Annotated in this window: 56 protein-coding genes and 1 tRNA gene (1 of these 57 cut by a window edge); 29 read left to right on the top strand and 28 right to left on the bottom strand. The window is 46.1% G+C overall.

The window, feature by feature from the left end; genetic code table 11:
* Positions 1–327: 327 nt before the first annotated feature.
* Positions 328–453 carry a hypothetical protein gene (locus H6F77_RS28325; protein ID WP_255515715.1) on the bottom strand — a complete coding sequence of 42 codons (126 nt, stop codon included), beginning with the start codon at positions 451–453 and terminating at the stop codon, positions 328–330.
* A gap of 422 nt (positions 454–875) precedes the next feature.
* Here H6F77_RS28325 and H6F77_RS10070 point away from each other — a divergent pair, with 422 nt between their 5' ends.
* Positions 876–1,091, top strand: coding sequence for a hypervirulence associated TUDOR domain-containing protein (locus tag H6F77_RS10070; RefSeq protein WP_190487920.1), 216 nt, complete (start codon positions 876–878; stop codon positions 1,089–1,091).
* An 8-nt stretch (positions 1,092–1,099) separates the two neighbouring features.
* Positions 1,100–1,429, top strand: coding sequence for a DUF3140 domain-containing protein (locus H6F77_RS10065; protein ID WP_190487918.1), 330 nt, complete (start codon positions 1,100–1,102; stop codon positions 1,427–1,429).
* Between the two features lie 73 nt (positions 1,430–1,502).
* On the opposite strand, the gene ilvD is transcribed toward H6F77_RS10065, so the two are convergent.
* Positions 1,503–3,188, bottom strand: coding sequence for a dihydroxy-acid dehydratase (ilvD, locus tag H6F77_RS10060; RefSeq protein WP_190487916.1), 1,686 nt, complete (start codon positions 3,186–3,188; stop codon positions 1,503–1,505).
* A gap of 538 nt (positions 3,189–3,726) precedes the next feature.
* On the opposite strand from ilvD, the gene H6F77_RS10055 reads away from it, so the two are divergent.
* Together H6F77_RS10055 and H6F77_RS10050 are read left to right on the top strand one after the other, a co-directional pair.
* The gene (locus H6F77_RS10055) at positions 3,727–4,569 is read left to right on the top strand and encodes a pentapeptide repeat-containing protein (RefSeq protein WP_199321262.1); all 843 of its coding nucleotides are present in this window, start codon (positions 3,727–3,729) and stop codon (positions 4,567–4,569) included.
* Positions 4,570–4,876: 307 nt separating this feature from the next.
* Positions 4,877–5,476 carry a pentapeptide repeat-containing protein gene (locus H6F77_RS10050; RefSeq protein ID WP_242022034.1) on the top strand — a complete coding sequence of 200 codons (600 nt, stop codon included), beginning with the start codon at positions 4,877–4,879 and terminating at the stop codon, positions 5,474–5,476.
* Here H6F77_RS10050 and H6F77_RS28320 read toward each other — a convergent pair.
* Positions 5,463–5,588, bottom strand: coding sequence for a hypothetical protein (locus H6F77_RS28320; protein WP_255515714.1), 126 nt, complete (start codon positions 5,586–5,588; stop codon positions 5,463–5,465). The genes H6F77_RS10050 and H6F77_RS28320 overlap by 14 nt on opposite strands.
* Positions 5,589–5,710: 122 nt before the next feature.
* Here H6F77_RS28320 and H6F77_RS10045 point away from each other — a divergent pair, with 122 nt between their 5' ends.
* Genes H6F77_RS10045 through H6F77_RS10035 form a run of 3 tightly spaced genes read left to right on the top strand, consistent with a single transcriptional unit; the run spans position 5,711 to position 7,844 of the window.
* Positions 5,711–6,700: a pentapeptide repeat-containing protein gene (locus H6F77_RS10045; RefSeq protein ID WP_190487914.1), complete on the top strand. Its 990-nt coding sequence runs from the start codon at positions 5,711–5,713 to the stop codon at positions 6,698–6,700.
* Positions 6,681–6,905, top strand: coding sequence for a hypothetical protein (locus H6F77_RS10040; protein WP_190487905.1), 225 nt, complete (start codon positions 6,681–6,683; stop codon positions 6,903–6,905). Before H6F77_RS10045 ends, H6F77_RS10040 begins: the two co-directional genes overlap by 20 nt.
* Before the next feature lie 51 nt (positions 6,906–6,956).
* Positions 6,957–7,844: a hypothetical protein gene (locus H6F77_RS10035; RefSeq protein ID WP_190487903.1), complete on the top strand. Its 888-nt coding sequence runs from the start codon at positions 6,957–6,959 to the stop codon at positions 7,842–7,844.
* A 117-nt stretch (positions 7,845–7,961) separates the two neighbouring features.
* Here H6F77_RS10035 and groL read toward each other — a convergent pair whose 3' ends face one another.
* Together groL and groES are read right to left on the bottom strand one after the other, a co-directional pair.
* Entirely contained in the window at positions 7,962–9,602 is a 1,641-nt protein-coding gene (groL, locus tag H6F77_RS10030) for a chaperonin GroEL (RefSeq protein ID WP_190487900.1), read from the bottom strand.
* A gap of 162 nt (positions 9,603–9,764) precedes the next feature.
* On the bottom strand, positions 9,765–10,076 hold the full coding sequence (gene groES / locus H6F77_RS10025) for a co-chaperone GroES (RefSeq protein WP_190487898.1): 312 nt from the start codon (positions 10,074–10,076) through the stop codon (positions 9,765–9,767).
* A 300-nt stretch (positions 10,077–10,376) separates the two neighbouring features.
* Here groES and H6F77_RS10020 point away from each other — a divergent pair, with 300 nt between their 5' ends.
* Both H6F77_RS10020 and H6F77_RS10015 read left to right on the top strand, forming a co-directional pair.
* Entirely contained in the window at positions 10,377–10,829 is a 453-nt protein-coding gene (locus H6F77_RS10020; protein WP_190487896.1) for a (2Fe-2S) ferredoxin domain-containing protein, read from the top strand.
* A 207-nt stretch (positions 10,830–11,036) separates the two neighbouring features.
* Positions 11,037–11,684, top strand: a complete 648-nt coding sequence (locus H6F77_RS10015) for a response regulator transcription factor (RefSeq protein ID WP_190487894.1) — start codon at positions 11,037–11,039, stop codon at positions 11,682–11,684.
* Positions 11,685–11,740: 56 nt separating this feature from the next.
* Here H6F77_RS10015 and H6F77_RS10010 read toward each other — a convergent pair whose 3' ends face one another.
* From H6F77_RS10010 to H6F77_RS09995, 4 genes are all read right to left on the bottom strand, one after another.
* Complete coding sequence (locus H6F77_RS10010; protein ID WP_190487892.1) at positions 11,741–12,091, bottom strand: NIL domain-containing protein; 351 nt, start codon at positions 12,089–12,091, stop codon at positions 11,741–11,743.
* 12 nt (positions 12,092–12,103) lie between these two features.
* Positions 12,104–12,982, bottom strand: coding sequence for a sulfate ABC transporter permease subunit CysW (gene cysW / locus H6F77_RS10005; protein WP_190487890.1), 879 nt, complete (start codon positions 12,980–12,982; stop codon positions 12,104–12,106).
* Positions 12,972–13,829 carry a sulfate ABC transporter permease subunit CysT gene (gene cysT, locus H6F77_RS10000; RefSeq protein WP_190487888.1) on the bottom strand — a complete coding sequence of 286 codons (858 nt, stop codon included), beginning with the start codon at positions 13,827–13,829 and terminating at the stop codon, positions 12,972–12,974. The genes cysW and cysT overlap by 11 nt, the downstream gene beginning before the upstream one ends.
* Positions 13,830–13,954: 125 nt before the next feature.
* The gene (locus tag H6F77_RS09995; protein ID WP_190487886.1) at positions 13,955–15,097 is read right to left on the bottom strand and encodes a sulfate ABC transporter substrate-binding protein; all 1,143 of its coding nucleotides are present in this window, start codon (positions 15,095–15,097) and stop codon (positions 13,955–13,957) included.
* A 224-nt stretch (positions 15,098–15,321) separates the two neighbouring features.
* Between H6F77_RS09995 and H6F77_RS09990 the strand changes: the two genes are divergently transcribed.
* Positions 15,322–15,393: transfer RNA gene (locus H6F77_RS09990), tRNA-Thr, on the top strand.
* Positions 15,394–15,443: 50 nt separating this feature from the next.
* On the opposite strand, the gene H6F77_RS09985 is transcribed toward H6F77_RS09990, so the two are convergent.
* The 4 genes from H6F77_RS09985 to H6F77_RS09970 all read right to left on the bottom strand — a co-directional run bounded on the left by H6F77_RS09985 (position 15,444) and on the right by H6F77_RS09970 (position 20,565).
* Positions 15,444–15,878, bottom strand: a complete 435-nt coding sequence (locus tag H6F77_RS09985) for a peptidoglycan-binding domain-containing protein (RefSeq protein WP_190487884.1) — start codon at positions 15,876–15,878, stop codon at positions 15,444–15,446.
* A gap of 87 nt (positions 15,879–15,965) precedes the next feature.
* The gene (locus H6F77_RS09980; protein WP_190487883.1) at positions 15,966–17,087 is read right to left on the bottom strand and encodes a competence protein CoiA; all 1,122 of its coding nucleotides are present in this window, start codon (positions 17,085–17,087) and stop codon (positions 15,966–15,968) included.
* Between the two features lie 463 nt (positions 17,088–17,550).
* On the bottom strand, positions 17,551–19,665 hold the full coding sequence (gene argZ, locus H6F77_RS09975; protein ID WP_190487881.1) for a bifunctional arginine dihydrolase/ornithine cyclodeaminase: 2,115 nt from the start codon (positions 19,663–19,665) through the stop codon (positions 17,551–17,553).
* Between the two features lie 204 nt (positions 19,666–19,869).
* Positions 19,870–20,565 carry a GDSL-type esterase/lipase family protein gene (locus H6F77_RS09970; RefSeq protein WP_190487879.1) on the bottom strand — a complete coding sequence of 232 codons (696 nt, stop codon included), beginning with the start codon at positions 20,563–20,565 and terminating at the stop codon, positions 19,870–19,872.
* 150 nt (positions 20,566–20,715) lie between these two features.
* On the opposite strand from H6F77_RS09970, the gene H6F77_RS09965 reads away from it, so the two are divergent.
* Positions 20,716–21,297 carry a hypothetical protein gene (locus tag H6F77_RS09965; protein ID WP_190487877.1) on the top strand — a complete coding sequence of 194 codons (582 nt, stop codon included), beginning with the start codon at positions 20,716–20,718 and terminating at the stop codon, positions 21,295–21,297.
* Between the two features lie 173 nt (positions 21,298–21,470).
* Here H6F77_RS09965 and H6F77_RS09960 read toward each other — a convergent pair whose 3' ends face one another.
* From H6F77_RS09960 to H6F77_RS09950, 4 genes are all read right to left on the bottom strand, one after another.
* Positions 21,471–21,812, bottom strand: a complete 342-nt coding sequence (locus H6F77_RS09960; protein ID WP_309228825.1) for a type II toxin-antitoxin system PemK/MazF family toxin — start codon at positions 21,810–21,812, stop codon at positions 21,471–21,473.
* Positions 21,809–21,979: a hypothetical protein gene (locus tag H6F77_RS09955; RefSeq protein ID WP_242022033.1), complete on the bottom strand. Its 171-nt coding sequence runs from the start codon at positions 21,977–21,979 to the stop codon at positions 21,809–21,811. Before H6F77_RS09955 ends, H6F77_RS09960 begins: the two co-directional genes overlap by 4 nt.
* Before the next feature lie 178 nt (positions 21,980–22,157).
* The gene (locus H6F77_RS28315) at positions 22,158–22,289 is read right to left on the bottom strand and encodes a hypothetical protein (protein WP_255515713.1); all 132 of its coding nucleotides are present in this window, start codon (positions 22,287–22,289) and stop codon (positions 22,158–22,160) included.
* A gap of 124 nt (positions 22,290–22,413) precedes the next feature.
* The gene (locus H6F77_RS09950; RefSeq protein WP_190487873.1) at positions 22,414–22,650 is read right to left on the bottom strand and encodes a hypothetical protein; all 237 of its coding nucleotides are present in this window, start codon (positions 22,648–22,650) and stop codon (positions 22,414–22,416) included.
* Positions 22,651–22,827: 177 nt separating this feature from the next.
* Here H6F77_RS09950 and H6F77_RS09945 point away from each other — a divergent pair, with 177 nt between their 5' ends.
* From H6F77_RS09945 to H6F77_RS09935, 3 genes are all read left to right on the top strand, one after another.
* Positions 22,828–27,390: a HEAT repeat domain-containing protein gene (locus H6F77_RS09945; protein ID WP_190487871.1), complete on the top strand. Its 4,563-nt coding sequence runs from the start codon at positions 22,828–22,830 to the stop codon at positions 27,388–27,390.
* Positions 27,391–27,512: 122 nt separating this feature from the next.
* Positions 27,513–27,722, top strand: coding sequence for a hypothetical protein (locus H6F77_RS09940; protein WP_190487868.1), 210 nt, complete (start codon positions 27,513–27,515; stop codon positions 27,720–27,722).
* Positions 27,719–27,985 carry a type II toxin-antitoxin system RelE family toxin gene (locus tag H6F77_RS09935; RefSeq protein WP_190487866.1) on the top strand — a complete coding sequence of 89 codons (267 nt, stop codon included), beginning with the start codon at positions 27,719–27,721 and terminating at the stop codon, positions 27,983–27,985. Before H6F77_RS09940 ends, H6F77_RS09935 begins: the two co-directional genes overlap by 4 nt.
* A gap of 91 nt (positions 27,986–28,076) precedes the next feature.
* Here the strand turns inward: H6F77_RS09935 and H6F77_RS27845 are convergent, their stop codons facing one another.
* Positions 28,077–28,298, bottom strand: coding sequence for a type II toxin-antitoxin system HicA family toxin (locus H6F77_RS27845; protein WP_190487864.1), 222 nt, complete (start codon positions 28,296–28,298; stop codon positions 28,077–28,079).
* Positions 28,288–28,494 carry a type II toxin-antitoxin system HicB family antitoxin gene (locus H6F77_RS09925; RefSeq protein ID WP_190487862.1) on the bottom strand — a complete coding sequence of 69 codons (207 nt, stop codon included), beginning with the start codon at positions 28,492–28,494 and terminating at the stop codon, positions 28,288–28,290. The genes H6F77_RS27845 and H6F77_RS09925 overlap by 11 nt, the downstream gene beginning before the upstream one ends.
* A 288-nt stretch (positions 28,495–28,782) precedes the next feature.
* On the opposite strand from H6F77_RS09925, the gene H6F77_RS09920 reads away from it, so the two are divergent.
* Positions 28,783–29,181: a helix-turn-helix domain-containing protein gene (locus H6F77_RS09920; protein ID WP_190487860.1), complete on the top strand. Its 399-nt coding sequence runs from the start codon at positions 28,783–28,785 to the stop codon at positions 29,179–29,181.
* 350 nt (positions 29,182–29,531) lie between these two features.
* Here H6F77_RS09920 and queG read toward each other — a convergent pair whose 3' ends face one another.
* Entirely contained in the window at positions 29,532–30,488 is a 957-nt protein-coding gene (queG, locus tag H6F77_RS09915; protein WP_190487858.1) for a tRNA epoxyqueuosine(34) reductase QueG, read from the bottom strand.
* A gap of 103 nt (positions 30,489–30,591) precedes the next feature.
* Between queG and H6F77_RS09910 the strand changes: the two genes are divergently transcribed.
* Positions 30,592–31,029, top strand: a complete 438-nt coding sequence (locus tag H6F77_RS09910) for a nuclear transport factor 2 family protein (protein WP_190487856.1) — start codon at positions 30,592–30,594, stop codon at positions 31,027–31,029.
* Between the two features lie 137 nt (positions 31,030–31,166).
* Here the strand turns inward: H6F77_RS09910 and H6F77_RS09905 are convergent, their stop codons facing one another.
* The 3 genes from H6F77_RS09905 to H6F77_RS09895 form a co-directional block, all read right to left on the bottom strand.
* Positions 31,167–31,601, bottom strand: coding sequence for an ATP-binding protein (locus H6F77_RS09905; RefSeq protein WP_190487854.1), 435 nt, complete (start codon positions 31,599–31,601; stop codon positions 31,167–31,169).
* A 3-nt stretch (positions 31,602–31,604) separates the two neighbouring features.
* On the bottom strand, positions 31,605–33,302 hold the full coding sequence (locus H6F77_RS09900; RefSeq protein ID WP_190487852.1) for a SpoIIE family protein phosphatase: 1,698 nt from the start codon (positions 33,300–33,302) through the stop codon (positions 31,605–31,607).
* A 175-nt stretch (positions 33,303–33,477) separates the two neighbouring features.
* Positions 33,478–34,200: a response regulator gene (locus H6F77_RS09895; protein WP_190487849.1), complete on the bottom strand. Its 723-nt coding sequence runs from the start codon at positions 34,198–34,200 to the stop codon at positions 33,478–33,480.
* 222 nt (positions 34,201–34,422) lie between these two features.
* On the opposite strand from H6F77_RS09895, the gene H6F77_RS09890 reads away from it, so the two are divergent.
* Both H6F77_RS09890 and H6F77_RS09885 read left to right on the top strand, forming a co-directional pair.
* On the top strand, positions 34,423–34,740 hold the full coding sequence (locus H6F77_RS09890) for a hypothetical protein (protein ID WP_190487847.1): 318 nt from the start codon (positions 34,423–34,425) through the stop codon (positions 34,738–34,740).
* Positions 34,741–34,811: 71 nt separating this feature from the next.
* Positions 34,812–37,004 (top strand): sensor histidine kinase, encoded by a 2,193-nt coding sequence (locus H6F77_RS09885; RefSeq protein ID WP_190487845.1) that lies wholly within the window; start codon positions 34,812–34,814, stop codon positions 37,002–37,004.
* A 1-nt stretch (position 37,005) separates the two neighbouring features.
* On the opposite strand, the gene H6F77_RS09880 is transcribed toward H6F77_RS09885, so the two are convergent.
* Positions 37,006–37,182, bottom strand: coding sequence for a hypothetical protein (locus H6F77_RS09880; protein ID WP_190487843.1), 177 nt, complete (start codon positions 37,180–37,182; stop codon positions 37,006–37,008).
* 662 nt (positions 37,183–37,844) lie between these two features.
* On the opposite strand from H6F77_RS09880, the gene H6F77_RS09875 reads away from it, so the two are divergent.
* From H6F77_RS09875 to H6F77_RS09840, 8 genes are all read left to right on the top strand, one after another.
* Positions 37,845–40,793: a PAS domain S-box protein gene (locus H6F77_RS09875; RefSeq protein WP_190487841.1), complete on the top strand. Its 2,949-nt coding sequence runs from the start codon at positions 37,845–37,847 to the stop codon at positions 40,791–40,793.
* 157 nt (positions 40,794–40,950) lie between these two features.
* On the top strand, positions 40,951–41,367 hold the full coding sequence (locus H6F77_RS09870) for a response regulator (protein WP_375335931.1): 417 nt from the start codon (positions 40,951–40,953) through the stop codon (positions 41,365–41,367).
* A gap of 182 nt (positions 41,368–41,549) precedes the next feature.
* Positions 41,550–41,723 carry a hypothetical protein gene (locus tag H6F77_RS09865; protein WP_206753452.1) on the top strand — a complete coding sequence of 58 codons (174 nt, stop codon included), beginning with the start codon at positions 41,550–41,552 and terminating at the stop codon, positions 41,721–41,723.
* An 11-nt stretch (positions 41,724–41,734) separates the two neighbouring features.
* Positions 41,735–44,458 carry an ATP-binding protein gene (locus H6F77_RS09860; protein WP_190487835.1) on the top strand — a complete coding sequence of 908 codons (2,724 nt, stop codon included), beginning with the start codon at positions 41,735–41,737 and terminating at the stop codon, positions 44,456–44,458.
* 260 nt (positions 44,459–44,718) lie between these two features.
* Complete coding sequence (locus tag H6F77_RS27840; protein ID WP_190487833.1) at positions 44,719–46,380, top strand: chemotaxis protein CheB; 1,662 nt, start codon at positions 44,719–44,721, stop codon at positions 46,378–46,380.
* Between the two features lie 90 nt (positions 46,381–46,470).
* Positions 46,471–48,405 carry a CheR family methyltransferase gene (locus H6F77_RS09850; protein ID WP_190487831.1) on the top strand — a complete coding sequence of 645 codons (1,935 nt, stop codon included), beginning with the start codon at positions 46,471–46,473 and terminating at the stop codon, positions 48,403–48,405.
* A 169-nt stretch (positions 48,406–48,574) separates the two neighbouring features.
* Positions 48,575–49,219, top strand: coding sequence for a PAS domain S-box protein (locus H6F77_RS09845; protein WP_190487829.1), 645 nt, complete (start codon positions 48,575–48,577; stop codon positions 49,217–49,219).
* A gap of 482 nt (positions 49,220–49,701) precedes the next feature.
* The gene (locus H6F77_RS09840) at positions 49,702–51,039 is read left to right on the top strand and encodes a sensor histidine kinase (RefSeq protein ID WP_190487827.1); all 1,338 of its coding nucleotides are present in this window, start codon (positions 49,702–49,704) and stop codon (positions 51,037–51,039) included.
* Positions 51,040–51,050: 11 nt separating this feature from the next.
* Here the strand turns inward: H6F77_RS09840 and rsmH are convergent, their stop codons facing one another.
* Positions 51,051–51,968, bottom strand: a complete 918-nt coding sequence (gene rsmH, locus H6F77_RS09835; protein ID WP_190487825.1) for a 16S rRNA (cytosine(1402)-N(4))-methyltransferase RsmH — start codon at positions 51,966–51,968, stop codon at positions 51,051–51,053.
* Positions 51,969–52,249: 281 nt separating this feature from the next.
* Here rsmH and H6F77_RS09830 point away from each other — a divergent pair, with 281 nt between their 5' ends.
* The 3 genes from H6F77_RS09830 (at position 52,250) to H6F77_RS09820 (ending at position 55,182) form a co-directional block, all read left to right on the top strand.
* Entirely contained in the window at positions 52,250–53,434 is a 1,185-nt protein-coding gene (locus H6F77_RS09830) for an NAD(P)H-quinone oxidoreductase subunit H (RefSeq protein ID WP_190487823.1), read from the top strand.
* A 187-nt stretch (positions 53,435–53,621) separates the two neighbouring features.
* A complete protein-coding gene (gene cynS / locus H6F77_RS09825; RefSeq protein WP_190487821.1) occupies positions 53,622–54,062 on the top strand; it encodes a cyanase in 441 nt (146 codons plus the stop codon).
* A 136-nt stretch (positions 54,063–54,198) separates the two neighbouring features.
* On the top strand, positions 54,199–55,182 hold the full coding sequence (locus tag H6F77_RS09820) for an ROK family protein (protein WP_190487819.1): 984 nt from the start codon (positions 54,199–54,201) through the stop codon (positions 55,180–55,182).
* Between the two features lie 52 nt (positions 55,183–55,234).
* Here H6F77_RS09820 and H6F77_RS09815 read toward each other — a convergent pair whose 3' ends face one another.
* The 3 genes from H6F77_RS09815 to H6F77_RS09805 form a co-directional block, all read right to left on the bottom strand.
* Positions 55,235–55,882 carry an HAD family hydrolase gene (locus H6F77_RS09815; protein WP_190487818.1) on the bottom strand — a complete coding sequence of 216 codons (648 nt, stop codon included), beginning with the start codon at positions 55,880–55,882 and terminating at the stop codon, positions 55,235–55,237.
* Between the two features lie 199 nt (positions 55,883–56,081).
* Entirely contained in the window at positions 56,082–57,143 is a 1,062-nt protein-coding gene (rsgA, locus tag H6F77_RS09810; protein WP_190487816.1) for a ribosome small subunit-dependent GTPase A, read from the bottom strand.
* Between the two features lie 81 nt (positions 57,144–57,224).
* Positions 57,225–57,366: the 3' portion of a hypothetical protein gene (locus H6F77_RS09805; protein ID WP_190487814.1), read on the bottom strand. Its footprint extends 26 nt past the window's final position; only the last 142 of its 168 coding nucleotides appear in the window; its start codon lies beyond the right edge, outside the window; the stop codon is at positions 57,225–57,227.

Below are 57,366 nucleotides of genomic sequence, written 5' to 3'. Positions count from 1 at the left end.
CAGAAAATCCCCCTAAACTACTTAACTGTCTATCCTTAAGCCTGCCATGTTGCAATTAGCAATCCATGCAATATCCATCACTTTGCCAGTCCCCGTAAGTGGGAATTCTTACTAGCAGTTGGTCATATAAGTACGTCAAAATGAAACCTAAAGCAACTTGCTGCTATTAGTAGATCGAAGTTGTTAACTTAAAACAAGCCTATTGTTCACGCATTACATCGATTCCAAAGCTTCGCTTGGCTATGTGCTGAACATAGCTACAGGGCTAGTCAAGCCTATTAGCTTCCATTTCAATGTAAGGAATATTTTTTTACAGCCACAATCGAATTATGGTGGCGTATCTCCCACTTCAGACATCACGTTAAAGTTCACCATCGGCGCAAACAAGTAGATACTTCCTCTACTTGCATAACGAGTTTCTTGCACCCAGTTTTTATCGGTTGGTACTGCCATCGCTATTGAACAATACGATCTAGAGACTGCATACAGATCCTTCATAGCGATTAAAACGCCGCTTTACTCTAGTATGCTAATAATTTTTCTTTTCGCATCCTACTTTAGATATAGTTATAATTTTTAAAATCCAGGATCTCATGCAGCGTATGTAAGCAGCCCAGAGTTTAGCAGCACAACCAGCAATAGATAAGGCATCTGCGATAGCAGGTGAGACATCTGAATTGAGGATTGTGGGATTTAAAAATGGCGATTGCTCAATGTCTGTTTAATATATTTGCTTGCAGTAAACCACTTACAAAATGGGTATTTACCCCGACAAATTTAAACTTTTCAATCTACAACTTGACTGATTTATACCTTTCAAGCTGCAAACATAATGAAAAAGTTAGCGTTTTACAAAAGTTTACAGGAGCAAAATTTTGACCGAACAATTTAAAAAAGGCGACAAAGTTGAGTGGAAAACATCTCAAGGCGTAACAGAGGGAACGGTGAAAAAGAAACTCACCTCGCCCACAGATATCAAAGGACACCATGTAGCTGCTTCAAAAGATAACCCCGAATACCTGGTTGAAAGCAACAAAACAGGGAAAGAAGCGGCTCATAAACCTGATTCTCTCAAGAAAATTGAGGAGTAACGCCGATTATGACTAAAGAGCTTAAATCAGTCGTTGACGAATTTAAACAAGCCGTCAACATGACATCAAAAGAACTTGAATCCTGGCTAGAAACGGAGGATTCCCAAGCAGTAGGGCAAAAGAAAGGAGATGATGAGTCAATCGGGCATAAATCCGGTAAGCGTATCATCGAGCTGTTGCAGAAAAAGCATAATGAATATAGCGATGATGACCTATCTCACATGAAGAAGGTTATTAGTTACGTTCACCGCCACATGGCAGAGAAACCATCAGGCGATGTAGAACACACGCGCTGGCGGTATTCTCTGAAGAATTGGGGACACGATCCGCTGAAATAAATCGTTGCTTTGGTAATGAGTAAATGATGAATGATAAATTTGCGTTTTAAGCATTCATCATTCATCATTTTTACTACAAATTCAGATCGGTAACGGCACCGATACTGCTAGAAGAAACTAACTTGGCATATTTCGCCAGCACGCCTCTTGTATAACGGGGTGCTGGGGGATTCCAATTTGCACGTCTTGCTTCTAATTCTTCATCTGAAACATGAAGTTGTAGCAACCTTGCTGGTGCGTCAATGGTGATGGTATCGCCTTCTTGGACAAGCGCGATCGCGCCTCCAACTGCTGCTTCTGGTGCTACGTGACCAACTACCATTCCATATGTACCGCCAGAAAATCTTCCGTCGGTAATTAATCCCACCGAATCACCCAATCCAGCGCCGATAATTGCCGAGGTTGGTGCTAGCATTTCGCGCATTCCGGGGCCACCTTTTGGCCCTTCATAGCGGATGACGATCACATCTCCAGCTTTAATTTTTCCCGCCAGAACTGCATCTAAGCAAGCTTCTTCTGATTCAAATACTCGCGCTGGGCCAGTAATTTGCGGCTTTTTAACGCCAGTAATTTTTGCTACCGAGCCTTCTAATGCTAAATTGCCTCGCAGAATGGCGAGGTGTCCTTGAGCGTAGAGGGGCTTATTCCAAGGACGGATAACATCTTGGTCGGCGCGTGGTTCATCTGGGACATCTGCTAGCAGTTCGGCAATTGTCTTGCCCGTGATGGTGAGTGCGTCGCCGTGTATTAAATTATGCACGAGGAGCATTTTCATCACTTGGGGGATACCGCCAGCTTTGTGCAGATCGGTTGCAACATATCTACCAGAGGGCTTTAAGTCGCAGAGGACGGGCACTTTGGCGCGAATAATTTCAAAGTCGTCGAGGGATAATTCCACACCGATAGCACGAGAGATCGCCAGTAAGTGCAGGACGGAATTAGTGGAGCCACCTACAGCCATGATGGTAGCGATCGCGTTCTCAAATGCTTTGCGAGTTAATATCTGACTCGGCAGCAGTTGTTTGCGAATTGCCTCGACTAGAACTATAGCTGAGTTTTCTGCGCTGTCGGCTTTTTCCTTATCTTCAGCCGCCATAGTCGAGGAATAAGGCAAGCTCATCCCCATCGCCTCAAACGCCGAAGACATAGTATTAGCCGTGTACATACCGCCGCAGGAACCCGCGCCAGGGCAAGACTTGCGCTCGACCTCTAGCAGCTCATCTGTGTCAATTTTGCCAGCACTGTACTGCCCTACAGCTTCAAAAGCGCTGACAACAGTTAAGTCCTTGCCGTTGTGATGACCGGGCTTAATAGTGCCACCGTAGACAAAGATAGCGGGGATATTCATGCGAGCGATCGCAATCATCGCTCCTGGCATATTCTTGTCGCAGCCACCAATAGCCAAGACACCATCTAGGCTTTGGCCATTACAGACAGTTTCAATCGAATCGGCAATAACTTCCCGCGAAACTAGGGAATATTTCATCCCCTCCGTGCCCATAGAAATGCCGTCACTTATCGTAATCGTGCCGAACATTTGGGGCATGGCGCTGGCGGTACGAACCCCCGCATCGGCTCGGAGGGCGAGTTCGTTCAGCCCCATATTGCAAGGGGTGATGGTACTATAGCCATTCGCAATACCAACAATGGGCTTCTGGAAATCGCCATCGCCAAAACCAACCGCACGAAGCATGGCACGGTTAGGCGATCGCTGCGTTCCTTGTGTTACGACCTGGCTTCTCAAGTTGTCCTTTGTCATTTCTCAACATTCCTTTGTCAAGCCTTGATAGCTATGTAGCGTTGGTAGCAATAGCTTAGCGCTATCGCGCACCTAACGCGCTAACGCTTCGCTGACGCTAAACGCACCAGGGCAGATGGTACGTTGGAGCTATCTTATAAACGCACGTTTGCTCCAACACACTTTGCCGACCTAGTACGGTAGTCCTTTGTTAATTGTCCTTTGTCTGTTTGAGTTATTTCAATCCCTAATAGGGATTTTCACCTTTGCTCAAGGATAATACTATACACCAATTTGCAAATAGACCTTATAACCAATGACCATCAGCTCCCCAATCGCTTCCTCATTCCCGCTTTGCCCTACTGATTTTCGCAAACAGTCATGTTTGCCAAGAGTCTGGGGAATAGTAAGGAAAGGTTTCAAAATTGCTCTTGCCCACTGCCATCGGGTCGCTCCGCAGGCTAATTACAGGCATCTAGTGATTTTGGCACTGACAATAGCGATCATCTAGGGGATTCTGCTGTGTATATGTTGGATCAAGAACAAAAGCGCGAGGCAAATGATCGTGGATGCCGAGGAACTGCAACGGCTCTATGCGGCAGGAGAAAGAGATTTTCGGGAAGTCAACCTACACAGAGCCGAACTGATAGGAGTTGACCTGAGCGGGGCAAACCTGCGGGGGGCAGATCTATCGCACTCGACGCTGATTGGGGCATCCCTGATCGGCGTAAACCTGCGGGAGGCGAATCTGAGTTGGGCTAATATACGTTCTAACCTGAGTGAAGCCAACTTAATAGGAGCTAATCTGAGTGAGGCCAACCTCAGTCAAGCTAACTTAAGCGATGCCAGCCTGCGGGGGGCTAATTTAATTGGAGCCAACTTAACAGGAGCCAAACTAAATCAGGCTCTTTTGAATGAGGCTGTGCTGCGGGAGGCCAATTTGAGTGGGGCCAAACTGATTGAGGTACCCATGAGCCGAGCCAACCTGACAAATGCCATTCTGATCGGAACTAACTTAGAAGGAGCAAACTTAACGAATGCCGTCTTAATTGGGGCAAATTTGGAAAAGGCTAATTTAGCTAACGCCATCTTGAATGGAGCTAGCGCCATCGGAGCTAACCTGAATGCTGCTGACCTGAATCGAGCCAAATTGAGCGGAACCAACTTAACAAACGTCATCTTGACAGGAGCTAATCTCAGAGGCGCAAACATAAGTTGGGCAACGCTGCGGGGTGCAAATTTGAGAGGGGCAAACCTGTATCGGGCAAAATTATGCTGGTCAAACCTGACTGGCGCAATTTTGGCTGAAGCCGTTCTCATTGACGCCAACCTGAATCAGGTGAATTTGCGTGACGCTGACTTGACTGGTGCCATCATGCCCAATGCAGCAACTCACGAGTAAGAGAGCAGACGGACGCTCTGAGACTTAGTGCTAATTCCACAATAAGTGCCTCTTGGTGGGTTCTACGCAGGCAATGGCTTCCGCCCATATAAAGGAGTGGGCGGGAAACAGCCCACGACCAGCAATTAGTTGTTAGTGGTAGGCAAAACTAAGTAGTTTGGTCTGCATCAGTTGTTAGTGTTTGGTAGGGACAAAGTATGAGGGTAATATATGGTGGCTCTAACCACCTACTTGCGGCTAAATTATGCCCACTTTTTGGCTGCAAAGATTGCCCTTACTAGCAAGTTGTTGGCACACAATCAATTAGTTGTCTAAAAACTATGAGGAGGTAGAACATATGGATGGGGATGAAGTTTTGGAGCGATATGCCGCAGGTGAACGAAATTTCCGGGAATTGGATCTTACTGGGGTCAATTTGGAAGGTGCTAACCTGCGTCAAATCGATTTTACTGGCTCAACTATGGAGGGAGCAAATCTGAGTGGGGCTAATCTGCGTGGCGCGAACCTGAGCAGGACGGACTGTAGTGGAGCCGATATGAGCCGAGCCGACTTGACAGGTGCAGATTTGACAGGTGCAGATTTGATTGGGGCAAATTTTGATATGGCAAAATTGATTGGCGCAAGGCTTGTTCAGGCAGAAACCATTGCCGCCGATTTGGGTGGAGCCAACTTGACTGGCGCAAATCTTACCCAGGCAGATATGAGGAGGGCTAACCTGAGTGACGCTAACCTAAGCGATGCCCTTTTGTGTCAAGCAGACCTGAGCAACGCTAAATTGATTGGCGTCAATTTGAACCGAGCCGATTTGATCGAGGCGAATCTCACTGAGGCAGACTTGAGCGATACAGACGTGAGCTTGGCAAACTTGAGCGGGGCTAATCTGAGTGAAGTAATTATGCCGGATTGAGCCATTCCTGTTTGGGCAGAGATAGGCCCGATACCTTTGCGCGATCGCGTGCGTTTATCTCTCTCTCTCTCTCATTGCGATCGCGTCTTTTTTTGTTATTAATTCTAAACATTTCTTCATCCTCTTAAAAGTAACTGCATCAAAAAAAGATCAAAAGTTAAGAGTTTTTGCCTTATCTATTTGGGCACTCTATATTTAGACAGCTATTCTTTCCTAAAGCGGCGGGATTACTATATGGATGCTGATGAACTAAAACGGCGTTATGCAGCAGGAGAAAGAAATTTTAGTGGAGCTAATTTAATTGGAGAAAATCTGGAAAGGGCAAACCTGGTAGGAATAAACTTTTCAGGCGCATATCTATCAGCAGCAAACCTAAGTCGGGCATTTCTCACAGGGGCAAACCTTAGCGGGGCATTCCTAAACAGGGCAGATTTGAGTTTTGCCAAGGTGAGCGAATCATTACTAACAGAGGCAGACTTAACAAAAGCAAAACTCAGAGGAGCCACGCTAATTAAGTGCGTTCTGGTAGGAGCAAAAATGAGTGGCGCCACCCTCACCGCAGTTAACCTGCGTTTGTCTAACTTGTCTGGTGTCAACCTTTGCGGAGCAGACCTGCGGGGCATTAACTTGCGTTCTGCCAACCTGATGGATGCAAACCTGAGTTGGGCAAACTTGAGTGGAGCCAGATTGAGCGGCGCATTGCTGCGAGGAGCATCGCTCAACGGAGTGCAACTTATTGGAGCTTATTTGAATGGCGTAGACCTGAATGCAGTAGACCTAGATGGAGTCAACCTCAGCGACACCAAACTAAGCGGAGCCAACCTTAGCGGAGCCAACTTGACGGCGGCTAACCTAAGTTCAGCTCAGATGCGCGTGACGCTGCTGGCTCGGTCAAATCTTCATGCAGCCAACCTGAGTAATGCATGTCTCGCTAAGGCAGACCTATGTGAGGCTAACTTGAGTAAGGCAGACTTGAGCGAAGCTAACCTCAACGCCGCCGACTTGACTGGAGCTAACCTGAATATGGCAAGCCTGCGTAATGCTGACTTGAGCGGGGCAAGTTTGCGGGATGCCTACCTGTGGGGTGCTAATTTGCACGTGACCAGCCTGCGGGGTGCAGATATGAGAGGAGCCAGCCTGCGTGGGGCATACCTGCAATCTACAGAGTGGCAGGAGGCAATTATGACTGGTGCAACTATGCCGGATGGCAGCGTACACGAATAGGCTTGTTTTATGGTATTTCGCGCGATCGCACCGAGGAAAGTTTGAGCGACGGGGTGCGCTTCTTCACATCTGGTCTGCTTTAGGCTACCTAATGCCAAGGCTAGTGCGATCGCCATCCCTACTTTGTCTAAATATTTACGTTCAAACTAATATATTGGGGCAGACTTCTGCGTCTGCCCCACTTGCTATTTTTTATACTAAATAATAGTTCGTCTTTATTTATAAATTCCTTGTAGAGATAGGAGTCGCGCTAATAATGGATAGCAAGCGGTTAGTTTTAGATATAGCCATACCCGAAAAAGTTTCTACAAGTTTTCTCAAGGCTAAAGATTTTCTTACATCAACTACCGATCGGGCAGTTAATAGCGTACCAGACGCCAATAATACCTCTGTTAACAGTATTTCTCATATGAAAGAAGTAGCAAAATCTTCATTCAATGAGGTTGCCGAACGAGTTGCCGTTGAAACTGACAAAGCTATTGATAATGTTACGCTAACGGCTTCTCAGACCAAAGATGCTTTGACTGAAACTATCAGGACAACTACTGGTAAAACTGTTACTACCTTGAGCGAGACTGCTTCGCACGCAGGAGATTATATAAAGGGTTCGGTAGAACATACCTGGCAAAAAGCTGATGGCCTGAGTAGCGCTGTATCGGCACAGGTAGACAAAGCGATCGCTTCTTCTATCACCAGCCAGTTAGATGCTGTAAATTTGTGGATTGATTCTCATCCAACAATATCCTGGATTACTAAAACTATATTTTGGGGAATTAATCACCCAATATTTAGCATAATTATCTTACTTTTAGCCATCTTTATCCTGTGGCAATTAGTAAAAGCATTTGCAAGATTAGCCGAACAAGGCTTGTTATCTATACTAAAATTTCCTTTCAACTTGGTTCGTTTCGTGTTTGGATCTAGCGTGAAGCCTTTTGGTAAACTAACGGTTAGTAAAACTCCCCTAAACCAACCAGAAGCTAATGCGATAGCCGTAAATAATTTTATTAGTGGCGATATGGGTGAAGAAAGCCAAGAACGACTGACGAATATTATCACAAGGCTAGACGCGATCGCTCAAGAGCAGAACGACCTTTTAGAAGAAGTAAAAGCAATACTGAGATCGAGCAAACATCCTGAGTAGCCAAATCAACAGGCTTTTCTTCCTCTGCTCTAGGGCGCGGTTGAAAAAAAAAGCTGCCTCCACAAAGGAAGCAGCTTTTTTAACTACTTGGTGGGCATTGCCCACCAAAGCCGGAAATTAATAATCGAAGTCGCCGCCGCCCATGCCAGCGCCGCCGCCAGCAGGTGCGCCGTCCTTCGGCTCAGGCTTGTCAACAACGATGCACTCGGTTGTCAGCACCATGCCAGCAATAGAAGCAGCATTTTGCAGAGCAGAACGAGTCACCTTAGCGGGGTCAACAATACCAGCCTCGAACATATCGGCGTATTCGCCCTTAGCAGCATCGTAGCCAACGTTGAAGTCTTTCTCTTTGACGCGCTCGGCGATAATCGCACCGTTCTGTCCGGCGTTTTCAGCAATCCGTCTTAGGGGTGCAGAAAGGGCACGAGAAACAATCAAAGCACCTGTCAACTCTTCTGTCTTCAGGTTGTCGTTAGCCCAAGTCTCCAACTGAGGAGCTAGGTGAGCCAGAGTTGTACCGCCGCCAGGGACGATACCTTCTTCAACGGCTGCCTTGGTAGCGTTGATAGCATCTTCCAAGCGCAGCTTGCGGTCTTTCATTTCAGTCTCAGTGGCAGCGCCCACTTTAATTACCGCTACACCACCAGCAAGTTTAGCCAGACGCTCTTGCAGCTTCTCGCGATCGTAGGAAGAATCGGTTTCTTCCATTTGACGGCGGATTTGTTCGCAACGAGACTTCACCTGTTGTTCGTTGCCTTCTGCGACGATGGTGGTGTTGTCTTTGGTGATCGTGATGCGGCGGGCTTTACCCAGCAGCTCTAGCTTGGTGGTTTCCAACTTCAGACCAGCATCTTCGGTGATCAGCTGACCGCCAGTGAGTACGGCGATGTCTTCGAGCATGGCTTTGCGGCGATCGCCAAATCCAGGAGCCTTTACTGCTGCAACGTTCAGTACACCGCGCAGGCGGTTGACTACTAAGGTTGCTAGGGCTTCTTTCTCGATATCTTCAGCGATGATAACCAGAGGGCGACCAGCACGAGCAACTTGCTCTAGTACTGGTACCAGGTCTTGTACCAGGGTGATTTTCTTATCTGTAATCAGTATGAAAGGCTCATCGAAAACAGCTTCCATCCGCTCCATGTCTGTAGCGAAGTAGGGGGAGGTGTAGCCTTTGTCGAAGCGCATCCCTTCGGTGATTTCCAGTTCGGTCGTCATGGACTTCCCTTCTTCGAGGGAAATGACGCCTTCTTTGCCCACTTTGTCCATTGCGTTGGCGATCATTTGGCCAACTTCATCGTCGTTACCCGCAGAGATAGCGCCAACTTGCGCGATCGCTTTGGAATCTTCAACGGGACGGGCGTGTTCTGCAATCTTTTCCACCAAGAAGGCAGTTGCTTTGTCAATACCGCGCTTCAGGGAAATAGCATTAGCACCAGCCGCTACGTTACGCAGACCTTCTTTGACAATTGCGTGAGCTAGCACGGTTGCAGTTGTGGTGCCGTCACCAGCAGCATCGTTGGTTTTGGAAGCTGCTTGACGAATCAGGGCGACGCCTGTGTTTTCTACGTGGTCTTCCAGTTCAATTTCTTTGGCAATTGTGACGCCATCGTTAACGATCTGGGGTGCGCCGAACTTCTTCTCCAGAACTACGTTACGGCCTTTGGGGCCAAGTGTAACGGCGACAGCTTCTGCCAGAATGTCCATACCCTTTTCTAGGGCGCGACGAGCGTTTTCGTTGTAAATTATGCGCTTAGCCATATATGTCGAGTTCAGTCAGTAATAGACTATTAGTGGAATTTGTCAGTTGTCTGTAGCGTTCGGAGGCGTTTGTAGCAGACGGCGTTTAGACGACGCCCCCTACCAACACACGATTGTCTTTTTATGCTGTCTCATGTCTTATGACATTTGACGGCATGACCGTTAGTTAACGATTGCTAGAATGTCTTTTTCTGAGAGTAGGACGTATTCGTCGCCACCCAGTTTTACGTCAGTGCCAGCGTACTTAGAGTAAAGTACTTTGTCGCCGACCTTAACTTCGGGTTGCTGACGGGAACCATCGTCATTGCGCTTGCCTTCGCCAACTGCGACAATTTCGCCTACTTGTGGCTTTTCTTTAGCGTTATCAGGCAGGAGAATCCCACCCGCCGTTTTCTCCTCAGCGGCGCTAACCTTAACGAAGACGCGATCGCCTAAAGGTTTAACAGTGGAAACACTCAAAGATACAGCTGCCATATAAAAATTCTCCGGGGATGCAATTCAATTTGAGTCAAGTTGTTGTTTTAGCACTCTCGACCCCTGAGTGCTAATTTAGCTCTAATAGGGTGCGAGCGCAACAAAATTCTTTGTACGGGTTCCCGAACTTGCCCGTTTGGGGTATTAATTGAGTACTTATGCTTAGGCTAGAGCGAAAGCCCAGGCGATCGCAACGATTTAACCTTTCTGAAATGTCTAGCAACCTCAGTTAGGAGAAAATATTTTAATAAGTGAAACCCGCGTCCTCGTAGGGAATATTTTTATAGATACGGAGAATTAATGAGTGACAACATAACGGCTGTGCCTAGTTCTGAATCTTCACCGAGTATAGAGACGCAAGATAACAACCCCATCGAAGCTTGCGTACAGACGTTAGGACTAAATCAAATTCAGCGACACATATTTATATGCGCCGATCAGACCCTACCCCAATGCTGTTCAAAGGAAAGCAGCTTAGATGCATGGAACTACTTAAAAAAGCGTTTGAAAGAGTTAAAACTTGATAAGCCAACAAGCGATCGCCCCTCATGTATCTTCCGCACCAAAGCCAACTGTCTGCGAGTTTGCTCCCAAGGGCCAATTTTAGTGATTTATCCGGACGGAGTTTGGTATCGCAACATTACTCCCCAAGTAATTGAGCAAATAATTCAAGAACATCTTATTGGCAACAAAATTGTTGCAGAATATGCGTTCTTAGTACATCCACTGCCAGAACCCTATACACTAACATAGTACATACGTTATATTCTTCCGTATACCTACTATATTTTTGTGGTTGTTCTACAGGCGGAGACTCTGCTCTAAGCGCGTAAAGATAAAATTGCGTATGTTTTAGTCAGTCGCAAACGCCGGATTGAATAGCTTACAGACAAGAATGTGGATAATACAAAGAAAATAGTTGACAAACTTCACCAATCTAGGCACAGCGAGTGGTAAAGCATGAAAGAAACCAGTGTAAGAGATCACAAGCGACTGCTATTGATTGATGATGACCCCAACCTGATCTTACTGGTAAAAGACTACCTAGAGTTTCGGGGGTACGAAGTCATCACAGCCGAGAACGGTAGGGAAGCCCTCGAAGTTTTAGAGCTGGACATTCCCGACATGATTATTTGCGATGTGATGATGCCAGAAATGGACGGATACGCCCTCGTGCAGCACGTCAGAGAAGATGCCCGAACTAACTGGATTCCAGTGCTATTTCTCTCGGCAAAAGGTCAAAGCCAGGATCGAGTCAAAGGTCTCAACACCGGAGCCGATGTCTACATGGTCAAACCGTTTGAGCCAGAAGAATTGGTCGCACAAGTAGAATCCTCCCTCAAACAGGTCAGTCGTATCAATCTTCGTCCATCCAAAGGCTCGGAGACAGGCCCCAAACTTCATGTCCCACCCGAAGTCGAATTAACCCCAACTGAGCTGAAAGTTGTGCAATATGTAGCGCGGGGTTTAGCTAATAGGGAAATTGCCGAGCAGATGAAAGTCAGCCAGCGGACGATTGAAAGCCACGTCAGCAATATGTTAGGCAAAACTGGCCTTCACAACCGCACCGAATTAGCCCGCTGGGCAATTGAAAGTGAGATGGCTTGACGTAATTTGAGATTTTAGATTTTAGATTATTAATCCAAAATCTAAAATCTCAAATATTACCAGCCATCTACTTCGGGCTTAGAACTACCCCATATTTCTAAATCGAGTTCGTTGATGTAGGTGAGGGCGCTTTCAATTTGGCGACTTGTGCCCCTCAATTCCAAATCGAACCACCCATCCTCCCGAGCATTGGGGCCGAGTAAGGCTCCTGTAATATTCACAGTAACGCCATAGTGAGAAACTAGCCGTGATATTACTGGCTCTTGATGGTACTCCTTCGGGATGCGAATTTTGACGCGGGTAGTTGTTTGCCTGTTATCTTCTAGAGAGTTGCTATCAACTTCAAGAGAAGGTTCAACACGATCTAAGTCTTGTAGAGATGAGTCGTTGCTGTTGTTAATTGCCATCTTTTTTTCCTATTAAACATCTTTAATACGGGTTTTACGTTCCAAAATTTCTTTCAGCACGAGAGTAACAAAGGCCAAACCAGCAAGCAGTACGGCTGCTGAAAACGATGCCTGAGTTTGGTATTGCTTGTAGGCTTCTTCTACAAAAAGCGGCAGGGTTTGAGTTTCCCCAGCGATGTTTCCAGATACAACCGACACAGCACCAAACTCGCCCATTACTCTGGCATTGGTCAAAATCACGCCATAGAGCAGACCCCATCGAATATTGGGGAGGGTAACGCGCCAGAATATTTGTATATCCTTGGCACCCAAAGTTCTAGCAGCTTCTTCCTGTTCGGAACCTGCTTCTTCTAAAACGGGAATTACTTCACGGGCAACAAATGGCAGGGTGATAAAAGCACTCGCCAATACCATTGCAGGCAGGGCAAAAATAATTTTAATGTTCGCTGCTCCTAACAATGGCCCAAACCAGCCATTCCGCCCGTAAAGCAATACAATCATCAGTCCAGCCACGACTGGAGAGACGGCAAATGGTATGTCTAAAAGACTAATTAAAAAAGTTCGACCGCGAAATTGATGCCGCGCTATTACCCAAGCTGCACAGAGTCCAAACACTGTATTTATGGGTACGACAATCAACGCGATGAAAACGGTAAGTTTTACGGCATGGAGAAAATTAGGTTCTGTCAAGTTGTGGAAGAAAGGCCCAACTCCTTCCTTAAAAGCTTGGGCAAAGACGTTAATAGCAGGAATGAACAAAATTAGCAGTAAGTAGGCTAGAGCTATGCCAATCAAAACAAATTTTACCCAGGCATGCTCCTTTGCTGGCTTATATGGCTGCGAATTTGGTGAAACTGTATTGAAAGAATGTCCCGCTAAATTAGAGGTCATAGCGTCGTCCCCAAGCTTGTAATAAGTTAATTGCTAGAAGTATTAGCAGCGAAATTCCTAATAGGACGGTACCAATAACGGTTGCGCCACTATAGTCATACTGCTCCAATCGCTGGATAATTAGCACTGATGCTATTAAGTCCTTAAATGGAACGTTGGAAGCGACAATCACAACCGAACCGTATTCTCCGACAGCCCTTGAGAAACCCAGCGCAATACCTGTCAGCATTGCTGGGATTAATGGCGGCAAAACAACGCGCCAAAATGTCTGCCATTGAGATGCTCCCAAAGACCAGGCTGCTTCTTCGATATCCTTTTCCATTTCCTGTAAGACAGGCTGCAATGTTCTTACTATGAAAGGCAAGGATATAAAGAGCATAGCCATACCCACGCCTAGTCTGGTAAACGCTACTTTAATTCCTAAAGGTGCTAAAAAGGAACCGATCCAGCCGTTATCGCTATAGACTGTTGCTAAGGTCAAGCCCGCTACTGAAGTAGGCAAAGCAAAGGGTAGATCGATTGCTGCATCAATAATTCGCTTAAACGGGAAGTCGTACCGAACTAAAACCCAAGCAATTAAAAATCCAAAGAGTCCATTAATGAGTGCAGCTATCAATGATGTAACAAAGGTGACATCATATGTGGCAAGAGCAATTGGGCTGGTAGCAATTTTCCAGAAGTTAATAGGATTTTCTGTACTGGCTTTTAACATCAGCGCCGATACTGGCAGAAGTAGCATTATGGTGAGATAACCCAACGTTATCCGCCAAGGCCAAGAAAGCCCACCGATTTTTCCAAATAAGTTTCTAGAAGTAGTAGTTTGGTCGCGAGTAGCGGATACAGCCATAGCGTTAGAACGGAAATATTTGATGTTACTTGAACAAGATAAAATTTTGAGTTATGAGTGCTGAGAGAGGAATTAAGAAAAAATTTTATTAATTCAAAACTCAAAACTCAAAACTCAAAATTCTATTAACTGCCAGCCTGAATTTTGTCGAAGATTGCCCCGTCATCAAAAAACTTCTTCTGAATCTCGTCCCAGCCACCCAAATCTTGGGCAGTGAAGAGGGTTTTGATGGGGAGATATTGTTTAGCTACTTCTGTTGCTACTGTCGTGTCCACAGGCCGGAAGCCAACTTTAGCAAATTCTCGTTGGGCTTCTGGTGTATAGAGAAACTTGACAAACGCTTCTGCAACTTCTCTCGTACCGTGCTTATCGACGTTTTTATCTACAACAGCAACCGGGTTGTCGATGGAGATGTTTATATCGGGCACGACGTAAGGAAGTTTCTGACCGTTCTGAGCAGCTAGAATGACTTCGTTTTCGTAGTTGATTAAGACATCTCCCTGCCCTTGCTTGAAGAATGCATCGCTGGCTTCACGGGCATCTCTGGGTAGCACGGGGACGTTCTTGAAGACTTTGTTTGTAAAGTCTAAAGCTTTGGCATCGTCACCCCCGGTTCGTGTCACGGAACCCCATAGACCTAAGAAATTCCAGCGAGCGCCACCAGAAGTTTTGGGGTTAGCGGTAATGACTTTTACGCCATCTTTTGCTAAGTCTGCCCAGCCTTGAATTCCTTTAGGGTTGCCGTCACGGGTTACTAGAGCGGCGACAGATTTGGTGACGATCGCACCATTAGCAGCTTCATTTTCCCAACCTGGTTGTATCAGTCCAGCCTTCTCTATTTTTTTTGTGTCAAGAGCGAGGGCGAGGTTTACAACATCTGCCTCCAAACCATCAATGACTGCACGGGTTTGGGAGCCAGATCCGCCATAACTTTCTTTGAAAGTAACGTTCTGGTTTTTCTGCTGTTTCCATTGAGCTGTGAACTGGGGAATAATCTTTGAGTAGGCAGCTTGGGTGACAGCGTAGGAGACGAGGGTTAGATTAACATTTCCGGTTTGGGCAGCTGGACTAGAACCACTATTGGCAGCTGGACTGGAACCACTGTTCGGGGTTGTAGGTGAATTAGAGGTGTTGGGGGAGCAAGCTGCGATCGCGATACTTATGCTCGCTCCTACTAAAAATAAGGATACGAAACTCTTTAGCGAACTAAGCTTCCGCCAGCTCATCAGAGGTTGTACCATACTGGTAATCCGTTGCCACAGTCGCATGAAACCTTCTCCTTAAATCCCCGGTTACTCGGTCGGGATACCGTAGTTAATAGCTACAAAGAATAATAGTATACCAGATGGTAAATTTTGCGATCGCAGGGTAAAGAAATTTTTAATACTTAGGGGGGAGTTGGTGCAAAGGCGATCGCGCTAAGGCGGTCAAATAAAAAAATGTGAGTTATAGTTGCGGATATTGCCCAAAGTTTGCTATATTAAACGACGGTGCTGGTGTAGCTCAGTGGTAGAGCAGCTGATTTGTAATCAGCCGGTCGCAGGTTCAAATCCCGTCACCAGCTTAGTTTTGAAGGTTCGCTAAATTTAAAAGTGGTACAAAATTGGTACTGGTTTAGAAATCTAGTGGCTCGATAGTGCCCAGGCGAAGGTAGTCAGCCAAGCCCTCGACATAGACAATGTTGTAATATTGCTCTCCTTGGAAGATTTTGTAATCTTGCTTCTGCATATACTTTACGATTCGGCTGGCCAGGTCGCTACCCAGGTAAAGCGGCGGCTGGGTAATTTGCTCCGGCTTTGTTTCAATCAGTTTTTTAGCAGTTACAGCACCGAGGTAATCTAGCTCGTTGCACTCAGCCGCTTTCTGAAAGTTTTTTAGGGCTAGGGCAGAGATTGGCCCGAAGTTGCCATCAGCCACTGAATCTAGGTACTGTAAGCTTTTCAGTCGTGTTTGTATCTGTTGCGCTAGTTCGCGATCGCTGGCGATCGCCTCAAAATTGTACTGAAGCGGATAACGCAGATTAGTATCCAGGAAATTTTGCAGCTTCATAAAGGCAATAGTAATTTTGTACTATTGCCAACTATAGTTTAAGGGGTTAAAGATTGCCTAGTCTTAAAGTGTTACTGTACTTAAGGTTTAAGTGCAAAAATTTTCGTCTTTGGGATAACACCAATGTCCTCCCAAATCTTTGTTAAAAATTTGCTCGGAAGGCTTTAAGCCTTTTATGCAGTAAGCCATAGATGTGCATAAATAGCTATAGTGCTTAGTTTTGCATTTATTATAATAGTCTGGATGATAAGGCAAAATTGCATCGCACCAATGACAACCAAAAGATAACCAGTTGTTCCACTTATTGTGTTTGTAACGAGATTTAATTTCACCCATGTTTATATTTTTATTTTCTTTGGAAATAAATCTGGCAAAGTTAACAATTTCAGAGGCAAAAACAAAAGGTTTATCAAGACAAAGTTTTTTCCCATAATTTGAATAATGAGGTATGTTTACGTCGATACCGCATAAACTCTTACTAACAATAAAAGTTTCTTGTACCATGTAAACGTGATATGGTTTATTGCATTGCGAACACTTTACTGAAAAGAAGCTTAGATAAGTTATTTGTTCTTTTATAGAAACATAAGACTCGCAAAATTTAATTTTTTTTGATAATAAACTTTTAATAAACTCAGAGAGTGAAATATTTTCTAACGAAAGGCTTCTTTTGTTATTTATATCTTGAGTAGGAATGTGTACAACAAATTTGTTATTAGAATTTAAAGCTAACTCAAACATCGGCAATTCTTTACTTGCCTTAGAGCTAGGGAGTTTTCGGAAAAGCCAGCAACCTCTAATTTCATCACGCTTATATTTTGTCTGCCTCTCTTGAGTTAGTTGTAAAGTTTGAGGGCTCCACTGAATCTCAAAAGCAATTTTAACTTTGCCTTTACTAGCTAAAACATCAGCACGCCAGTCTAAACCAGAAACTTCTGTGTCAGCTTCATACCCTGCTTCTAAGCAAGCTTTTACAATCTCGCTTTTAGCTAAAAGATGCTCTTGAGTTTCTGGCTTCCAATTGCACCCTGTTTTGCATTTGTGTACAAAATGCTTAGTTCCAAGTTTAGAGTTGCGTAGGAAGCCAGAAGACTTACAACAAGCCAAACTTATTTTTATATCGCGCTGATTCTTCCAAGCTTCCCAATCCTCATCTGATACTAGAGGAGCCAACACTTTTTCATCATCAATCCAAGCTGTAAGCGGCATCTGTAATTAATAATTATTGGTAATACCACCTTACTAAATCTTTTAAGATTTCCAGTTGTCCAGTAGGCAAACTACGGCGGCTTGGGGCATTGTATTCATAACTTTATGTAGTACAAATTGACTACCCCAAACTATAGCCCAGAAAATAGGTTTTGGCTGTTAAAACGAGCGTAGGTGGTACTGAATTGGTACTAGCAGCTACAACCTAACTTTGTTAACGGGTAAAAAGCTTGCTAAATAAAGCTTCTAAGAACGTGGATAAGCTTTTTTGCAATCAGTCGGTCGCAGGTTCAAATCCCGTCACCAGCTTAGGTTTCAGAAAATAACAATGGCGATCGCGTTTAGAGGTTCTGTAAAGCGATCGCACTTGCGTTATAGAGTTTGATGTGGAACAAAACATCCACTTTTCGCGCTTCGATAAATCCGATAAAAAAAGGTGGGCAGTGCCCACCCTACGGAATAATTAAACTGTCTTGGCAAAGTGATAAGGGCTGGTCAACTTATCTAGTTGTTGTACTAACAAACTGAGGAATAAGCCGACATCGGTCACTACACCAACCGATTCCACAGAACCGCGATCGCTTAGTTTTGTTACTACTGCGGGGTTAATATCCACGCACACCATCTTCACCCCTGCTGGTGTCATATTACCCACACCAATAGAGTGCAGCATCGACGACAGCATCAAAACCATATCTGCCCCTTCCAACAATTGGGCATACTCTTCTTGGGCTTTAATCAAGTCCATTTGAGTATCTGGCAATGGGCCATCATCCCGGATGGAACCTGCGAGAGCGAATGGTATATCATGGCGGACGCACTCGTATAAAACGCCACCCGTAACGATGCCTTGCTCAACTGCTTTGGCAATACTTCCACAACGACGAATCGTGTTAATTACCTTTAGGTGGTGTCTGTGTCCGCCGCGCACTGCAACGCCGCGCTTCATATCCACACCCAGCGAAGTACCCATCATGGATTGTTCGATGTCGTGGACGGCGATCGCATTCCCACCCAGCAACGCCTGAACGTATCCTTGGCGAACCAGATGCGCTAGGTGTTCGCCGCCACCAGTATGAATCACAACCGGGCCAGCAGTTACTACAACTTTGCCACCGCGATCGCGTATTTGGCGTAATTCCCACGCAACTTGTTCAACAACTAATTCCACGCGGCGTTCGCTAGAAACACCCGCAGACATAAAGCTGAATTCTTGAGTATTGCGCTGTTCTCGCGATTCAGTTTTGCGGATGGTGCGGATACCGATGACATCGACAACCACGCGATCGCCCACTTCTAAATCGCGCAACAACTTACACCGCGCCACTAGACCCTTTGGAGTTTGGGTAATAGCGATCGCGCCATCCATGCGCTGATATTCCACCTTCACCCATTCACCATTTACCCTCACTTCAGTTGGATAAATAGTGCTGACATAAAAATCATCCGGTGCTACACCATTTTGCGTGACATCTTCCAATTTTGCATCCCGTTCGTCTTGGGGCAAATTTACCGCACCCAGATCGATCAGAGTAGACAAAATCGCTTCCATCACATCATGGGAAGGAGCAGAAACTTTCACTTCTGCCATTGAAGTGCTTTGTTTTTGTTCTCCCAGATTGAAATTAAGAACCTGGAAACTACCGCCATTTTCTACAACCAAATCTAAGGCGCGGTTGATTAAACCAGAGTCGAGCAAATGTCCTTCCAGGCGAATCGTGCGGCTTTCGACAGACACAGTTGCATGACGATCCACCTGGACTGGTTCTGTTACCCGCAGCGTCAGACACTTAGCAGCACCGCCAGCTTTGAGAAATTCTGTTAGTTGCGTCTCGATTATCTCGAATCCAGCATCGGCGAGGCGTTTTTTCAGCCCCTCGCTTGCTTTATTCATCACCACCCTATTGTCAATATTGACGGCGTTGCATGCAAAGTTCACCGCATCGGCTTCCTCAATTGCAATCCGCTTCTCTGGCGCTACCCGCATCTCAATAACGCGGTTGGAGTAGGAATCAAAGGCTGGAGGATAATAGAGCAAATAGCCGCCGCTGAGGGGACAGAAGCAAGTATCTAGGTGATAGAAACGCTCGTCCATCAGTCGCAGCGATACTACTTCGATGTCAAGCCACTTTGCTATATATGGGTGAGAGTCGAGTTCGGAACGGAAGCCGTACCCAGCCCACAGCCAGCGTCCTTCCCTATCTAGAAGGGCGTCGCCTGCACCCTCAAAGGGCAAATCTTTGGGCAATTCGTGTACGGTATAGCCTTTTTGCTCAAACCATTCTTTAAAATAAGGCTCCTCCCCTTGACGTTCTTTGTGGAAGAAGCGGCTCAGTACTACTGTATCTCCTAATACCAACCCAGCATTAGCGGTGAATACCATATCTGGTACACCTTTGTGGGGGTTAACTAAATCGACGATAGCGTGATCTTTAAGTATGTGGTGTAGGTTTTGCCACTGCTCGACGGCGCGATCGCGTGAGGATTTGTGAATGTTTCCTTCCATCCAGGGATTAATCACATAATCCACATCGTAATGATCGGGAGCGCACATGAGGAAGCGGAGCTGAGAAGTCATAAAAAGAGTTGGGGTGGAATAGACGCGATCAACTTAATTGGATACAGACTTTCCCTGCTCCAATTCTGTACAAATTGTTACTAAAGTTTGCCTCTTCAAAGTGAAAGTCTAGATGGAGGCAACTATCTATTTTATTCGTTTATTACTCAAGAGAGTTGACAAAGTAGCGATCGCGCAACATATTGACACGAGATTTAATTATGTTTAGCGTGCCCTTGGTTGATATTGCGATAAGGCTGGCGGCCATTTAGCTTGGGTTAATAAGGGTTGCAAGCCTTTAGCAACGCGGCTGGCTAAAATACGGTGTCCGGCGGTATTGGGGTGAATGATATCGTCTTGGCGATATTGAGGGTTATCTATTATTCCTTTCAATACATCAGGAATTAGATACGCTTGAGTGTTTTTGGCAACGCGCAAAACCAGTTCGTTGTATTCATCTTCTACTAAGCCAAACTCTGCTAAGCTCAAGTTCATTCCCAGCAACGCAACTATGGCTCCTCGCGATTGAATAGATGTGACAATTTGCTGCAAATTCCGTTCAGTTTGAGCTTTGGGAATTCTTCGCAGGAAATCATTACCGCCTATACCTAAAATAACTAGCCAGGGGTCTGCGGCTATTACATCTTTTTGTAAGCGACTGAGTGCCATTGCGGTTGTATCGCCGCTAACACCGCGATTTAATATTGGCAAACCCAATTGGCGGCTGACGAGACTGGGGAAAGCGGCTGTTTTTGCTACGCCATATCCGGCGGTGATGCTATCACCTAAAGCGATAATTTGTTTACCAGTACCATTTCTGAGATTTTTCACGGTATTAAGGTTGCTGCTAGCGCAACTGGTGAAGACAAGGAAAGAGGCGAATAACAGAGAAAAGAACATCATCCATCTACGGTTTTTCATAAAGGCGAGAAGCTGCTAACAGGATATTGAATAGCGATCGCAGTTGTTTATCCCAAAAATGGGGTTCGCTGCGATGCCTCTTCCCATGCTAGTACAGACATACTATTTTAGTGTTATACTAGCGATTCCTCTTGTCAGCCGAGTAAACGAATGTTGTTGAAAACGACTAACGGCTACGCTTTTTCGGAAGTGGCTTCTGCTTTCCAGAAATCAATTCGACGCGGATTGGAAGAAGAGGCGCTTTATTGGGGAACGGAACTCGATAAAAGTGGTTATGGGGAGTATGTCTGGAAACGGATAAGAATTATCGTTTCTGAGGATATTGGATTAGCTGAACCGATGTTACCAGCAGTTATTTGGTCGCTGTATCAAATGTGGGTAGCGCAGCGCAAGAAGAAGGATGAAAAGCACAATCCGGAACGGTTGTTTTTAGTTCATGGGATTTTGCTGGTGGTACGTGCAAAGAAATCGCGCATCGTGGATCATGCAACGGTGAATTATTACATGGGCGATTTACCGCGTCTGGAGATTCCTGACTATGCGCTGGATAAACATACGATGCGCGGACGGCAAATGAATCGCGGATTTGACCACTTTTTTATTGAGGGAATGAAGCTGGAGAATGAAGCTGATTTGGAAGATCCGTATTTGGAGAAAGCGAAGGAAATATTAGTGGTAAAAGCAGCAGGTCAATTGTTTGATACTTCTGATTATGAAGAGGAAGATTTGTAGGGTGGGAAATGTCCACCAATCAAGATCGCGCTTTTCTCTGGCAATAAAAATGCCCGCAGGTTAGAAACCTGGGGCTATACAAACAAAGTCCGCCTACGCGGACTTTATTAACCCGCGCAGACGGGTTTTGTTTGCAGCGCTGCGATTTCTAATCGCCGGGGTTAGCAGGGGTTTCATGTAAGTTTAAATGCTTTTATCATAACTACATTCAATTGCTGGATTTGATTAATTCCTAATTTGCCTAAGCGTCTTGTAATCAATCTACGCTCAATAGTCACAATGCGAGTTACTCTTACTTTAGACAAAAGCCGCAATCCAGTTCCTTGAAACTCTGGATCTGAAGGATCTAGGGCAAATTCACCTGGACTTAAACTGGTAGTGTTTTGAGATGAAATAAAGCATAGCGTGACATCATTTCCTGCTGGATCTGCCCACAGCACTAAAGCAGGACGTAGCTTGGATTGACTCAAATCAGTAAAGGGAAATGGTACTAAAACAATATCTCCCTTGTTCACGATATAGGTTCTCCGTCTTCAAGGGTGTATAGATCTGGTTCATCATGCAGAAAGTTAAACGAGCCACTATTTTGAGCAACCTGCATTAAGTCAGTTGTTGATGGTTGGGAGAATTCAAAAAGTAGTTTATCTTTTAATAAGTCTTGCTCTTCCTTTGAAAGAGACATAATTACTTGATATATCGATTCAACCAGTTTATCGTTCATCTATTTTTCTTCTATGCCCGTCGTATTTTGTCAACTTGGGTGTGTATTTTATTTGGTCGAAAAGTCAAATTTATTTTGAAAAATTTGTCTGAGCCTTATCAGTATAAATCATTTTTTGATATGTCGATGCCAATTGCATTTACCTGAATGTAGTGAGTTTATTCAGCATATGCGATCGCTCTGCGGTACATCTTAAAATACTTTTCAGTTGTACCCCGGCAATGCCCACCACCACCAATAACGTCGCGATCGCGCTTTTCTGTTGTAACAAAAATGCCCCCAGGTTAGAAACCTGGGGCTATACAAACAAAGTCCGCCTACGCGGACTTGATTAACCCGCGCAGGCGGGTTTTGTTTGTCTAGCCGCGATTTCCAATCGCCGGGGTTTAGGAGTGCTATTTCTCCTTATTCATCCGGCGCAAATAGCCGATGTGAAGCCCCAGACAAAAGAACCATAACAGCAAAACTAACAACACGCTGGGAGATGTTTGCACAACACCCTTGTAGTGTATTGGCTGTGGCTGATGCTGAACCTGTATAGGAGTTTGTAGCTGCGGTTCAACGAAGTTCCCATGCAAGTTTTCTACCGCTTCCCTCTGCTTAACCTTATTTTTTTGATAGTCTGCAAACATTGAATTGACCTCATTTCTGAGTTGTTGAGGTCATGGTCAATTTGGGGTAGCGGCACCAAGCAAATGACCCCGGTCATTGCTGGAAGTCTTGTAAAATAAGGAGTTATAAGGTCTGGGGTAGATCAATTTGATGTTGGGTAGCCCCAGACTTTTTGGTAAAATTTATGGTCTGCACCGATGCCGAAAGCTACTTATGGCCCTGAAGTAAAAGCACGGGTGAAGCGTCTGCTAGAGGCGTTGCTGGCTTTTGTCAATTACGAAGTTGAAGGGTGCGAAGGTTTAGAACTGCATTTCAGATGGCAGGGTGAGGATAGCGCCAACCCTCAGCTAGTCGTGGAAACCAAGCTGAGGGTTCTGGAATATTTGACACAGAAAGACAAATATCCAGGTAAATTAACCACAACTCAAATTCGGCAAGCTATCAACCACCATCTCAAAAAGTTTTTGGGGATTGTCGAGGATAATCGCGCTAAGACTCAAGGGGAAGAAGACTGGCACTTTACCCTGAAGCTGTGGGGTAAGGATAAAGAAGCGAATCTGAGGGAATTCGAGCTAGACTGGGAGCGCAAAAGACCGGATAAGTCTAAAAAGTTAGAAGCGACGTTTGTAGAAACATCATCTACATCAGCACCCGATAACATCAACTGGCGCGAAGTGTGCGAAACTCGCCTCGACAACCAAAAGCGCCTCCTAAATAATCCCCTCACCTCTAACCACGTTGACTTCTATGTGCCGCTGGGATTGGTGGAACCGAAGCCGAAAGAGGAAATTCGACACGGGGATGATGTATCGCCAGAGGAGGGTTCGCGGTTTTACCAACTTGCAGAGACACAAATCACCAAGACTTATAACCAGCCAAACGAGTTTTTTGAACAAGTCTTGCGCCAACGACAAAGCAAAAACAGCCAGGGACGCCGCTTGGCAATTACTGGCGAACCGGGTGCGGGGAAAACTACCCTCTGCTACCAAATTGCTAAGTGGATATTAGAGCAAAATCTGGGGGTGCCGATTTTGATTCGCCTCGCGGATATTGGTAGCAAAACTCTGGGGGAGTTTTTGCTAGAAGGTTGGCTGCGCGATGCTGCGGGAACTCTGAAAGCTGCACCGTCGGAATACTCAACAGCGTTTGAGGAATTGCTGAAAAGTGGCGATGTGTGGCTGCTGTTGGATGGCGTGGATGAAATGGCTGTTGCTTCTCCGTTAGCGGCAATTAATCGGCAGTTGGCGGAGGGTTGGGCAAATAAGGTGCGCGTGGTGCTAACCTGTCGGCTGAATGTCTGGGATGCGGACAAAAACGCCCTGCGGGATTTTGATGTTTATCGCAATTTGGATTTTGATCAGAAGCAGGTTAAGGAATTTATTTACCAGTGGTTTGCAGATAACCAGCAGTGTGAGGGTTTGCTGCGAGAGTTAGCACAATCGAACCAGCAACGCATCAACGATCTCGTCAAAAATCCGCTCAGGTTAGCTTTGTTGTGCCGCACTTGGAAAAATGGCAGCAAATTGCCGGATACCAAGGCGGGACTTTATCAACGATTTGTGGAAGCTTTCTACAATTTGAAGGATGAGTTTGCAATTGAGCCAGTGCAACAACAGCAGCTAACTCAGGCATTGGGAGAACTGGCACTGAGGGCGCTGGATGGTGAAGACAAAGACACGAAAACCGGGGAGGTTATATCCCGGTTTCGGCTGCGGCAATGCCTTGTAGATCGGGTATTTAAAGAGCGTTCCGATTTGTTGGCATTGGCGCTGAAGCTGGGATGGCTAAATCGGGTGGGATTGGCATCAGCAGAGGAAGAAGATTCGGATCGCGCGGTTTATGCTTTTTTCCATCCCACGTTTCAGGAATATTTCGCGGCGTTGGCTGTTGACGATTGGCACTTTTTTCTAAATCATATTCCCCACAACCCAGATCGGGGTAATTACCGCATTTTTGAGCCGCATTGGAAACAGGTAATTTTGCTGTGGCTGGGGCGATCGGATGTAGAAAGGCAGCAGAAAGAGCAGTTTATCCAGGAATTAGTGGATTTTGAGGATAGTTGCAAAGCATTTTATTGGTATCGAGCCTATTTTATAGCTGCTGCTGGGATTGCCGAGTTTAAAGATTGTGCCAAAGCAGATGAAATTGTGGTGCTAATCATTAAATTGGGGTTTGGTCATTTCAACATTGAAGAACAACAGTGGCGAACATTTCTCTATCCGATTGTAGAGGGAGCCAGAGCAGCAGTGTTGCAAACTAACTATGCTATAGCCGTTAACAAATTAATTGACTTATTAGAAACTGCTGAAGATTATGATACCCGTAGGGAAGCTGCTGAAAGTTTGGGTAAAATTGGCACGGGCAACGACGGGGCGATCGCGGCTTTAGTCAGAATTCTGGAAAGTAAGGAAGATTATTTTACCCGTAGCAGTGCCGCCGAAATTTTGGGTGAAATTGTCACGGGCACCGAGGCGGCGATCGCGGCTTTAGTCAGAATTCTGGAAAGTAAGGAAGATTATTTTACCCGTAGCAGTGCCGCCGAAATTTTGGGTAAAATTGGGAGTGGGAACGCAATAGCGATCGCGGCTTTAGTCAGAATTCTGGAAACTACTGAAGATGATGATACCCGTAGCAGTGCCGCTGAAATTTTGGGTAAAATTGATCCAGGCAACCAAGCGGGGATTGCGGCTTTAATCAGAATTCTGGAAACTACAAAATCTGATTATACCCGTAGGAGAGCCGCTGGAAGTTTGGGTGAAATTGGCTCAGGCAAACAAGCTGCGATCGCGGCTTTAGTCAGAATTCTGGAAACTACTGAACATGATTCTACCCCTAGGATTGCCGCTGAAAGTTTGGGTAAAATTGGCACGGGCAACGATGCGGCGATCGCGGCTTTAGTCAGAATTCTGGAAACTACAAAAGATGATTTTACCCGTAAGAGTGCCGCTGCAACTTTGGGTGCAATTGGCACGGGCAACGACGCGGCGATCGCGGCTTTCGTCAGAATTCTGGAAACTACAAAAGATGATTTTACCCGTAAGAGTGCCGCTGCAACTTTGGGTGCAATTGGCACGGGCAACGACGCGGCGATCGCGGCTTTAGTCAGAATTCTGGAAACTACTGAAGATGATTCTACCCGTTGGAGAGCCGCTGCAACTTTGGGTGCAATTGGGAGTGGAAACGCACTAGCGATCGCGGCTTTAGCAAGAATTCTGGAAACTACTGAAGATGATGTTACCCATTGGAGAGCCGCTGAAAGTTTGGGTAAAATTGACCCAGGCAACAACGCGGCGATCGCGGCTTTCGTCAGAATTCTGGAAACTACAAAAGATGATTCTACCCGTAAGAGTGCCGCTGAAATTTTGGGTGCAATTGGCACGGGCAACGACGCGGCGATCGCGGCTTTCGTCAGAATTCTGGAAACTACAAAAGATAATCAGACCCGTTGGATTGCCGTTGACAGTTTGGTTGCAATTGGGAGTGGAAACACACTAGCGATCGCGGCTCTAATCAGAATTCTGGAAACTACAAAAGATGATGATACCCGTTGGAGAGCCGCTGAAACTTTGACTAAAATTGGCGCTGGCAACGACGCGGTGATCGCGGCTTTAGTCAGAATTATGGAAACTACTGAAGATGATTCTACCCGTTGGAGAGCCGCTGAAACTTTGGGTGCAATTGGGAGTGGAAACGCACTAGCGATCGCGGCTTTCGCCAGAATTATGGAAACTACTGATGATGATACACGGTGGAGAGCCGCTGAAAGTTTGGGTAAAATTGGCACGGGCAACGATGCGGCGATCGCGGCTTTAGTCAGAATTCTGGAAACAACAAAAGATGATGATACCCGTAAGAGTGCCGCTGAGAGTTTGGGTAAAATTGGCACGGGCAACGATGCGGCGATCGCGGCTTTAGTCAGAATTCTGGAAACTACTGAAGATTATTTTACTCGTAGGAGCGCCGCTGAAAGTTTGGGTAAAATTGGCACGGGCAACGATGCGGTGATCGCGGCTTTAGTCAGAATTCTGGAAACAACAAAAGATGATGATACCCGTAGTAGTGCCGCTGAAAGTTTGGGTAAAATTGTGCAAAATGACCAGATGCCTTCAGTTGTATCAGCTTTACAACATTGCCTCACAGATGAGGTCTATGAAACCAATTTTGACCTCTACAAAAATTGCTACAAAGTTATTTGGCGCTGCGCTCAAGAGATGCCTTACCCCAAATTTTATCAAGCTTGGCATGGCTCATCGTTCGCATCCCATCCCGAAGTGCCACAAACCACAGGTGTTGGTTTCACTCCCTCCAGCCTTAGCCTTAATTTAGGTGAATTACCCGAACTCCTTCACGCTGCTATTGATAGCAACTCCGAGTTAATGGGTAAAATGCAGCTAATTTGCATCGAAGGCAGCAAATTCGAGAATCCAGATAACCCCGCCTCGGAAATATACGCCGAAATGGTAATGCAAGGCTGTCCCGAACGTCAGAATGGGGAACCGGAAACCATGCAAGCTCTCAAAGTTTATTGTCAGCTAAAATGCCAGGGAGTCTTCCTAATTTTTTACGAGGTTGCAACTAGCGAACTGAGCCAAGGATTCAGCCCAAATTTCCTCAAATCTCTGAGCAAATTTAATAACGTGGCGAGAATTTGTGTAGTCAGCAGCCAAGCCGATATTCCCCTACAATCCTTCTCCCCCAGCCAGCCGAATTTAGTTACAGATATCGTCGGTTGGATTAGAGAGAAATTATTAGAAGATTAGATAGCGCGATTCATCATAAACAGTTTCGTAAACGAGAGGGGAAAATAGCGATCGCGCATCTCTTCGCTATAGCATAAATATGCTAATATTATACAATACCATCTATTTAAATTGGAGTAGTTATGGATGAAATATTGATAGATGAAAGTAAACTCAAAGATATGCTTAAGATAGCTCTCATTGAGATAATCAAAGAAGAAAAAGAAATGTTTTCTGAGCTGTTAGCAGAAGCTATAGAAGATATAGCGTTAGAAAATGCCATAAAAGAAGGTGAAAATACAGATTCAGTGAGCAAAGAGGCGATATTCAAGATGCTGGATAGTCAGACATGAATATAGACTTTAGGAAAAGCTTTGAGAAAGACTTAGCAAACATCCAAGATAGTTCTTTACTTCAAAGAATTAAAATAGCCATTGAAGAAGTGGAAAGCGCCGATAATATTGGTAATGTCAGGAATGTTAAAAAACTGAAGGCGGACGGTACATATTACCGAATTAGGGTGGGAGACTACAGAATTGGTATTAGTTTGGAGTCGGAAACGGCTATCTTTGTCAGGGTACTGCACAGAAAGGATATGTATAGGTACTTTCCGTAACGATAGGCGATCGCTTCCTCTCCTCTCAAGCAAAGTTGATAGTTGAATTTGAAAGCGCGATCGCCTTCTTTCCCAATATGCGCGATCGCAATTACAACGCCTCAAACTCATCAGCACTTATCCCAGCTTGCCTTAAAATACTGCCAAGCGTACCGACAGTAACTTCTCTATAACGAGGCACTATGGCAGTGCGCGTTCCTTCATCCGTATATTTAGCAAACTTTACGTGGCTGCCATTTTGACTTACTTCCCCAAATCCCGCTGCCTCTAATTTGCGTTTAACTTCGCGGTAAGGTAGTGGTCTAAGCGGCACCGACCTCTACCTCCAACGTCCTCACTTGGGGAGTTATAGTGGCTAATGGTGGCTCAAAATGCAGTGATAAAGCTTCACCAAGATTAGCCAGCGCAGAAGCTTCAGTCTCTCCCTGAGTGCAAATATCAACTTCTAAGCACTGTGCCACAAACCAGCTACCTTCTTGCCATACGCTTGCAGTAAAGGTTCGTTTCATAACTCTTTGATCTTTCCGTTATGGCCTGTTTCATCTATTTTATGTATTCTGTCACAGCCAGCAAAGAAAGCGACCTTATGGTTTACAACAGTCGTCCCTCACGAGGCTAATTTAGTTAAAAATATTGTGGCTTGTAGGAGCGCGATCGCCTGATGGCTTGTAGAGTACCAACTTTAATTAAGTATTAATTATATACAGTAAAACGTAAGGATTTGTCAATTAACAATAACTTGTTGGATATAGCGTGTTATTTTGGGTGAGAAATGGAACAGGCTGATAGTGCCCCTTATGACCACAAATGGAAATGGACTGAAGAAAAACCGCAGGCCAACGCAGATAGGTCTAATCCACTTTGGCAGATACCTGCGCTGGCTCAGACACTATCGTGGTTGGACTTCAGTCCACGATCTGGGGGAACACATTGCCAACCAAGAGTCCATATTGCTGAGTCAGCGCGGCAAAGAATTGAATATCGACCCGGATCTCGTGCTAGGAATATCTGGGCCGCAAATTAATCGGCTTGAAGGCGGCAAAGTGACGCGCCTATCTATCGAGCAGCTACTTTTATTAATAGATGTACTAGATCCAATACATCCCCAAACCTCGGAACCGCTCAAGCTGGAAGATTTGATAGACCTGGCGACGGGAGAAATGCACGTACAAGTGCCATCGCTGAAGGCGGAATGAAGGTAAGTGTCCGGAGTCCGGAGTTTGGGGAGAAGGGGAGAATTACTTTCTTACCACCAGAATAATTCTTATTAATAGACGGCTTGCAAAAATCCATGAATGACCCCTCCCCAGCCCTCCCCTTAGTAAGGGGAGGGGCAAGATTTCGAGTTTTTCCCCCCTTAGTAAAGGGAGGGGCAAGATTTCGAGTTTTTCTCCCTTAGTAAGGGGAGGGGCAAGATTTCAAGTTTTTCCCCCCTTACCAAGGGGGGATTAAGGGGGGTAATTTCGGCTTTTGCAAGAGGTCTAATGAACCGCGAAGAAAGAAAAAAGAAGAAATAGGTAATCTTATGGAGGGAAGGGAGTAGCACCTATTCCCCATCACCCATTTCCAAATTCGTCCTTGCATTGCGTCGCAGCATCTCCGGTTTAATTCGCCGCAACGCGGAGGCGGGAAAGCGGCGGTTCCACTCATCATCGGAAATTTCCGCTAATTCGGCGAGTTCTGGTGCAATATTCCAGGGATAAGGCTGAAACTCGGCAACATCAGTTTCTTTGGCAAAACGCTGATTCCAAGGACAGACATCCTGGCAGATATCGCAACCAGCAACCCAACCTTGCAAATGAGGAGCGATCGCATCTGGCAATTCAGGTGCCCGATTCTCAATGGTATGGTAGGCAATACACCGATTGGCATCTACTACAAAAGGTTGGGCGATCGCACCTGTCGGACACGCATCCATACAACGAGTACAAGTACCGCAGTGTTCAGTGTGGGGACGGTCTGGCGTCAACTCTAAATTAGTCAACACTTCCCCCAAAAACATCCAAGATCCAAGCGATCGCGCAATTACATTACCATTCTTAGCCACCCAGCCAATCCCCGCCCGTTGCGCCCAAACTTTATCCCCGATCGGCCCCGTATCCGCATAATAACGAGCCTGAATTCCTTCTCCCTGCTCTTGCAGCCAGTTGGCTAGCGCCTTCAGCTTTTTATGCAATACTTTGTGATAATCTCGCCCCCAACCATAACGGGAGATTTTGGCATATTTCCCACCTTCTGGACGAGCGTGAGGCGTGTAATAATTGAGCGCCACACAAATTACTGACTGCACCTCTGGCATCACTAGGCGAATATCCCCGCGCTTGGGGTTAGCCATCCAGTCCATATCAGCTTGGTAGCCTTTAGCTAGCCATGCTTGCAATCTTTCGCTAGCAGCAACATCCCCCTCATCCACACTAGCGATACCGACTTTGTGGAATCCTAACTCTAAAGCTTTCTGCTTAACTTGGCTGCTACCAATCAGCACTTTTCCTGGCAAAGACATAAATTTATATGCGAGTACAAAAAATTTAGAAATCTCTCTAGAAGAGCAGGCATCAACCTACTTTTCTGTTTAATACTGAATTTGTGGTTTACAACAATAAATTATGACAATCGCAGAGGACTCTATGCCCTTAAGTTCCCCATCTGTAGAAGCCAGCGAGCTTACCATTGAGGGAATTGCCGAGCCAGTGCTGCTGCGTTACTTTGAAACGATGAATGCAGGGGAGTTTGAGACAACGGCTGCATTGTTTGCTGCTAACGGCAAAATGCACGCGCCTTTTGAAGAGCCGCTAGAGGGGCCAGAAGCGATCGCTACCTACCTGCAAACCGAAGCAAAGGCGATGAAACTCGATCCCCGCGAGGCAATTGCCGAAACTTTAGAAGATGGCAATATTCAATATCAAGTCAGCGGCAAAGTACAAACACCTTTATTTGGCGTCAACGTATTGTGGACGTTCGTACTCAATCAAGAGCGCGAAATCCTCACCGCCACCATAAAACTTTTAGCTTCTCCTAAAGAACTCCTCAGCCTGCGCCGTTAACTATGTATGCGCCAGCAGCACTGTGGATAAAAATTCCCAGAGCTGCTGCCTGGGAACTATAAAATATATTTTTAACCAGCGAAAAATAAATACAGGTCAAAAAGCCTTGCGCGGCTTTTGACCCTAAACTCTAGCCATTAGCTCTGAGCAACTTTTGCCTCTGGCAAACTCGCTTCCAGTTTCAGACAATTGCGGCCATTAACTTGCAAGCGGTACTCAACCCTATCCATCAGGCGGTTCATAATCAGCCAGCCATAGCCGCTTTCTTGCTTATCGCCAGGATTGGGAGGCAAATAAGTAGAGAGGTCGAATCCCTTACCGTGATCCCAAATTTCCAGGGCAATATCCCTTTCTTTGAGTTCCAGACGAATCAAGACTGGCAAATTTGGTTGTCCCCTGTGAGCGTGACGTACCACATTCGAGTACGCCTCCACCAAAGCCAAACGCAAGCGATTAGATTGACGCGGCCAATCTACCGAGTCACCCAGCTCTACTTCTAAAGATCCTAGCAACCAGTTTTCGACAATGGTCAAAAACTTTAAGTCGCTCGGTACGTGCAGCTCCGTTCTCATGTACTATAGAACCTCCAGAGAGAGTATGGTTTGGTCGTCTTCTTGAACTTCAGTATGTTCTCGAATCCGACTTAACAAATTGGTCAAGTCGAGAGGCATTGGCTCCTGGAGCAGGAGTTCCCAAAGCCCTGCTTGATTGAGCATAGAACTGGTGGGTTGTTCGTTGCCCTTTGGGTCTGCTGACGAAGATGCTGGCAGATTAACATTCGCCTCAGTAATCCCATCGCTGGTTAGCAGTAAAGTTTCACCGGAGTTTAAGCTTACGCTACCAGATTTTCCCTTCCACACGGCCAAAATCCCCAAGGGAACGCCACGAGTCTTAAGAAAATTTGGCTCAACTGTCACGGAATCTCTAGAAGCGGCTCTTTGCCGATCCAGTAGTTGGTGCGACCAGACAAGAGGATATATATGTCCGGCGTTGGCGAAGACCAGTTCTCCAGTCGTTGGGGTATAACGAGCCAGCACCATAGTGATGAAGCAGTTGTTACTGACTAAATCATCTAACATGATACTGTTCAGATTCTGCATAACAACCGCTGGATCGGGAGATACTTCTTGAGCTAGTTCTCGCCGCAACACAGAAATAGCACTTGCCATAAATAGGGCAGCGGGGACACCTTTGCCGGAAACATCACCAACTGCCAGCCACAAGTCGCCTTGCGGATGGACGTAGACTTCAAAAAAGTCGCCTCCCACTTGTCTTGCGGGGTAGCAGCAGGCTTGTACTCGGCTGCCATCTACCTCTGGCATAGTTTGGCGCAGCAAGTTGTTTTGAATTTGCCTCGCTACCTCTAGTTCTGCACGCATTGTCTGGGCTAGCTCTTGGGTGCGCTGGTAGAGTTTCGCCTGAGAAATTGCTAAGGCGGCTTGCTCTGCGACTCCTTCAATTAGCTGTACGTCTTGGGGAGACCAGTGGCGATCGCCCTCTTCCTGGTACAGGCACAGAACTACTAGCAATTGTTGCTGGTAGATGAGGGGCACGACCAAGTTTGTGAAGTGCTTCCCCTGTTCTTCGGCTTCTCGCAATTGCGTCTTGCGAGTTTCTATGGCGGTTTGTAGTGCCGTGTTATCTAGGGAGTCTTGGATTAACTCTGTACCCGGAGCCTGGTAGGAGAAGGATTCAGGAGTCAAGCGATCGCTTTCTACTGGTCGCAGAATACAACTGCTAGCCTCAAAGGTCTGGCCAATAGTGTTAACAATCCTTTGCAACATACTGTCGTAATCCAGCGACTCTCTAATGGCACTTGTCACTGTATTAAACAGTTCTTCTCTTCGCAGGGCGCGGCTCAGTTCGTTCGTTCGTTGCTTTAGCACCCTGTAGGTATCGCCAGCTTGACTAACTACCGATTTGAGGTTTTCAGGATTCCAAGGCTTAGTTATGTACTTAAACACCTGACCTGAGTTAATCGCATCCACCAGATCTTCTACATCGGTGTAGCCCGTCAGGAGGATACGAATTGTATCTGGGAAGGAGTTAACCGTCTTGCTTAAAAACTCCGTCCCATTCATTTGCGGCATCCGCTGGTCGGAGATGATTACCGCCATCTCTCCTTCTGCTTCCAGAACTTGGAGAGCGTTGAGGCCACTATCGGCTTTGTAAACGCGAAAATCACGCCGAAAAGTTCGGTACAGCAAATCTAGGTTGTCAGGCTCGTCATCAACCACCATCAGTTTGAGTTTGCTTCCTTCCGCCTGACTCATCTGCTCACTCCGCTTCCTGTTATTTAGACATCGGACTACAATTTTTTGACCTTAGACTTTGGAAGTTTAACTGGGGACAGGTTTATTGTCTCAAGTCTCAAGCCTCAAGTCTAAAGCCAAAAGTCTAAGGTCTAAGGTAATGCAGCTTTTTTGCACAAACTCCCATAGGGGGCGTTCATCCTACTAAGCCAGATCGCAGGGCGCGTACAGCAGCTTGGGTGCGGTCATCAGCACAGAGCTTGTTCAAAATATTGCGGACGTGGGTTTTCACCGTGCCTACGGTAATGTACAGCTTTTCTGCGATCGCTGCATTGCTACAACCTTCGACTATTAGTTGCAAAACTTCTAATTCCCTTTCTGTTAGGGGATAAGCTTCTATCAACTGACTGTATTCTGGTTCCGTCGCATTTATTGTGACTGTTTTTGACTCAATAACTGCTGCGGCTCCGGCTTGGTTAGTTTTTGACTGCTTCAGAACGATCCGGGCGATCGCGGGATCGATCCAGGCGTTACCATCGTTAGTTACTTGAAGCGCTTCGAGCAAGTTATCGAAACTGATATTCTTCATGCAGTATGAATCTGCACCAGCCGCAAATGCAGCCATCACCGCTTCTTCGTTGTCTTGTAATGTCAAGACCAGTATCTTCGTTAGCGACCCTTCTTCCGACGCCGCCTGAGATTCTTTAAATTGCCGAGTTAATTCAATCCCGTCCATATCTGGCAAGCCGATATCGACAATTGCCACATTGGGTTTGGCCGATTCAAGTAACTTCAGTCCGTCTGCGGCATTGGCTGCCTCGCCAACAAATTCAATTTCACTGCGTTGTTGCAGCGCCGTGCGGATACCGACCCTTGTCAGGTCGTGGTCTTCAATGAGAGCAACGCGAATTGTACTCATACTCAACATCCACTTCTTCCAATTTTTCTATGTTTATTCAAAAAAGTTTATAAACTTTTTGCCGCTATTACACTTAAGTCCACCCATTGGTAGTAGTAGGGATTCCTCCACTCCATATACATTCGATAGTTGATACCGTGTTTTGACGCTACCCTTCACACAATCCGTTGCTTTTTGAGGTTGGGGTTCCACCCCTAGCTTTTTTAAGTGCAAGTGTTGTTTGTGGATAACTCCTTCACCCTAATCGAAGGCAAACGGCGGCGTTCGGCTAGGGTTAACAACAATGGCTGTGTCCTTACAAAGCCTCTAATGCCAACGGCAGCTAGAGCGGCTCGACTTTCAGCGAGCGCTCTTGCCAAATCGCTTTCTCTCTGGTATGTGTGCCCAGATATTGTGAATAGCTCCCGGCCAATAACCCAGGAGCGCGATTGCAATCAGCGCTGGTATGAGTATAGCGAGTTAGGAGTCATACGGATAGCCGTAGGAGAGGATTTCTCTGGCGGCGAGCGCTTTAAACTACTAAGCTACGTGCCGGAATAGAAATATAGCCAGTGCTGTGTATTGCGCCTCTATCGAAAGAAGTATAAAAATCAAATTTCGTCTTATTACTAATGCCTGGTTTTGGAACTGATAACCTGCACGCCTTCTGGTCGCAACTGCCTTATGCACGCAGGGGGACTTTGCTTACGGCTGTCCCAGTGACCTGCCTGTTAACCTCAGTTGTAGCATTTACTTTTCTGCAACGCAGTACCGAAGATGCCCAAAAGTATGTGGCTCGTACTCAGCAGACTATATTCCAGGCAAATCGAACGCTGACAGCTTTAGTGGATGCTGAAACTAGCATTCGGGGTTACTATCTGACGCGGGAAGAGAAATTTCTGGAACCCTACGATGCCGCGATCGCTATTCTGCCAGATTCCCTCAATAAACTCGATAGCCTCGTCCAAAATAATCCCGCACAGCTTCAACAAGTTGAGCATATTGAGTCTCTGGCGCAGCAAGAAATTAGTTTATTAAAACAAAATCTCGACGCGGTAAAAAGCTTAGAGCCAACAGCCAGGATCTCGAAACAGCGATCGCCAATGCTTGTTAAAGCCAAAATTGTTATGGATGAAATTCGGCAGCAAATTTCTGATTTTTCATCCCAACAGGAGTTACTACTACAGCAAAGCAAGCAGCATCTAGACCGCCAACAACGACTTACCGCTGCCGTTTTGGGAGCTAGCGCTACGATTGGCTTTTTGGGTTCTTTATCCGCCGTTTATCTATTTGACTGGCTGGAACAGCAATTAATTGAGCGCCAAATGCGCCAGCGGGACACTAACGTTCGCCTTAAAGCAATTTTAGACAATGTAATTGATGGGATTATCACAATCAATCATAAGGGTGACATTGAGTCTTTCAATGAAGCTGCTCACCTAATATTTGGTTATGAACCAAGCGAGGTGTTTGGCAAAAATTTTAAGTTATTACTCGCAAATTCAATAGCAGGGGATGGTATTGAAACTCTTAACTATTTTATCGGTAGCGATAATTCCAAAATACGGTGCAGGCAAGAAACAATAGGACAACGGCAGAACGGGCAACTCTTCCCGATGGAATTAACCTTTAGCGAAATCAACTTAGACAATCAGCGTTTGTATATTGCTATTGTCAGCGATATTACCAGTCGCAAGGAGCGGGAAGAAACTCTGCAAAAACAAGCGGCGCTGCTTGACTTGGCTAACGACGCAATAATAGTTAGAGATTGTAAAGATCGCATTACTTATTGGAATCAAGGTGCCGAAAGGCTTTACGGTTGGAAGAAGCAAGAAGCAATTGGCAAATGTTCCCACGAATTACTACAAACTGAATTTCCTCAACCGCTGAAGCACATCTCGCGGAAGTTTTTAGTTGATGGGTACTGGAGGGGCGAACTAATTTACACTAAGAGGGATGGAACCCGCATTAATGTAGCTTCGCGCTGGACTTTACAAGTAGATGATGAGCGCGAACCAATGGCAGTTTTGGAAATAAATAACGACATCACGGAGCGAAAAGTAGCAGAAGAAGCAAGGCGCGATCGCGCACAGGAATTAGTCCGCCTGAGTACGATACTTGCTCAAACCAATATTGCCCTGGAAAAACGCAATCAAGAACTCGACCAATTTGCTTATATTGTATCCCACGATCTCAAAGCACCACTAAGAGCGATCGCCAACCTTTCTAGTTGGATTGAAGAAGACATACAAGACCAACTTAATGATGAAACTAGACACCAAATGGACTTGCTGCGGGGACGAGTCCACCGCTTGGAGAACCTGATTAATGGGCTACTTCATTATTCGCGTGTCGGACGTGTGAAAACATCAGCAGAAACGGTAGAAGTTGGAAATTTAGTCGCAGAAGTTATCGACTCTCTAGATCCTCCAGCAACATTCACCGTCACTATAGCTCCTGGAATGCCCATCTTATTCACCGAACGTCTGCTCTTGGAACAGGTGTTTGCCAATCTCATTAGCAATGCTATCAAACACCACGATAAACCGCAGGGATTGGTAACAATATCAGTTCAAGAACAACCCGGTTTTTATGAGTTTGCTGTGGCGGATGATGGGGCGGGTATTGACCCACAATACCACGAGAAAGTTTTTGGTATATTTCAGACTTTAGACTCGCGGGATAAAGTCGAAAACACTGGAATTGGTTTGTCTTTGGTTAAAAAAATTGTGGAAAGCCAAGGCGGAACTATTCGCCTAGAATCTGAAGCTGGTTTTGGAGCAACTTTTCGCTTTACTTGGCCCAAGGAGGTAGAGTATTCCTAAATTAGCTGTTGCCAATATTAGGAAAAACCTGGAATTGGGGGGTCTCACCCCAAGCCACCCGTTGGGGGACGGCTGCGTAAATTAGCTGTTGCCAATAGTAGGAAAAACCTGGAATTGGGGGGTCTCCCCCCAAACCCCCCATTGGGGGACGGGTGCGTCCCCCAAGCCCCCTCCACATAAAATTCCCGTTTTCTAGGATGGATTTTGAGGAGTATATTGCTAATGCTAAGTCTTTTGGCGTGTAAGGGTTTTATAAAAGTGATATGTAACGTAGCAAAGCTTTGCTAATGTTGGATTAGATATCTCAATAATTAAATCTACACGGCGACATTATTTAAGGCAGTTAGTTTGTTTTAATTTAATTAAAATTTATACAGGTTAATTAAATTTTTTAGGCTAAGTTTTGATTTGGGGCTACTCTACTAAACTTGCCTGTTAAACTTTTAGACCCCGCGCAAGGGACGATCGTCCCTTGCGCTCCAACTACCTGTTTTAAGACAACATTTATTTAGACAAATACAATTACTATATTATGGCATTGCGTTATTTAAATCAAGTATTTATCCATAAATTAATTTATTTAAAATAAGGAATTGTTATTAACTTAGCTGCTCTTTTAATTATGCGATCGCATAACTGTAAATTTAAAAGTAAAGTAGCTTTATCTGAGAACAAACAAGAGATTAAGAAGGCTACACGTACAAATATTAAAAAAATGTAAAAGTTTTAACACAAATTTAGAACTAACAAGTCCGGAAAACTTGCTCATCTTCCTAGTGGTTGATGACTGGCAATTGGTGTTATGGCAACTTGTGGTAAGGAGGAGGGAGAGTTCGGCCAGTGATACAACTACCGCTACAACGCTATAGGGTGGCAATATTAGCCTTGACGCTAGGAGCATTACTTAAAGTGCTGCTTGTAGACCCACTAATTCCTGGAAAAGAAACCCCCGTTCTACTATTGTTTGTTGCCATCATGGTTAGCGCTTGGTATGGCGGAATAAAGGCGGGGGTGGTTACTACTATTTTGGCGGCGGCGATCGCTGATTATTTACCCATATTTAGGAGTAGCGACATACCCGCCTCTCCCTTCATGCTGTTGAGTTCTGTCCTAGAAGAGAACCTGCCGATTCGGGTGTTGATATGCGGAGGGCTGCTGGTTAGTTGGTTCACCCACGCGGTAAGGCATACCCAGCAAGCAACAATTAACGATCGCGATGCTCCCCAGAAGCAGACCATCAGCAAATTAACTCTAGCGATCGCGCCAGGGGAAGATTCAGCTATTCCGCCAGAAGGGGTTCAACAAACAGAGTCCGCACTACGACAAGCTGAACTCCAGCGTCTAAGACAGCACTTAGAAAACTCACCCTTGGCAGTTATAGAGTGGGACTTTAACTTTCGAGTATTGCATTGGTCGCAGCAAGCCCAGTCTCTTTTCGGGTGGACTCAAGAGGAAGTTATAGGCAAACATCCTAGCGAGTGGCAATTTGTATTTATTGAAGATCGAGCCTCAGTCAATAGTGTAATAGCCCAATTACTTGCTGGTAGAGAACAGCGCAATGTTTCTCAAAACCGCAACTATACCAAAAATGGCGCCGTAGTCCATTGCGAGTGGTACAACTCGGCTTTAGTAAACTCGTCGGGCAAATTGGTATCCGTCCTATCTTTCGCTCTAGATATCACCCCGCGCCAAACTGTTGAGGAAGAGTTGCGCCAGAGCGAACGACGATACCGCGACTTAGCTAGCGCGATGCCCCTGATAGTCTTCACAGCGCAGCGTGATGGTGCGTTAGATTACTACAACCAGCAATGGTTTGACTATACAGGAATGACATTGGAGCAGACTCAGGGTTGGGGATGGCAGCGCGTCGTGCATCCAGAGGATCTGCAAAAGTGTTTGGATGGCTGGCGCGAAGCAGTTCTGACTGGTCAAAGCTTTGAAACAGAGCATCGTTTCCAACGATATGATGGCGTATATCGGTGGCATCTTGCCAGAGCGATACCGATCCGAGATGAACAAGGCGAGATTGTTTCATGGGTAGGTACGTGTACAGATATCGACGATAGAAAGCGCCAGGAGGAAGTAGAACATTTTTTGGCGCTTGCAAGTTCGGAACTTGCAAACTCCCTCGACTATCAAACTGCGATCGCCAAAGTAGCGCATCTGGCAGTACCGCATATTGCCGACTGGTGCGCTGTCGATATAGTCGATGAAGACCAGACAATCCGCAGACTGGCGGTTGTTCATGTAGACCCGTCAAAGGTGGAGTGGGCGCAAAAGTTGCACGAACGTTACCCGCCGCACCCGGAAGATCTCTATGGCGTACCCAACGTGATACGGACGGGGCAACCGGAGTTATATCCCGATCTGCCTGACGAGGTAATTGTAGCCAGCGCAAGGGACGCCGAACACCTAGAAATACTGCGGGGTGTCGGATTTACATCGACGATGATAGTGCCTCTGGTTGCTAGGGGGCGGACGCTGGGCGCGATCGCCTTCGTTTCAGCCGAGTCGGGTCGCCACTACGATGAATCTGACCTCGCTTTGGCTGTTGAACTTGCCCGCCGCGCTGGGTTAGCGGTCGATAATGCAAGGCTGTTTGCGACAGTTGAACAACAACTCGCCAACCGCATACAAGCAGAAGCGGAGAAAACGCAATTAATCGCATCTTTACAAGAAAGCGAAGAACGATTTCGCACAATGGCAGATAGCGCCCCCGTGTTGTTGTGGGTAGCGGGTACTGATGCGCTGTGCAATTTTTTAAATCAGGGTTGGCTAAACTTTACCGGACGCAGCCTAGAGGATGAACTGGGGAATGGCTGGGTAGAAGGCATTCATGCAGAGGATTTGCAGCGCCGCCTAGATATTTATATGACTGCTTTCAATGCCCGCGATAACTTTGAGATGGAATATAGGCTCAAGCGTGCTGATGGAGAATATCGCTGGATTGTTGATAGAGGAACGCCGCGATTTGGACCGGATGGCAGTTTTGCTGGTTATATTGGCTCGTGCATCGATATTACCGAAAGAAAATTGGCAGAACAAGCTTTGCGCGATCGCGCCCTTGAGTTAGCCCGCATGAGCGCTACTTTAGCCAACACAAACACTACCTTAGAGAAGCGCAATCAAGAACTCGAACAGTTTGCCTATGTAGTTTCCCACGATCTCAAAGCGCCCCTGAGAGCGATCGCCAACCTCTCTAGTTGGATTGAAGAAGATATGCAAAGTTACCTCAATGAGGAAACACAGCAACACATGAACTTGCTGCGGGGGCGAGTTAATAGGATGGAAGCCCTCATTGATGGTCTTTTGCTGTATTCGCGGGTAGGACGGGTAAAGATACCAGTAGAACTTGTGGACGTTGCAACTTTAATAGCAGATGTTATCGATTCCCTTGCTCCGCCTAAAAGTTTTACTATCACTATCGCCAGCCCTATGCCGAGGCTGAAGACGGAATTATTACCCCTGCAACAGGTGTTTGCCAATCTAATTGGCAATGCTATCAAACATCACGGTCGAGTTGATGGTAATGTGACGTTATCCGTCGGGGATAAGGGGCAATTCTATGAATTTGCTATAGCGGACGACGGGCGGGGTATTGAGCCGCGATATCACGAAAAAGTTTTTGTGATGTTTCAGACGCTGGAAGCGCGAGATAAGGTTGAGAACACGGGCGTAGGGTTAGCGCTTGTGAAAAAGATAGTTGAAAACAAAGGCGGTACGATTCGCCTGGAATCTCAACTCGGTCAGGGTGCAACTTTCTATTTCACATGGCCAAAGCAATCTTGAATGAGAAGTGATGGCAAATAGGGGAATGGTCAGTTATGAGTTATGAGTTTATAAATTAATAACATTAAACTCTTCACCCCACTACTCAAGTTTTAACCGTTCCGATGACTAATTTGTATTACCCATTTCCCGCTAAAAGCTAGCTATGGAAGAGAAAATGACAAATTTATTGCTTGTTGATGACGACGAAGTTGATGTGATGACCGTGCGACGAGCGTTTAAAAAGAACAACATCACTAACCCATTTTTTGTTGCCAATAACGGCTTAGAGGCGCTGGCGATGTTGCGGGGAGAGGGCGATTCTCCACCGATTCCTAGCCAGCGCCGCTTGATATTGCTCGACCTAAATATGCCTAAAATGGGGGGGATTGAGTTTTTGCGCGAGTTGCGGGCAGATCCGGAACTCACAAAAATACCTGTAATTGTGCTGACGACTTCCAATGAGGACAAAGATAAGGTGGAAGCCTATCAGCTCAACGTGGCGGGTTATATTGTAAAACCAGTTACATTTACTAATTTTGTGGAAGCAGTGGCGACGCTAAATAAGTATTGGACGCTCAATGAAATGCTATAAAAACAGGTTTAAGGGCTGCTTTCGGTCTATAACCTGGAAACGATGGCAAAAAGCAATCAAACATTAGTAAATATGATTGCTATTATTTAGAAAACTGATATTTTATGCGTATTAAAGTTAATATGTCGATACTAAATTTTCATTATTACCGCATTAGAGGTTTGAAATCATACGAAAGAGTGGTGTTAGAATCTGTAATTCGTGCAATTTATTATTATGTAAGCTTTCAAGGAAAGCGCTCAATCCCAGGGGAGTTACTACTGCATTATCAAAACTGGTTATCCGGCGATCGCCAGTCGCAATCCGTAAAAGCGCCCGTCACGTCTGTTGATAACTTCAGTCCTCAGCACTACTGAAAGCAAATTTTATGGAGGAAACCCTCAAAATCCTAGTAGTAGATGACGACGAAGTAGACCGGATGGCGGTTCGCAGGTCGTTAAAAACTGCTGGCGTGCAGATGGCTCTAACAGAAGCGTGTGACTGTAAGAGCGCGATCGCTATGCTCAAACAGCATCGGGATTTTGACTGTGCCTTCATAGACTATCGCTTGCCCGACGGCGACGGACTCAGCCTTGTTAAAGAAATCCGCTCGTTTGGTTTCAAAGTTCCCCTAGTTGTCCTAACAGGTCAGGGAGACGAACAAACAGCCGTCGATATTATGAAAGCTGGGGCATCGGACTATATTTCAAAAAGCAAAGTTTCGCCAGAAAGTCTATCTCGCAGTCTGCGTAATGCCGTTCGCCTCTATCACGCTGAAATTGAGGTAGCACAAGCCAACGAACGATTGCTAGTTGCACAAGAACGCTATCGCTTAGTGCTAGAAGGCTCCCACGATGGCATTTGGGACTGGGATTTTTGTACAAATAAAATTTATTGGAACGACCGCTTCTATGAAATTAGCGGCCTACCTGCGGATTATCAACTAAACACTTACGAGGCATTCTTTCAATTACTGCATTCAGATGATAGACCCCTCCTCACCAAGGCACTAACAGCTCATCTGGAACGCAACGAAGAATTCAATATAGAAGTGCGGCTGTCTCATACATCGGGAGAATATCGTTACTGTATCGCCAAAGGTAAAGCGCAACGAGACGAGAGGGGCAGACCCTACCGCATGGCAGGCATTATCAGCGACATCACAGATCGCAAGCGGGCTGAGGAACAAGAGCGCTTTTTGGCCTCTGCCAGCACCATCTTAGCCGCCTCGCTAGACTACGAAAAAACACTCTCCAGCTTGGCGAAATTGGCAGTGCCTCACATGGCAGATTTGTGCATCGTTGAAGTTTTGGAAGCGGACGGCGCGATTCGTTCGGTGGGAGTTGCCCATACAGACGGGGCAAAACAGGAGCAGGTGCAACAGTTGCTAGAACGCTATGCGCCTACTGTCGATGGAAAGCACTGTGTAGCCAAAGTTTTGCGGACTGGTGAACCAGATTTGTGTGGAGAAATTAGCGAATTGATGCTGGTGGATGCAGCCCTTGATGCCGAACACCTGGAACTCCTGCGGTCATTGGCGCTTAAGTCTTATATGATTGTGCCCGTCGTGGTGCGGGGAAAACCGTTCGCGACAATTTCGTTTGCATACAGTCGCCCCGGTCGTCGCTACGGTATTTCAGACCAGGCATTAGCTATGGATCTGGCTCGTAGAGCAGCGTTATCGATAGAAAATGCAAAAACAGCACGGGAGGCGCAGGAGGCAAGCGATAATTTACGCAAGGCTATTATTATTTTGGGCGAACAGCAGCAACAACTGCGGACGCTCCAGCATTTAACGAATTTACTCAACCAGCGACTGACCGATTTGCCGGGACTTTTGCGGGTGATGGTGGAAACAGTTTGCGAAGCGATCGCAGGTGCCCAGTTTTGCTTCATCATGCTCCACAACCCCCAGTGTACTGGGCTGTCGCTGACAGTATTAGCAGGCGATCGCACTGATGAATTGCGCCTCGAAGATGCTTTAGAGGGCGAAGGTTGGCTCTCTCAGGTCTTATCAACTGGCGAATCTCAATTAATTCAGCGTAGGGAGCAGAGGGGTAAAGGGGTAGAAAAGCAGAGGAACACAGGAGCAGAGGCGCAAAGGGGTAAGAAATTGCGCTCGTCACCAGCCTCTATTTATGTAGTAGCGATTGAATCCGCGCAGGCTGGGCGGCTGGGCGTCCTAGCTATTGGTAACTGGGAAGATGTGCATGCCTTTGATGGCGAAGATCGCTATTTGTTGGGCGCAGTAGGAGAACAGGCGGCGATCGCTATTAACAATGCCAGAATGATCAATGCTTTAGAGGAGCGCGAGGAACGTTTAGAACTCCAAAATAAGATGCTGGGGCACCAAAACGAGGAACTAGAAAACCAGCGACAGCAGATTCAGTTACAAAACCTGCAATTACTAGAAGCCGCCAAGCTGAAAAGTCAGTTTCTCGCTACCATGTCCCACGAGCTGCGAACCCCCATGAATTCTGTTATTGGTTTCTCGCAGTTGCTGTTACGCCAGCGCCTGGAATCGCTTACATCCAAGCAGGCGGATATGGTGGAACGCATTCTCAACAATGGCAAACATTTGCTAGCTCTAATCGACGACATTCTCGACCACACAAAAATAGAAGCTGGGCGTCTAGAACTAAAACTCGAAGAATTAAATTTGGCAGAACTTGTCAGGGCAACAGCAGAAGAACTGCGTAGTTTGGCATTGCAAAAACAACTAGGATTGGATGTCGAAATCGATCTGCAAAATCCTTATGTTGTTAACGACAGCGGCAGGCTGCGACAAGTTTTAGTTAATCTTATTTCCAATGCTATTAAGTTTACCGAGACTGGTAACGTCTGGGTAAAGGTTTACGAACAATCGCCAGACCAATTAGTAGTTGCTGTGAAGGATACGGGGATTGGCATTGCCCCAGAAAACTTGGATCATATTTTTGAGGCATTCCGGCAAGTGGATCAAGCTCTTGCCAAAAAGCACTACGGCACTGGTTTGGGACTAGCTATAACTACATCCTTACTGGATTTAATGAAGGGAAAAATCTCAGTAGATAGCCAGCTCGGTCAGGGTTCTACTTTCCTCATCGAGTTTCCTCGTCAAGTTAGCGTTTAAGCTATTACGCCTTTAATTTGCATCGACTGCCAACAATGACCGAAAAAAAGGGGTTTCAAGCCTCCCCTTTCAAGGGGAATCATCAAAAAAATTTGCCGAATTTCAAGCTCCGTCCGATGATTGCGGAGCCAATCCAAAATCCAAAATCCAAAATCCAAAATCGGGTGACAAGGTGTTAATCATCTACAATCGGGAGCGTTAACTGCGCTAGGGTTATAAAGTAGAAACCGATCTCTAACATCGCTGCAATTGATAAATAAATGCCCCGCCACGATATTATCGTCATTGGAGCCTCCGCAGGGGGCGTAGAAGCACTTATTAACCTGGTTAAAAATTTGCCCGCCGAGTTGCCTGCGGCAATATTTATAGTTGTCCACATTCCCTCACACAGCAAGAGCGTTCTCCCAATTATCCTTACCCGCGCTGGCTCTTTGAGAGCTTGCCACCCCCAAGAAGGGGCAAAGATTGAGAATGGGCAAATCTACGTCGCTCCACCCGATTACCACCTGCTCGTCAAACAGGGATGCGTTACTCTAGCACGAAGCGCCAGAGAGAACAGCCACCGCCCAGCAGTCGATCCCCTGTTTCGCTCGGCAGCTAGAGTATACGGGCGGCGAGTGGTTGGGGTAGTCTTATCCGGCGCTCTTGATGATGGAACTGCCGGACTCGTAGCCGTGAAACAACGAGGCGGAGTAGCAATCGTCCAGGACCCCGCAGAGGCGATGTTTACGGGGATGCCAACCAGCGCTATCGAAAATGTAGATGTAGATAGTATTTTGCCCATAACCGCGATCGCTTCGCGATTGATAAGCTTAACTGAAGAGCCAGTGGACGGCGAAGAAGCAGACCCCCCATCGGGTGATATGCAAATGGAGGTTGATATGGCAAAGTTCGATATAGCTGCTGCAAATAAAGATAAAAGACCTGGAAAGCCTTCAGGGTTTGGCTGTCCAGACTGCGGGGGCGCACTTTGGGAACTGCGTGAAGGAGAACTGATCCGCTTCCGCTGTCGTACTGGTCACGCCTATTCAGCAGATACTCTGCTCGCAGAGCAATCTGAAGCCTTAGAAACAGCATTGTGGAATGCTTTTAGGGCGCTGGAGGAGCGTGCGACTCTGTCGCATCGGCTGTTGAAAAGGGCACGCGATCGCCAGCAAATTTTGTCAGCCGCGCGTTATGAAGACCAAGCAAAGGATGCCGAACTGAACGCCGCCATCATCCGGGATTTGCTGATGAAAGGTACCATCGATGTAAGGCAGGAAACCCAACAAGGGCAGCCAAGCAATATTAGCGCTGATGGGCATACGAGCAATGGTAAGTTAAAGGATAATTCCTTAACTTCCAACGTTCAAGCGACTATTAACTTAGTTGCGATCGCTACATCTGCCGGAGGGTTGAAGGCTTTAACCGAACTTTTGTCTGCCTTGCCAAAAAACTTTCCCGCAGCGATCGCTATCGTACAGCACCTAGACCCCAACTACGCCAGTCAACTAGCTGAGATATTAAGCCGTCGAACTTCTCTTGAGGTTAAGCAGGCTGTTGAAGGAGATTTATTGCTTCCGGGGACAGTATACATCGCTCCTCCCAATAATCATTTACTTGTCAACTCTGACAAGACCATCTCCCTGTCCAAGTCAGAATTGGTGAATTTTTCCCGTCCAAGTGCTGACTTACTATTTGAATCTGTTGCGGCTAGTTTTAAAGAGCGGGCGATCGCCGTTGTCCTCACTGGCAAAGGTAAGGATGGTGCTAGCGGTTTGAGAGCGATCAAAAAAATGGGCGGAAGGGCGATCGCTCAGGATAGAGCATCTTCCGAAGAGTTTGGAATGCCGCAAGCAGCCATTGATACCGATCTGGTGGATGCGATTTTACCATTAAATGAAATTGCTGCTGTTTTGGTAAGCATGGCGAGTCAAAAATAAAATTAAAAAGTTTACGCCCTAGAGTTAATAGTTAATATCAATGGATAATCAACGTTAAACAATTGGGCAATTATTAATCATTAATTTCCTATGACTATATCGAATCTCAACCCAGAGTTTGAAACTCTGCTGGATTACCTAAAACGCAGCAGGGGTTTTGACTTCACTGGGTACAAACGTTCGACCTTGATGCGTCGAGTAAACAAAAGAATGCAGACGGTAGAAATTGACACCTACAGTAGTTATGTAGACTATTTGGAAGTGCATCCCGATGAATACATACACCTGTTTAATACCTTATTAATAAACGTTACTTCCTTCTTCCGCGATCGCTCAACGTGGGACTACCTTAAGGAAGAAATTATTCCACTCATTGTCGCTCGCAAGCAACTTCACGAACCCATCCGAGTTTGGAGCGCAGCATGTGCAAGCGGCGAAGAAGCCTACACAATAGCGATGGTAATCGCCGAGGTGCTGGGGTTAGAACAGTTTCGCGAGCGAGTGAAAATTTACGCTACCGAATTGGATGAGGAAGCTTTGCTTCAAGCACGACAAGCCATTTACTCATATAAGGATCTCGCAAACATTCCCCAGGAAATGCTCGAAAAGTATTTCGAGCCATATGAAGTCATCAACGTTAACCAAACGGCTCCCGCAGAGGTTGAAAATTCTTGGGAGCTACAGCCTGGGCGCGTTACTCCTCGCTACTACACTTTTCGTAAAGATCTGCGCCGTTCGGTAATTTTTGGGCGTCACAACTTAACAGTTGATGCCCCAATTCCCCGCGTTGACTTGCTAGTGTGCCGCAACACTCTGATGTATTTTAATGCGGAAACCCAATCCAAAATAGTTGCCCGCTTTCACTTTGCGCTCAACGAACAAGGGTTTCTATTTTTGGGCAAAGCAGAGATGTTGCTCACCTACACAAATACATTTACACCAGTAGATTTAAAGCGGCGCGTGTTTTCCAAAGTGGCGAAGATAAGTATGCGCGATCGCTTGTTGCTTATGGCACAGACTGACGATAGGGACTTAGCTAGCACTCTATCAGAGCGCACTCGTATTCTTGAAGCCGCATTCGATAGCAGTCCAGTCGCTCAAGTAATTGTAGATGTTAATGGCTTTCTGGTGTTGGCAAACACGATTGCTAGAGGGATGTTTAACCTAAATGCCAACGATGTGGGCCGACCTTTGCAAGATTTAGAAATTTCTTATCGTCCCCTAGAGTTGCGCTCCTGCATCGAACAAGCCTACAGCGAACGGCGAGTGGTGAACTTGAAGGATATTCAAGTAAAAACCCTCAGTGGCGACACCATTTATCTAGAGGTGCAGTTCACACCTCTACAGGAATTTAACACCAATCTGCTGGGCATCGCTATTTCCTTCACCGATGTCACCCGCTACAAACGGCTACAGGAGGATTTGCAACAATCAAACCAAGAGCTAGAAATGGCTTATGAGGAACTCCAAGCGACCAATGAAGAGTTAGAGACAACTAACGAAGAACTACAGTCCAGCAATGAAGAGTTAGAAACAACAAATGAGGAGCTGCAATCTTCTAATGAAGAGCTGGAGACTATGAATGAAGAACTACAATCGACTAACGAAGAATTGCAGGCGGTAAACGATGAAATGCGCCGACGCAGTGAAGAACTCAACCAAGTTAATGCATTTTTAGAGTCTATCTTGACCAGCCTGCGCGGCGGAGTCGTAGTGGTGGATCGCGATTTCCACGTCCAGATTTGGAACTACAAAGCTCAAGATTTATGGGGGTTGCGGAGCGAAGAAGTCCAGGGACAGCACTTTTTGAATTTGGATATTGGGTTGCCCGTCGAGGAACTCAGACAGCTCATTCGCGGCTGCCTAGTAGGGGAATACTCATATCATTACATTATGCTTGATGCCATAAATCGGCGCGGTAGGACGATTCAGTGCAAAGTTAGCTGTACGCCTTTGCTGGGGATAAACACAGAGATTAGGGGAGCAATTTTGGTGATGGATGAGCAGAATGGAGATTCTGAATGAACGCAGAGATTATTACAACCCTAGAAACTTTGCAACGGCAATTGATGGCGTGGCAATAACATATGTAAACGCTTTCAATCTTGCCAAAAAACCAGGGGTTTAAGGTAGTTTTGGATGAGTATTATAGCTTTGGGAAAAGAAGAGTAAAGGGAAGTGGGGGAAATTTATTTTGCCCCTATTAACTCACCAAGTACGCATCAGGCAAGATGACTATTCTCAACACTATTTTCACTATCAGAACTATATGATAGAAACGTTTAAAAGGGAACTGCGAAACTCTATCGAACAATTACAGTTAAAAAATCAGGAATTGCAGCATAAAAAAGAAGAACTGTTCGCCGCACATCAAGAACTGCAAACTATCACAGAGGAGCTGCATGCAACCAACCAAGAACTGGAGACGAGCCAGGATGAGCTTTTAATAGATAACAAACAACTGCATCAGCACAAGGACGCATTGTGCCAAGCGAACGGGTTGTTAGAGACTATTTTGGCTAGTTTGCAAATTGCTGTCGTAGTTGTGGATAGAGATTTGCACATCCAGCTTTGGAACCACCAGACGGAGGATTTGTGGGGGCTGCGGAGCGAAGAAGTTAAGGCTTCTAATTTTATGCATTTGGATATTGGCTTGCCAGTGGAGGAACTCAGACAGCGCATTTGCCTATGCCTAGCAGGAAAGGCGCAAGATCGCCAAGTAACGCTGGAGGCTATAAATCGTTGTGGTAGGAAGATTAAGTGTAAAGTCACCCTTTCACCCCTAATGGCAAAAACGGAGATTTATGGCGTAATTTTGTTGATTGAGAAGGAAAATTAGCGTTGTGGCATTGTCGCCGGGATCGCCTCAAAAATATATTCAGACTTTAGTTTAGTTTCTATCAGTCTCAAAGCGGATTCATAAGTGTAGTGGTTATTGCTATCAGAGAATAGTGTCCCTTATATTGACCACAGTTGCACTTGGCAAACTTTAAGAGCGATCGCATTATTTCCCAAATCTATCAGTACTACCGCGCCGTTGAATTGTAGTGGGTCACAATGTTGGTGACTAACGTCAGCCCTTGCTGACTCCGGGATGTAAAGGCATCCAAATTCTTCTAGGCAGCGGCTGGATGCGATCTGCGCTAACGTGCTGATGCACTTCGCTTCGCTGACGCTAGCGAGCCAATTCCCCGGCAGTTGAATCTAAAAGTGAAAATCTTTGTGTATTTTACCTGCTGGTTTGAAGCGTTTTCGCTAATCTTATTTTCTAACTTGGTCAAACTGCAACTTGGCGATCGTAGAGTTTAACATCAAACCGATATGACTTCCCACCTTCAAACAGACCAATTTACTCAAAAGATAGAGGCTGCACGGCAGAGGACGGAAGCACTAAAGCAGCACGTCAGGGAATCGCCCTGCGGCAAAACAGAACTGATGGCGCTATCGTGGGCAGAACTACAAACCGCTTTGGAAGAACTGCACGTCGCTGAAGAGGAGTTACGCCAGCAAAATGAGGAATTAATAGCGACGCGCGAAGTAGTGGAAGCAGAACGCCAGCGCTACCATGAGCTATTTGAGTTTGCGCCAGACGGATACCTAGTGACAGATGCGAATGGAAAGATTTGGGAAGCCAACCGCGCCGCCGCCTCTCTCTTTGGGGTCTCGCAAAGGTATATAGTCGGCAAACCGATAATCATTTTTGTGGCTGAGGAGTGCCGTCGGTCGTTTCGTAACCATCTCACGCAGTTGCGTACCGCAAGCGGCGTTCAGGAGTGGGATGTGCTGCTGAAACGCCCTGGAAGTAAGGATTTTGATGCTGCCTTGACTGTAGCTGCTGTCGGCGACACCAGAGATGGAGTTACCCTGCGCTGGATGATACGCGACATCAGCGCCCGCAAGGAAGCCGAGGAAAAACTTCGCTCTTATGAGCTGGAAAACTTGGAATTGGTAGAAATAACGCGCCTGAAATCGCAGTTTTTGGCCCTCATGTCTCACGAACTGCGTACTCCCATGAATGCGATTTTGGGTTTTTCTCAACTGCTGTTGCGCCAACCGAATAATCAGCTAGGCGAACGCCAAGCAAATATGGTGGAGCGGATTTTTAACAGTGGGAAACATTTGTTGACGCTGATTGAGGATATCCTTAATTTCTCTAAGTTAGAGTCGGGAAGTCTGGAACTCCAACCGGAAGAGTTTAACCTAGTTGAAACGGTGACGGATACGGTTGAAGAACTGCATAGTCTGGCGACTCAGAAGCATTTGGAAATGTCTTTTAAGTGCGATCGCGATAAGATTTCTGTTGTCAATGACAAAGTTCGTCTGAGACAGGTTTTGATTAATCTTATCTCCAATGCGATTAAGTTCACCGACGTTGGCAGCGTGTGCGTTGAGGTCTATGAACTATCCTCAAATAAAGTCGGGATAGCTGTCAGAGATACTGGCATCGGCATCGCTGAGTCTGACTTGGAAAATATTTTTATGGAATTCCGCCAAGTTAATCACTTCCTGACACGCGATCGCAACGGTACTGGTTTAGGGTTAGCTATTGTCGATCGCTTAGTTCGCATGATGAACGGCGATATCTTGGTAGAAAGCGAGTTGGGGGTAGGCTCTACGTTTCGCGTCGAATTGCCACGCGGGATAAGAACTTTGAAGTGATAGTTGATAACTCATGATTCTGCAATTCGTTCAGCTATTCTCAGCTTGGCAGAACGCGATCGCGGGTTATTTTCCATTTCATCTTCTTGTGGCAGTATTGGTTTTTTAGTTAATACTCGCAATATCTCCGATTCTCGCAATCCATGCTTTACCAATCTGTCTTCTAAACTATGAAAACTGATAATCGCAATTTTGCTACCTGGCTTTAGCCAATTTGGTGCTTTATTCAAAAATTTTTCTAGCGATGTTAATTCTTGGTTAACTGCTATCCGCAGTGCTTGAAAGACGCGGGTGGCTGGGTGAATTTTGCCATACCGATATTGGCGGGGGACGCAACCTGCGATCGCGTAGGCTAAGTCTGTTGTTGTCTTAAAGGGGCGCTTTTCTACAATCCGCCGCGCAATTCTCCGCGATAGCCGCTCTTCTCCATATTTAAAGAAGATATCTGCAAGTTGTGCCTCTTCCCAGCGGTTTATTATTTCCGCTGCTGTTAGAGGTTGTCGCCGATCCATCCGCATATCTAAGCTAGCTTCGTGGCGAAAACTAAAGCCGCGTTCCGCTATATCGAATTGGGCAGAGCTTACGCCCAAATCGGCAATAATTCCATCAAATTTCCGCTCTTGCGGCTCATAATCGGCAAAATTTCCTTGCCAAAATTCAATTTTTGCGGTATAATCTGCGAGGCTAGCAGAAGCAGCAGCGATCGCCTGTTCGTCCCGGTCAATAGCAGTAATGCGGACATCGGGTGAGGCTTCAAGGATAGAGCGACTGTGACCGCCGCCGCCGACAGTCGCATCGAGGTAATGCCCTCCCGGAGAAATAGCTAATCCTGCGATTAACTCTCGACTGAGGACGGAGATATGTACAAAAGCGGGAGCTTCTGTAGGAGGCTCTGGAGGAGCGATCGCATTCAAGTCATTCAAATCCATCAGCAAAATCTAGCGACGATAAATAAGCGCTCCCTTTATTGTGACTTTCCCCGCGATCGCTTAACAATTACCTAGAGCAGCCTTAACCGATTTTCCAGCCCGTCACTCCATATAATTAAAGAAACTCAATAAAATTAAGCATTAAGTAGACCGCGCCCCCAACTAGGCAAGGCCTGTTGAGTTGAGATGTTCGCGCACAAGTCCAAGTGCGATAAAGAACATCAGACCATAAGAATCGACCCTCGCGGCTCAAACCAGCATCAAGGAGAAATTGCTGAACAATGGCACAAATCGAAACTAGAACCGAACCGATGGTGCTGAACATGGGACCGCACCATCCCTCCATGCACGGGGTACTTCGGTTGATTGTCACCCTCGATGGGGAAGATGTAGTAGATTGCGAGCCAGTAATCGGCTACCTGCATCGCGGCATGGAAAAAATTGCCGAGAACCGCACCAACATCATGTTTGTACCCTACGTCAGCCGTTGGGACTACGCTGAGGGTATGTTCAACGAGGCTATCACGGTCAACGCGCCAGAAAAACTCGCTGATATCGCAGTTCCCAAACGCGCCAGCTACATCCGCGTCATCATGCTGGAGCTGAACCGCATCGCCAACCACCTGTTGTGGCTTGGCCCATTCATGGCTGACGTTGGCGCTCAGACTCCTTTCTTCTACATTTTCCGCGAACGGGAAATGATCTATGACCTGTGGGAAGCCGCCACTGGTTATCGCATGGTAAACAACAACTACTTCCGTATTGGGGGAGTTGCAGCCGATTTGCCCTATGGCTGGGTTACTAAGTGCGAAGACTTCTGCGACTACTTCCTGCCCAAAGTAGATGAGTACGAGCGTTTAATTACCGACAACCCCATCTTCCGCCGTCGGGTTGAAGGCGTCGGTACTATCACCCGCGAAGAAGCAATTAACTGGGGACTTTCTGGCCCTATGTTACGCGGTTCTGGCGTCCAGTGGGATTTAAGGAAAGTTGACCACTACGAGTGCTACGACGACTTTGACTGGCAAGTGCAGTGGGAAACTGCTGGTGATTGTTTCGCCCGTTACCAGGTGCGGATTCGCGAGATGCGCGAGTCGGTGAAGATTATTCGCCAAGCCATCAAAGGACTTCCCGGCGGCCCGTTTGAGAACCTGGAAGCCAAGCGCATGGCAGAAGGGCCAAAATCTGAGTGGAATGGCTTTGATTACCAGTTTATTGGTAAGAAGATTGCCCCTACTTTCAAGATTCCCAAAGGCGAACACTATGTCCGCGTTGAAAGCGGTAAAGGTGAGCTAGGAATTTATCTAATTGGTGATGACAATGTGTTCCCTTGGCGTTGGAAGATTCGCGCTGCTGATTTCGTCAATCTGCAAATCTTACCTAATATCCTCAAGGGTGTAAAACTCGCAGATATCATGCCGATTTTGGGCAGTATCGATATCATCATGGGTTCGGTTGACCGCTAAATGAGTTCTGAGTAGGGTGGGCACTGCCCACCTAAAAAGCTTTATTAGGTTAAAAGTTGGCAGCGTCTAGTAACAAATGTAACGGATAGATTGTTGGTTAAAGGAGATAGTTTAACTGTTTCCCTGACAGACAAAGTATCTGTTATATCGGTTAAGATCGCTGCCAAATTATTTAGGGGGGTGTTTGATGGAAATTCCAGAAATTACTCAGAAGCTCTTAGCTGCAAAACAAGACATGGGCCTGAGTTTTACGGATTTGGAAAAGATATTAGGACGAGATGAGGTCTGGATTGCAGCAGTGCTATACCGTCAAGCAAGTGCTTCTCTAGAGGAGGCCAAGCTACTAATTGATGCGTTAGGGCTGGACGAAATTTATGTTCAAGAAATAACAAAGTGTCCGCTGAAGGGATTGGGGCCAGTTGTGCCTACAGATCCGCTGATTTATCGATTTTATGAGATTATGCAGGTTTATGGGATGCCGCTTAAGGAAGTCATCCAGGAAAAGTTTGGCGATGGTATTATGAGCGCGATTGATTTTACTTTAGATGTGGAGAAAGAGGAAGATCCGAAAGGCGATCGCGTTAAACTTGTGATGTCAGGAAAGTTTTTGTCCTACAAAAAGTGGTAGTCTCGCCAATCCTTAATTAAATGTAGCTCGGCAATGCCCACCAAAATTACTCCAACTTGGATCTATAGGAATCCTAAAACATACTTAAAATTATTCTGTAGTCTCATACCTTCGTGGGACTGTTGAATTTTTAACTATGTTTCAATCACTAAACAATCCCAAAGAAGCCCCTCGCTCGATTTTAGCTCTGGATTTTGGCGGCACAAAGCTAGCTGCGGCAATTGTACATTTTGGTGAGAGAGAGTGGCGATCGCACAAACGGATGTTATCACCCGCCGATGCAGATGCGAAGGCTGACTTGGCAAACATGCGATCGCTCATTCACGATCTCCTCCAAGGAGAGAAACCTGCTGCTATTGGCATTAGCTTTGGCGGCCCTGTTGATGCCAAACTGGGGAAGGTGCGATTGTCCCATCACGTACCTGGTTGGGGAAATATCCCCCTGCGCGAAATCTTAGAGGCAGAATTTCAAGTACCCGTCAGCGTCGATAACGATGCCAATGTTGCAGCTTTAGGAGAACATCGCTTTGGCGCAGGTATTGGCTATGAAAGTTTGTTCTACATTACCGTCAGCACTGGGGTTGGTGGAGGTTGGATTCTCAACGGACATCCTTGGCGCGGCGCAGGGGGAATGGCTGGAGAAATTGGTCATGTAGTTGTAGACCCCAACGGGCCGATCTGTTTATGCGGAAAACGCGGATGCGTCGAGAGGCTGGCTTCTGGCCCCTACATGGCTGCTGCGGCGCGGGAAGAATTGCACAAGCAACCATTGAGAGGAGAAATATTGCGGAGTTTAGCTAATAATAACGAGGACGCTATAACCGGACAATTAATAAGTCAGGCAGCGACACAAGGAGACGAACTTGCATTAGAAATACTGCAACGTGCGGGTTGGGCATTAGGAGTTGGTATTGGCAATGCAGCAAACTTGATAAATCCCCAACTCTTCGTGTTGGGGGGTGGCGTAACTAAGGCGGGGGCGCAATTCTGGGAAGTGGTGCGCCGCGTTGCACGGGAGACAGCTTTACCTGAAGTGAACTTTGATATTGTCCCTGCTGCATTGGGGGATGAAGCACCGTTATGGGGTGCAGTGGCGCTGGCTCAAGAGGAGTTAAATTAGCGATCGCGAAGCGCAGATCGCGCGGTGAGCAAGCTGTTAGGTTCTATTCAATTTATCTCTTTAGCAGAGTCCACAAAGATTCGGCAGTAAAATCGGGGACTACTTTCTCTGCTCCCACTGCATACAAAGCCTTTGGATCGTGAGTAGAAGCAATGCCAATAGTGCGAATTCCCGCTCCCACCGATGACCGAATACCAGAGGGCGAGTCTTCAAAAGCTAAAGCTTGCTCCGCCGTAATATTTAAGTCATTAAGTGCTAACTGGTAGGGGGCTGGATCTGGCTTGCCAGCAATAGCTTCTTCCGCCAAAATTACACTGTCAAAGCTTTCAGTTAAACCCAGAACCGATAGTAAAAAATGTACGTTTTTACGAGGCGCGTTAGTCACCAGCGCTCGTTTTAAACCGCATTGCTTTGTCCAAGACATTACCTCATCTAGTCCCGCTAAGGGTTTGAGTAATGGTGCCAAATTGCGGAAGCGGGCTTCTTTATCTTCAGCAAACTGTACGCCTTCTTCTAATGACAGTTGGGGGAGTATGTCTTCGATGATTTCTGGGTTGAGTCGTCCGCTAATGCGGGTTTTGTAGAAAAATTCGTCAATTTCTATGCCATATTCTCTCAAAATTTCTTGCCAAGCTTTGTAGTGGAAGGGGTCGGTGTTAACCAGAGTCCCGTCTAAGTCAAATAAAATTGCAGCAAGCATAGTATAAGGCGAATGGTACGATAAACCATTTATACTCTGCTTGGTGACAATGTGAATTTTTTTCTAGCGCAGTTCTGGCGAGGCAATTTCTCGCGCCCTTACTTGTGGATAAAGCGGGGAAAGGACTTACTTTCCCCGCTTGTGTTTATTCCCGGCGAACATCATTGCAAGTGATGTTTTTATAAAAGCGCGATCGCCTTTAACGTTTGGGGTTGTTTCTCATAGCTTTATGGATTTTTTTCCACTTCTCCTTCTCAGCTAAAGACGCCTTTTGATCTTGTTTGCGGTTGTTGTATGCAAGTTCAGCTTGCAGTTTTTGATAGTTGCGGAAACGTTGCTCGTCCAGAGTGCCATCAAATAGAGCTTCTTGCACTGCACACCCCGGTTCGTTGGAGTGTTTGCAATCGCGGAAGCGGCATTGTTGTGCCAGTGTATTGATATCAGTAAAGGTTTCTTGAAAACCCTCACTTCCATTCCACATCTGGATCTCTCGCATACCAGGAGTATCCATCAGCAAACCGCCAGAAGGTAGCACGATTAACTCTCGATATGTCGTGGTATGACGACCGCGATTATCGCCAAGGCGTACAGATTGAATTGCTTGAATTTGCGAGCCTACTAATTGATTGGTAATAGTCGATTTCCCAACCCCAGAAGACCCTATCAATGCTACAGTTTGTCCCGCGCCTAGATAGGCTGTTAATGCATCAATTCCTTGATTTTCGATGGCGCTCAAGGCAATAATTGGCACGCAGGGAGCGATCGCTTCTACTTCGGCTTTTCGTTGTTCGACGCGATCGCACAAGTCGGCTTTGTTTAGGATGATGACTGGATTAGCGCCACTTTCCCAAACCAAAATCAAATAGCGTTCGATTCTTCTAACGTTGAAATCCAGATCCAACCCCGATACCAAAAATACGGTATCTATGTTGGTTGCAACAATCTGCTCCTCCGTCTGCGCGCCTGCTGCTTTGCGAGAAAATTTGCTCTTTCTGGGCAAAATATCGTGAATTGTTGCTCTTGGTTCGCCGTTGGTGACGCTAATTACCACCCAATCCCCTACCGCTGGAAAATCTTTGCGCCCGGACGCTTGGTAGCGCATTTTTCCACTTACTTCTGCTGACAGTTCTCCAAGTTCCGTGTAGAGGATGTAAGCGTTTTTCTGCTCAATAGCAACTCGACCAACAGTGTATCCCTGTTGCAAATGGCTGTTACAGTTTTTTGCAAAAAAACTATTCCAGCCTAACAGCTCTAAATTCATTGAAGTTTCCTCGATGTGTTTTTGGGCTTACCGCCAAACTCACAGAGGAATTGTGGATTTCATTCAGGTGCATGGGAATGATTAACTTAAAAACTCTGTAAGGGCGGCGTATTGTGTGCTGATGGTCATCGTGGTTTCAATGGCAACAATATCCGACATACTTTTCCCCCTTTGATGGTTTTTAACTATCGGCTGTAGTAATATACTACACCATGTTCCACTT

The organism is Microcoleus sp. FACHB-831, from assembly GCF_014695585.1.
Lineage (GTDB): Bacteria > Cyanobacteriota > Cyanobacteriia > Cyanobacteriales > FACHB-T130 > FACHB-831.
Note: the sequence above shows the minus strand (reverse complement) of the source record. Positions and strands in the feature narration are given on the sequence as shown.

Coding starts and splice junctions, on each gene's coding strand:
- H6F77_RS27840 (WP_190487833.1), top strand. CDS start 44,719: ATGCCCCGCCACGATATTATCGTCATTGGAGCCTCCGCAGGGGGCGTA.
- cynS (WP_190487821.1), top strand. CDS start 53,622: ATGGAAATTCCAGAAATTACTCAGAAGCTCTTAGCTGCAAAACAAGAC.
- cysT (WP_190487888.1), bottom strand. CDS start 13,829: ATGGCTGTATCCGCTACTCGCGACCAAACTACTACTTCTAGAAACTTA.
- H6F77_RS09820 (WP_190487819.1), top strand. CDS start 54,199: ATGTTTCAATCACTAAACAATCCCAAAGAAGCCCCTCGCTCGATTTTA.
- groES (WP_190487898.1), bottom strand. CDS start 10,076: ATGGCAGCTGTATCTTTGAGTGTTTCCACTGTTAAACCTTTAGGCGAT.
- queG (WP_190487858.1), bottom strand. CDS start 30,488: ATGTCTTTGCCAGGAAAAGTGCTGATTGGTAGCAGCCAAGTTAAGCAG.
- H6F77_RS10015 (WP_190487894.1), top strand. CDS start 11,037: ATGAAAGAAACCAGTGTAAGAGATCACAAGCGACTGCTATTGATTGAT.
- H6F77_RS09895 (WP_190487849.1), bottom strand. CDS start 34,200: ATGAGTACAATTCGCGTTGCTCTCATTGAAGACCACGACCTGACAAGG.
- H6F77_RS09995 (WP_190487886.1), bottom strand. CDS start 15,097: ATGCGACTGTGGCAACGGATTACCAGTATGGTACAACCTCTGATGAGC.
- H6F77_RS09860 (WP_190487835.1), top strand. CDS start 41,735: ATGGAGGAAACCCTCAAAATCCTAGTAGTAGATGACGACGAAGTAGAC.
- H6F77_RS09985 (WP_190487884.1), bottom strand. CDS start 15,878: ATGAAGCTGCAAAATTTCCTGGATACTAATCTGCGTTATCCGCTTCAG.
- H6F77_RS09970 (WP_190487879.1), bottom strand. CDS start 20,565: ATGAAAAACCGTAGATGGATGATGTTCTTTTCTCTGTTATTCGCCTCT.
- H6F77_RS09830 (WP_190487823.1), top strand. CDS start 52,250: ATGGCACAAATCGAAACTAGAACCGAACCGATGGTGCTGAACATGGGA.
- H6F77_RS10055 (WP_199321262.1), top strand. CDS start 3,727: ATGATCGTGGATGCCGAGGAACTGCAACGGCTCTATGCGGCAGGAGAA.
- H6F77_RS10035 (WP_190487903.1), top strand. CDS start 6,957: ATGGATAGCAAGCGGTTAGTTTTAGATATAGCCATACCCGAAAAAGTT.
- H6F77_RS10040 (WP_190487905.1), top strand. CDS start 6,681: ATGGCAGCGTACACGAATAGGCTTGTTTTATGGTATTTCGCGCGATCG.
- H6F77_RS09935 (WP_190487866.1), top strand. CDS start 27,719: ATGAATATAGACTTTAGGAAAAGCTTTGAGAAAGACTTAGCAAACATC.
- H6F77_RS10010 (WP_190487892.1), bottom strand. CDS start 12,091: ATGGCAATTAACAACAGCAACGACTCATCTCTACAAGACTTAGATCGT.
- H6F77_RS09850 (WP_190487831.1), top strand. CDS start 46,471: ATGACTATATCGAATCTCAACCCAGAGTTTGAAACTCTGCTGGATTAC.
- H6F77_RS09955 (WP_242022033.1), bottom strand. CDS start 21,979: ATGTCTCTTTCAAAGGAAGAGCAAGACTTATTAAAAGATAAACTACTT.
- ilvD (WP_190487916.1), bottom strand. CDS start 3,188: ATGACAAAGGACAACTTGAGAAGCCAGGTCGTAACACAAGGAACGCAG.
- argZ (WP_190487881.1), bottom strand. CDS start 19,665: ATGACTTCTCAGCTCCGCTTCCTCATGTGCGCTCCCGATCATTACGAT.
- H6F77_RS09905 (WP_190487854.1), bottom strand. CDS start 31,601: ATGAGAACGGAGCTGCACGTACCGAGCGACTTAAAGTTTTTGACCATT.
- H6F77_RS09920 (WP_190487860.1), top strand. CDS start 28,783: ATGACCACAAATGGAAATGGACTGAAGAAAAACCGCAGGCCAACGCAG.
- H6F77_RS28320 (WP_255515714.1), bottom strand. CDS start 5,588: ATGTTTAGAATTAATAACAAAAAAAGACGCGATCGCAATGAGAGAGAG.
- rsmH (WP_190487825.1), bottom strand. CDS start 51,968: ATGGATTTGAATGACTTGAATGCGATCGCTCCTCCAGAGCCTCCTACA.
- H6F77_RS09870 (WP_375335931.1), top strand. CDS start 40,951: ATGACAAATTTATTGCTTGTTGATGACGACGAAGTTGATGTGATGACC.
- H6F77_RS09815 (WP_190487818.1), bottom strand. CDS start 55,882: ATGCTTGCTGCAATTTTATTTGACTTAGACGGGACTCTGGTTAACACC.
- H6F77_RS09945 (WP_190487871.1), top strand. CDS start 22,828: ATGCCGAAAGCTACTTATGGCCCTGAAGTAAAAGCACGGGTGAAGCGT.
- H6F77_RS10045 (WP_190487914.1), top strand. CDS start 5,711: ATGGATGCTGATGAACTAAAACGGCGTTATGCAGCAGGAGAAAGAAAT.
- H6F77_RS09925 (WP_190487862.1), bottom strand. CDS start 28,494: ATGAAACGAACCTTTACTGCAAGCGTATGGCAAGAAGGTAGCTGGTTT.
- H6F77_RS10065 (WP_190487918.1), top strand. CDS start 1,100: ATGACTAAAGAGCTTAAATCAGTCGTTGACGAATTTAAACAAGCCGTC.
- H6F77_RS09940 (WP_190487868.1), top strand. CDS start 27,513: ATGGATGAAATATTGATAGATGAAAGTAAACTCAAAGATATGCTTAAG.
- cysW (WP_190487890.1), bottom strand. CDS start 12,982: ATGACCTCTAATTTAGCGGGACATTCTTTCAATACAGTTTCACCAAAT.
- H6F77_RS09840 (WP_190487827.1), top strand. CDS start 49,702: ATGACTTCCCACCTTCAAACAGACCAATTTACTCAAAAGATAGAGGCT.
- H6F77_RS28325 (WP_255515715.1), bottom strand. CDS start 453: ATGGCAGTACCAACCGATAAAAACTGGGTGCAAGAAACTCGTTATGCA.
- H6F77_RS09880 (WP_190487843.1), bottom strand. CDS start 37,182: ATGTGGAGGGGGCTTGGGGGACGCACCCGTCCCCCAATGGGGGGTTTG.
- H6F77_RS09885 (WP_190487845.1), top strand. CDS start 34,812: ATGCCTGGTTTTGGAACTGATAACCTGCACGCCTTCTGGTCGCAACTG.
- H6F77_RS10020 (WP_190487896.1), top strand. CDS start 10,377: ATGAGTGACAACATAACGGCTGTGCCTAGTTCTGAATCTTCACCGAGT.
- H6F77_RS09900 (WP_190487852.1), bottom strand. CDS start 33,302: ATGAGTCAGGCGGAAGGAAGCAAACTCAAACTGATGGTGGTTGATGAC.
- rsgA (WP_190487816.1), bottom strand. CDS start 57,143: ATGAATTTAGAGCTGTTAGGCTGGAATAGTTTTTTTGCAAAAAACTGT.
- groL (WP_190487900.1), bottom strand. CDS start 9,602: ATGGCTAAGCGCATAATTTACAACGAAAACGCTCGTCGCGCCCTAGAA.
- H6F77_RS09950 (WP_190487873.1), bottom strand. CDS start 22,650: ATGTTTGCAGACTATCAAAAAAATAAGGTTAAGCAGAGGGAAGCGGTA.
- H6F77_RS09910 (WP_190487856.1), top strand. CDS start 30,592: ATGACAATCGCAGAGGACTCTATGCCCTTAAGTTCCCCATCTGTAGAA.
- H6F77_RS09965 (WP_190487877.1), top strand. CDS start 20,716: ATGTTGTTGAAAACGACTAACGGCTACGCTTTTTCGGAAGTGGCTTCT.
- H6F77_RS09980 (WP_190487883.1), bottom strand. CDS start 17,087: ATGCCGCTTACAGCTTGGATTGATGATGAAAAAGTGTTGGCTCCTCTA.